Annotated in this window: 37 protein-coding genes and 1 tRNA gene; 16 read left to right on the top strand and 22 right to left on the bottom strand. The window is 70.9% G+C overall.

The features are described 5' to 3' along the window. Positions 1-200: 200 nt before the first annotated feature. The 4 genes from AB0A74_RS29105 to AB0A74_RS29090 form a co-directional block, all read right to left on the bottom strand. Positions 201-1,037, bottom strand: a complete 837-nt coding sequence (locus AB0A74_RS29105) for a spermidine synthase (protein WP_358254348.1) — start codon at positions 1,035-1,037, stop codon at positions 201-203. Then, a complete protein-coding gene (speD, locus tag AB0A74_RS29100) occupies positions 1,034-1,447 on the bottom strand; it encodes an adenosylmethionine decarboxylase (protein ID WP_343934375.1) in 414 nt (137 codons plus the stop codon). The genes AB0A74_RS29105 and speD overlap by 4 nt, the downstream gene beginning before the upstream one ends. A 57-nt stretch (positions 1,448-1,504) precedes the next feature. Then, positions 1,505-2,578, bottom strand: coding sequence for a type III PLP-dependent enzyme (locus AB0A74_RS29095; RefSeq protein ID WP_358254346.1), 1,074 nt, complete (start codon positions 2,576-2,578; stop codon positions 1,505-1,507). A 188-nt stretch (positions 2,579-2,766) separates the two neighbouring features. Next, positions 2,767-3,936 carry a metallophosphoesterase gene (locus AB0A74_RS29090; protein WP_358254345.1) on the bottom strand — a complete coding sequence of 390 codons (1,170 nt, stop codon included), beginning with the start codon at positions 3,934-3,936 and terminating at the stop codon, positions 2,767-2,769. A gap of 115 nt (positions 3,937-4,051) precedes the next feature. On the opposite strand from AB0A74_RS29090, the gene AB0A74_RS29085 reads away from it, so the two are divergent. From AB0A74_RS29085 to pabB, 3 genes are all read left to right on the top strand, one after another. Further along, on the top strand, positions 4,052-4,555 hold the full coding sequence (locus AB0A74_RS29085; RefSeq protein WP_358254344.1) for a SigE family RNA polymerase sigma factor: 504 nt from the start codon (positions 4,052-4,054) through the stop codon (positions 4,553-4,555). Then, entirely contained in the window at positions 4,552-5,496 is a 945-nt protein-coding gene (locus AB0A74_RS29080; protein ID WP_358254342.1) for a hypothetical protein, read from the top strand. The genes AB0A74_RS29085 and AB0A74_RS29080 overlap by 4 nt, the downstream gene beginning before the upstream one ends. A gap of 90 nt (positions 5,497-5,586) precedes the next feature. Then, a complete protein-coding gene (gene pabB / locus AB0A74_RS29075; RefSeq protein WP_358254341.1) occupies positions 5,587-7,608 on the top strand; it encodes an aminodeoxychorismate synthase component I in 2,022 nt (673 codons plus the stop codon). Positions 7,609-7,667: 59 nt separating this feature from the next. Here the strand turns inward: pabB and AB0A74_RS29070 are convergent, their stop codons facing one another. Beyond that, the gene (locus AB0A74_RS29070) at positions 7,668-8,009 is read right to left on the bottom strand and encodes an Lsr2 family protein (RefSeq protein WP_358254339.1); all 342 of its coding nucleotides are present in this window, start codon (positions 8,007-8,009) and stop codon (positions 7,668-7,670) included. 276 nt (positions 8,010-8,285) lie between these two features. Here AB0A74_RS29070 and AB0A74_RS29065 point away from each other — a divergent pair, with 276 nt between their 5' ends. Both AB0A74_RS29065 and AB0A74_RS29060 read left to right on the top strand, forming a co-directional pair. Beyond that, a complete protein-coding gene (locus AB0A74_RS29065; protein ID WP_309114550.1) occupies positions 8,286-8,567 on the top strand; it encodes a metal-sensitive transcriptional regulator in 282 nt (93 codons plus the stop codon). 50 nt (positions 8,568-8,617) lie between these two features. Continuing rightward, positions 8,618-8,691: transfer RNA gene (locus AB0A74_RS29060), tRNA-Leu, on the top strand. Positions 8,692-9,147: 456 nt separating this feature from the next. Here the strand turns inward: AB0A74_RS29060 and AB0A74_RS29055 are convergent. Both AB0A74_RS29055 and AB0A74_RS29050 read right to left on the bottom strand, forming a co-directional pair. Next, positions 9,148-9,906 carry an ABC transporter permease gene (locus AB0A74_RS29055; RefSeq protein ID WP_358254337.1) on the bottom strand — a complete coding sequence of 253 codons (759 nt, stop codon included), beginning with the start codon at positions 9,904-9,906 and terminating at the stop codon, positions 9,148-9,150. Continuing rightward, the gene (locus AB0A74_RS29050; protein ID WP_358254335.1) at positions 9,903-10,826 is read right to left on the bottom strand and encodes an ATP-binding cassette domain-containing protein; all 924 of its coding nucleotides are present in this window, start codon (positions 10,824-10,826) and stop codon (positions 9,903-9,905) included. The genes AB0A74_RS29055 and AB0A74_RS29050 overlap by 4 nt, the downstream gene beginning before the upstream one ends. A gap of 83 nt (positions 10,827-10,909) precedes the next feature. Here AB0A74_RS29050 and AB0A74_RS29045 point away from each other — a divergent pair, with 83 nt between their 5' ends. Beyond that, positions 10,910-11,671, top strand: a complete 762-nt coding sequence (locus AB0A74_RS29045; RefSeq protein WP_358254333.1) for a TetR/AcrR family transcriptional regulator — start codon at positions 10,910-10,912, stop codon at positions 11,669-11,671. Here the strand turns inward: AB0A74_RS29045 and AB0A74_RS29040 are convergent. Beyond that, positions 11,644-12,060, bottom strand: a complete 417-nt coding sequence (locus AB0A74_RS29040; RefSeq protein ID WP_358254331.1) for a PRC-barrel domain containing protein — start codon at positions 12,058-12,060, stop codon at positions 11,644-11,646. The genes AB0A74_RS29045 and AB0A74_RS29040 overlap by 28 nt on opposite strands. 201 nt (positions 12,061-12,261) lie before the next feature. Between AB0A74_RS29040 and AB0A74_RS29035 the strand changes: the two genes are divergently transcribed. Genes AB0A74_RS29035 through AB0A74_RS29025 form a run of 3 tightly spaced genes read left to right on the top strand, consistent with a single transcriptional unit; the run spans position 12,262 to position 22,990 of the window. Beyond that, complete coding sequence (locus tag AB0A74_RS29035; protein WP_358254329.1) at positions 12,262-15,699, top strand: LamG domain-containing protein; 3,438 nt, start codon at positions 12,262-12,264, stop codon at positions 15,697-15,699. A 32-nt stretch (positions 15,700-15,731) separates the two neighbouring features. Continuing rightward, complete coding sequence (locus AB0A74_RS29030; RefSeq protein ID WP_358254327.1) at positions 15,732-22,514, top strand: RHS repeat-associated core domain-containing protein; 6,783 nt, start codon at positions 15,732-15,734, stop codon at positions 22,512-22,514. A 20-nt stretch (positions 22,515-22,534) separates the two neighbouring features. Next, positions 22,535-22,990: a hypothetical protein gene (locus AB0A74_RS29025; RefSeq protein WP_358254325.1), complete on the top strand. Its 456-nt coding sequence runs from the start codon at positions 22,535-22,537 to the stop codon at positions 22,988-22,990. On the opposite strand, the gene AB0A74_RS29020 is transcribed toward AB0A74_RS29025, so the two are convergent. Together AB0A74_RS29020 and AB0A74_RS29015 are read right to left on the bottom strand one after the other, a co-directional pair. Next, entirely contained in the window at positions 22,987-25,578 is a 2,592-nt protein-coding gene (locus AB0A74_RS29020; RefSeq protein WP_358254324.1) for a hypothetical protein, read from the bottom strand. The genes AB0A74_RS29025 and AB0A74_RS29020 overlap by 4 nt on opposite strands. A gap of 174 nt (positions 25,579-25,752) precedes the next feature. Then, the gene (locus AB0A74_RS29015) at positions 25,753-27,891 is read right to left on the bottom strand and encodes a tetratricopeptide repeat protein (RefSeq protein WP_358254322.1); all 2,139 of its coding nucleotides are present in this window, start codon (positions 27,889-27,891) and stop codon (positions 25,753-25,755) included. A 188-nt stretch (positions 27,892-28,079) separates the two neighbouring features. On the opposite strand from AB0A74_RS29015, the gene AB0A74_RS29010 reads away from it, so the two are divergent. After that, positions 28,080-29,108: a hypothetical protein gene (locus AB0A74_RS29010; protein ID WP_358254320.1), complete on the top strand. Its 1,029-nt coding sequence runs from the start codon at positions 28,080-28,082 to the stop codon at positions 29,106-29,108. Between the two features lie 3 nt (positions 29,109-29,111). Here the strand turns inward: AB0A74_RS29010 and AB0A74_RS29005 are convergent, their stop codons facing one another. Further along, complete coding sequence (locus tag AB0A74_RS29005; protein ID WP_358254318.1) at positions 29,112-30,176, bottom strand: DNA/RNA helicase domain-containing protein; 1,065 nt, start codon at positions 30,174-30,176, stop codon at positions 29,112-29,114. A gap of 57 nt (positions 30,177-30,233) precedes the next feature. Here AB0A74_RS29005 and AB0A74_RS29000 point away from each other — a divergent pair, with 57 nt between their 5' ends. The 3 genes from AB0A74_RS29000 to AB0A74_RS28990 all read left to right on the top strand — a co-directional run bounded on the left by AB0A74_RS29000 (position 30,234) and on the right by AB0A74_RS28990 (position 33,303). After that, positions 30,234-30,632: an HNH endonuclease gene (locus AB0A74_RS29000; RefSeq protein WP_358254316.1), complete on the top strand. Its 399-nt coding sequence runs from the start codon at positions 30,234-30,236 to the stop codon at positions 30,630-30,632. 74 nt (positions 30,633-30,706) lie between these two features. After that, complete coding sequence (gene recQ, locus AB0A74_RS28995; protein WP_358254314.1) at positions 30,707-32,512, top strand: DNA helicase RecQ; 1,806 nt, start codon at positions 30,707-30,709, stop codon at positions 32,510-32,512. After that, complete coding sequence (locus AB0A74_RS28990) at positions 32,509-33,303, top strand: pentapeptide repeat-containing protein (protein WP_358254312.1); 795 nt, start codon at positions 32,509-32,511, stop codon at positions 33,301-33,303. The genes recQ and AB0A74_RS28990 overlap by 4 nt, the downstream gene beginning before the upstream one ends. Here the strand turns inward: AB0A74_RS28990 and AB0A74_RS28985 are convergent. Then, positions 33,298-33,876: a TetR/AcrR family transcriptional regulator gene (locus AB0A74_RS28985; protein WP_358254310.1), complete on the bottom strand. Its 579-nt coding sequence runs from the start codon at positions 33,874-33,876 to the stop codon at positions 33,298-33,300. The genes AB0A74_RS28990 and AB0A74_RS28985 overlap by 6 nt on opposite strands. A 247-nt stretch (positions 33,877-34,123) precedes the next feature. Between AB0A74_RS28985 and AB0A74_RS28980 the strand changes: the two genes are divergently transcribed. After that, on the top strand, positions 34,124-34,555 hold the full coding sequence (locus tag AB0A74_RS28980; protein WP_358254309.1) for a hypothetical protein: 432 nt from the start codon (positions 34,124-34,126) through the stop codon (positions 34,553-34,555). Here AB0A74_RS28980 and AB0A74_RS28975 read toward each other — a convergent pair. From AB0A74_RS28975 to AB0A74_RS28965, 3 genes are all read right to left on the bottom strand, one after another. Further along, positions 34,524-36,518 (bottom strand): NACHT domain-containing protein, encoded by a 1,995-nt coding sequence (locus AB0A74_RS28975; protein ID WP_358254307.1) that lies wholly within the window; start codon positions 36,516-36,518, stop codon positions 34,524-34,526. The two genes, AB0A74_RS28980 and AB0A74_RS28975, sit on opposite strands and share 32 nt — an antisense overlap. 140 nt (positions 36,519-36,658) lie before the next feature. Continuing rightward, on the bottom strand, positions 36,659-37,459 hold the full coding sequence (locus tag AB0A74_RS28970; protein ID WP_358254305.1) for an alpha/beta fold hydrolase: 801 nt from the start codon (positions 37,457-37,459) through the stop codon (positions 36,659-36,661). A gap of 50 nt (positions 37,460-37,509) precedes the next feature. Beyond that, positions 37,510-37,929, bottom strand: coding sequence for a CoA-binding protein (locus tag AB0A74_RS28965; RefSeq protein ID WP_358254303.1), 420 nt, complete (start codon positions 37,927-37,929; stop codon positions 37,510-37,512). Between the two features lie 109 nt (positions 37,930-38,038). On the opposite strand from AB0A74_RS28965, the gene AB0A74_RS28960 reads away from it, so the two are divergent. After that, complete coding sequence (locus AB0A74_RS28960) at positions 38,039-39,376, top strand: PI-PLC domain-containing protein (RefSeq protein WP_358254301.1); 1,338 nt, start codon at positions 38,039-38,041, stop codon at positions 39,374-39,376. On the opposite strand, the gene AB0A74_RS28955 is transcribed toward AB0A74_RS28960, so the two are convergent. The 5 genes from AB0A74_RS28955 to AB0A74_RS28935 all read right to left on the bottom strand — a co-directional run bounded on the left by AB0A74_RS28955 (position 39,373) and on the right by AB0A74_RS28935 (position 45,097). After that, on the bottom strand, positions 39,373-40,167 hold the full coding sequence (locus AB0A74_RS28955) for a serine protease (RefSeq protein ID WP_358254300.1): 795 nt from the start codon (positions 40,165-40,167) through the stop codon (positions 39,373-39,375). The genes AB0A74_RS28960 and AB0A74_RS28955 overlap by 4 nt on opposite strands. An 86-nt stretch (positions 40,168-40,253) precedes the next feature. Continuing rightward, a complete protein-coding gene (locus tag AB0A74_RS28950; RefSeq protein ID WP_358254298.1) occupies positions 40,254-41,411 on the bottom strand; it encodes an acyl-CoA dehydrogenase family protein in 1,158 nt (385 codons plus the stop codon). Between the two features lies 1 nt (position 41,412). Beyond that, positions 41,413-42,483 (bottom strand): CoA transferase, encoded by a 1,071-nt coding sequence (locus AB0A74_RS28945; RefSeq protein ID WP_358254296.1) that lies wholly within the window; start codon positions 42,481-42,483, stop codon positions 41,413-41,415. Then, entirely contained in the window at positions 42,480-43,598 is a 1,119-nt protein-coding gene (locus tag AB0A74_RS28940) for a Glu/Leu/Phe/Val dehydrogenase dimerization domain-containing protein (protein WP_358254294.1), read from the bottom strand. Before AB0A74_RS28940 ends, AB0A74_RS28945 begins: the two co-directional genes overlap by 4 nt. Then, the gene (locus AB0A74_RS28935) at positions 43,598-45,097 is read right to left on the bottom strand and encodes an aldehyde dehydrogenase family protein (RefSeq protein WP_358254292.1); all 1,500 of its coding nucleotides are present in this window, start codon (positions 45,095-45,097) and stop codon (positions 43,598-43,600) included. Before AB0A74_RS28935 ends, AB0A74_RS28940 begins: the two co-directional genes overlap by 1 nt. An 83-nt stretch (positions 45,098-45,180) precedes the next feature. Here AB0A74_RS28935 and AB0A74_RS28930 point away from each other — a divergent pair, with 83 nt between their 5' ends. Beyond that, the gene (locus AB0A74_RS28930; RefSeq protein WP_343934343.1) at positions 45,181-46,098 is read left to right on the top strand and encodes a LysR family transcriptional regulator; all 918 of its coding nucleotides are present in this window, start codon (positions 45,181-45,183) and stop codon (positions 46,096-46,098) included. 3 nt (positions 46,099-46,101) lie between these two features. On the opposite strand, the gene AB0A74_RS28925 is transcribed toward AB0A74_RS28930, so the two are convergent. Both AB0A74_RS28925 and AB0A74_RS28920 read right to left on the bottom strand, forming a co-directional pair. Beyond that, on the bottom strand, positions 46,102-46,608 hold the full coding sequence (locus tag AB0A74_RS28925; protein WP_358254290.1) for a DUF664 domain-containing protein: 507 nt from the start codon (positions 46,606-46,608) through the stop codon (positions 46,102-46,104). Then, positions 46,605-48,191 (bottom strand): thiamine pyrophosphate-binding protein, encoded by a 1,587-nt coding sequence (locus AB0A74_RS28920; protein ID WP_358254288.1) that lies wholly within the window; start codon positions 48,189-48,191, stop codon positions 46,605-46,607. Before AB0A74_RS28920 ends, AB0A74_RS28925 begins: the two co-directional genes overlap by 4 nt. Between the last annotated feature and the right edge of the window lie 207 nt (positions 48,192-48,398).

Raw genomic sequence — 48,398 nt, 5'->3', positions numbered from 1 at the left:
CCCTTCGCTCCTCTTTGCAACCGGTAAAGCGTGGTTGCAAAGAGGAGCGAAGCGCGGTTGGGCTGCGCCCAGGCCGTACGGGGAACGAACCGAGGCCCTTCCTGTGGCTGATAGCCCTTCGAAGAGCGCGCGCCTGCGGCGCTTGTGGCGGAGGGCCGCTTCTCGTTGCAGTGCAACGGGAAGCGGCCCTCTGGTTGGTGTCAGGCGTTGCGGACCTGGTACGGGGGGATCGAGTTGCCCAGCAGGGCCAGGTCGTCGATCGTCTCCGGCTGGTAGCCGCATTCCTTCAGGCGCTCGGTCATCAGCGCGGTCGGGTCGGTGACCTCGTCCGCGCGGCCGAACAGGTAGGCCCACTCGTGCTCGTCGGAGCCGTAGTACGCCACCGTCGCGAACACCTCGTTGAAGCGCTGCCACATGCGCTTCAGGGTCGTGTTGCGCCACATGGTCTGGCAGCCGGCCTGGGAGACCACCACGCCGCCCGGGGTGAGGAGGGCCTTGCACATGGCCAGGAACTCCTCGCCGTACAGGCGGTTGTGCTGGGCCTCCTCCTCGCGCTCGTCCGGCAGGTCCACCAGGACGATGTCGTAGCGCTCCGACGTCGTCCGGATGTACTCGTAGCCGTCGATGTACTGCACGCGGACCGGGCCGTCACCCTGCTCGGCCGCCGCCAGCTCCTCCAGCGTGTAGCCGTAGGGCAGGTGCTCGGCGCACAGCTTCACGGCCTCTTCGTCGATGTCGATGTGGTCGACCACCGACGCGCCCGCGGCCACCGCCATCTGGCACACCACGCCCTCGCTGGACCCGATCACCAGCACGCGGTCCACGCGGTCCGCGAGCAGGAGCGCCGGGACCATCAGCGCCTCGTGGTAGGTCAGCTGGCTGAACTCGGTGCTCTGCCGGTCGTCGTCGCAGAACAGCGACAGCCCCTGGGCGGTGCGGGCGATGACCAGGTGCTGGAACTTCGTCTGGGTGTCGACGACGACCTCGTCGACGTCCCAGATCCTGGTCAGACCGGTCGCGAGCGGTTCGCGGATCAAGACGCCTTCTCCTCACCGACCAGCGCGGGGACCTGGGTGCCCCGGCTGATCATGTCCGTGCGTGCGGAGCGGGCACCCAGCGCCTCGGCCAGGAGCTGCACCGCGAGCGCGGGCTTGGCCCGTGTGCCGCAGGTGAACACGTCCACGAACACCGCTCCGACTTCCGGATAGGTGTGGATGGACGCGTGCGACTCCGACAGCAGGGCCAGCACGGTGACCCCCTGCGGCTCGAACTGCTTGGAGACCACCTCCAACACCGTGGCATCAGCCTGGGTGAGCGCCTCGCCGAGGGCGTGTCGCAGGAACTGCTCGTCGTCGAGCAGCTCCGGGCTCACACCGTCCAACTCGGCCAGCACGTGCTGTCCTGCGAACAAGCCAACCGGCTCGGATTCGCACGGGAGTCCGGACATCAATCACTCCAAACATCTTCAGGAGGGGGTAAAGCTTCGAACAAACCGTGAGCGCGCTCACCGCACGCAGTACGTGGCCAACGGCTCGAAGCCGTTGAACGCCACCGAGGAGTAGCTCGCCGTGTAGGCGCCGGCGCACAGCAGGTCGACGTGGTCGCCCGCCCGCAGTTCCAGGGGTAGCTCGTAGCAGGTGTTCTGGTACAGCACGTCGTCCGCGTCACACGTCGGACCGGCGATCACCACGGGGCCGCGGGGGCCCTCGTCCAGGGAAACACCCTCGCGGCTGGTTCGCAACGGGTAGGCGATCGCTTCGCCCTCCGTCTCGGCCAGACCGCCGTAGCGCCCGATGTCCAGGAACACCCAACGCCGTTCGTCCGAATAGGACTTGTGCGCCACCAGCACCACTTCGGAGCGCAGCACACCGGACTCGGCGACCACCGCGCGACCGGGCTCGACCATCACCTTCGGCGCGAACTCCCCGAAGTGCCGGGCGATCGAGGCCTTGATGCCGGCGGCGTAGTCGGCCAGCGGCGGCAACGGGTCCAGGTAGCCCGCGGGCAGGCCGCCGCCCAGGTTCACCGTGCTCAGCTCGACGCCCTCGGCCCGCAGCTTCGCGGTGATCTCGGCGGCGTCGGCGATCGCGCCGTCCCAGCCGTCGGTGGCCAGCTGCTGCGACCCCGCGTGGAACGCCACGCCCAGCGGCACCAGGCCCAGTTCCCCGGCCAGGCGCAGGAGATCCGTCGCCATCTCGGGCGAACAGCCGAACTTCTTCCCGAACGGGTACGTCGAGCCCCGGCTGTCCACCTGGATGCGCAGCATCACCTGCGAGCCGGGGGCGTGCTCGGCCAGGGCCCGCACGTCCTGCTCGCTGTCGGAGACGAAGATCCGCACGCCGCGCGAGTACGCGTAGGCGATGTCCCGGGCCTTCTTGATGGGGTTGCTGTAGGAGATCGTCCCCGGCGCGGCCCCGCGGGCCAGGCACAGGTCGATCTCGTTGGGGCTGGCGACGTCGAAGCTGCACCCCTCCGCCGCGAGCAGCTCGACCACCTCGGGCGTCGGGTTCGCCTTGACGGCGTAGAAGACGCCCACCCCGGGCAGGGCGTCGCGGATCGCGGTGAAGCGGTCGCGCACCGTGGGGAGGTCGATGACCAGGCAGGGCGTGCCGGGTTGCTCATGGTCCAGGAAACGACGAATACGAGCTGTTGCCTCGTGATCAAGCCGTTGGCCGGCAAAGCTCGTCTTCATCTCGCTAGGGGTCCCCCTCCGCAACCGCATGTTGGCACGGCCGTCCACTCTAAGCGGTTTCGGTGAAGATCGCCCTATCGGGACGCGAAGTTGTGATGCAGCTCCACCAACGAGATGTCCGGCGGAGCGCCCACGCGGACCGGCGGACCCCAGAAACCGGCGCCGTTGGTGGTGTAGACCTGCACCCCGTCCACGACCTCCAGACCACTGCGGACGGGCTGCTGGAGGCCCACGGCGAGGTGGAACGGGAACATCTGGCCGCCGTGCGTGTGACCGGACAGTTGGAGGTCCACGCCGTGCTTGGCGGCCTCGCGCGCCTGCACCGGCTGGTGCGCCAGGAGGACCACCGGGTTGGCCGGGTCGCGCCCGTCCAGCGCCCGCGCGAAGTCCGGGCCGTCCTGGAAGCTCGCGCCGGTCACGTCGTTCACCCCGGCCAGCTCGAACGACGCGCCCGCCCGCTCGACGTGCACCCGCTCGTTGCGCAGCGGGTGCACGCCCAACCGGTCCAGCTCGGCCAGCCACGGTTCGAAGCCGGAGTAGTACTCGTGGTTGCCGGTGACGAAGTAAGCGCCGTGCGTGCTCACGAGGTCACGCAGCGGCGCCGCCGCCTCGCCGAGCTGCTCGACGGTGCCGTCCACGAGGTCGCCGACGATGGCCACCAGGTCGGGCTGCTGCTCGTTGATCATGCGCACGATCCGCTCGGTGTGGGCGCGGCCGAGCAGCGGGCCGAGGTGGATGTCGCTGACGACGGCGATGCGGTAACCCGAAAGCCGCCGGTCCAACTTCGTCAGGTGCACCGGGATCGTCTTGACGCGCGGGTCGCCGAGGGCCTGGGTCGCGCCGTAGCCGACGATGCCGGCGGTCGCGACTCCGCCGACAACGGCCAGTGACCGGGCGATGAACAGGCGGCGATCGGGGTCGGCGGGTTCGGGCGGGTCCGAGGGGCCCGCGCCGACCGCGGCCGGTACCTCGCGGCGGGTGCGGTTGAGGAGCAGGCGAGGGATTTCCAGGACACCGAACACCACGGACAGGTAGAACACGCACGCCAGCCAGATGTACCCCGGCCACGACAGGACCGGCGTCTCGGCCACCAGCCCGGCGACCATCAGGGCGAACAGGCCCACGATCGCGGCGGTCCCGATCCGCCGGGCGCGACCGGGCCGGGTCGTGACCCGAACGGCCCGCCGCCACACGTAGTAGTGGGCGGCCCCCATCACGACCGTGAACAGCAACAAGAACAACAACGCCCGGCCTCCCGAAGTCTCTGCCGACCAGTCTCCACGAATCTCGGGAACGGCATGCAACCCACCGGAGGCCCGGGAGCGTGACTAACCCGGTACCGGGGGACGGGGAGGACAGATGGGTGATCGGGACACCGCGTTCGCGGAGTACTTCGCGGCGCGGTCCGAGGCCATGCGCGGCACGGCGTACCTGCTGTGCGGCGACTGGCATCGCGCCGAGGACCTGGTTCAAGCCACTTTCACGAAGCTCTACGTCGCGTGGAAGCGGATCAACCGGCACGAAGCACTCGACGCCTACACCAGGCAGACGCTGGTCCGGACGTTCGTGTCCGACCTGCGCCGCGGCTGGTTCCGCAAGGAGCGCGTGAGCGAGACGACGCCGGAGACCGCGAGCGTCGGTCGCGGGTCCGCGGAGGACCGGTTGGTGCTGCTCGCGGCACTGGCGAAGGTCCCGCCGCGGCAGCGCGCCGTCCTCGTCCTCAGGTACTGGGAGGACCTGTCGGTCGAGGAGACCGCCAGGGCACTGAGCTGTTCCGAGGGAACGGTGAAAAGCCAGGCCGCGCGGGGGCTGCAGACGCTGCGCGGCCTGATCACCCCGCAGCAGGGAGAAAAGGTGCGATGAACGAGCACGAGCTGAAGAGCGCGTTGCAGGACGCGATGGTGGCGAGCAGCCCGCCGCCTCCGATGAGCGCCGAGGGCGCGGTGGCGGCCGGTCGGGCGGCCCAGCGCCGGCGCAAGACCGCGTGGGCGGGCGGTGTGGCCGGGCTGGCCGTGGTGGCGATCGCCGTGGGCGCGGTGCTGGTGCCGCAGCTCACCGGCGGCGGCACGACCGAGGTCGGCGGCACGCCGCTGACCACCGGGGCGCCCCCGCCGTCGGTGACGCCGGTGTCGCCGACCGGACCCCCGCCCACCAGCGGCTCGATCGACCCCTCGTCGACCAAGACGTCGTGGCCCGACGGACAGACCGACCGCACGGCCCACTCCGGTCCGCGCGCCGACAAGTCCGTCCAGGCGCTCAACGACCTGGGCGCGTCCCTGCCGCCGACCTACGAGGCGGTGGACAAGCAGCCGTTGACGCCGGGCGACACGCCGGAGACCTGGTACGGCCCGATGCGCTACACCCAGTCGCAGTTCGACGACTACTACGACGGCGACAGGCAGGTCTGGGAATACATGGGCACCAGCCCGGTCACCCAGAAGGGGAGCTCCGGCGTCGGCAAGGTGTGGATCATGGTCCTCACCAAGGGCAACCGGTTCGCGAACGTCTCGTCGCCGTGCGAGGCGAAGCGGGCGGTGTGGCCGATCAGCCGCGGCGACTGCCGGGTGGTCGACGTCGACGGCAAGCAGGTCGGCCACCTGAGCGCCGGACCCTCCGGCGACGACCCGTCCAACATCAACGGCATGGACGAGGCCGCCATCTACCAGCACGACGACAGCACCCTGGTCGTGATCGCGCAGGCCAGGGAGTTCCGCCGGTCGGGGCACCCGGCGCTGGCCGAACTGCCGTTCACCGGCGACCAGCTCGCGAAGCTGGTGACCGACGAGAAGTTCCACCTGGACTGAGTCGGGGAAGGACCCGGGGGGCCGGTGTCGTGACCGGCCCCTCAGGGGTACTCCATCCGGGTGTTCGGGCAGGTACCGTTCCGGTCTGTCATGCGGACGCTGCTCATCGACAACTACGACTCGTTCACCTTCAACCTGTTCCAGTACCTGGCTCGGGTGAACGGGCGGGAGCCGGTCGTCATCACCAACGACGACCCGGGCTTCCGGCTGTCCGACCTGCGCCGGTTCGACAACGTGGTGATCTCACCCGGGCCCGGGCGTCCGCAGAACCGGGCCGACTTCGGCCTGTGCCGCTCGGTGATCGAGCACGGCGACCTGCCGCTGCTGGGCGTGTGCCTGGGCCACCAGGGGCTGTGCCTGGCCGAGGGCGCCTCGGTGGGGCTGGTGACGCCCCGGCACGGGGTCGTGGACCAGGTCCGCCACACCGGGGTGGACGTCTTCGCCGGGCTGCCGTCGCCGTTGGACGTGGTCCGCTACCACTCGCTGGCCGTCACCGACCTGCCGCCGGCGCTGGAGCCGATCGCCTGGTCGGCCACCGAGGACGTGCTGATGGGCGTGCGGCACCGGTCCCGGCCGATGTGGGGCGTGCAGTTCCACCCCGAGTCCATCTGCACCGAGCACGGCCACGACCTGTTGGCCAACTTCCGCGACCTGACCGGCGGCTTCTCCGCGGCCACGCCCGAGCCGCCGCCCGTGGCGGGTCCCGCGCCCGTGACGCACGAGGTGCTGGTGCGGCGGTTGGACGTCCACCCCGACCCCGAAGCGGTCTTCCAGGCCCTGCACGGCGCCGCCCAGGACGCGTTCTGGCTGGACAGCAGCCTGCCGGGGGAGCGGGGCCGGTTCTCGGTCATGGGGGACGCGAGCGGGCCGCTGGCGCGCGTGGCGACCTACGACGTGTGGACCGGCCGGGTGCGGGTGGGCGAGGAGGAGTTCGCCGGGCCGTTCCTGTCGTGGCTGGAGGCCGACCTGGCCGCGTGGCGGGTGGCACCGCCCGAAGTGCCGTTCGACTTCGCCCTGGGCTGGGTCGGGTACCTCGGCTACGAGTTGAAGGCCGAGTGCGGTGGTGAAGCGGCCCACCGTTCGGAGCAGCCGGATGCGGCGTTCGTGTTCGCCGACCGGGCCGTCGTGTTCGACCACGTCGAGCGCCACGTGTACCTGCTGACGCTGTCCGACGACGGGTGGCTGGAACGCACGGCGGAGTCGCTGACCGACTTCACCGCGCCCGCCGCGCCCCCGCCGGCGCCGGCCCGCGCGGAATCCGTCCAGCTCAGGCACAACCGGGCGCACTACCTGAAGCTGGTCGACGCCTGCCAGGAGGCCATCACGGCGGGCGAGACCTACGAGGTGTGCCTGACGAACATGGTGACCTGGCGGGGCGCGGTGGACCCGTGGGACGCCTACCGGTTCCTGCGCGCGGAAAGCCCCGCGCCGTTCGGGGCGTTGCTCCGTTTCGGTGCGCTCTCCGTGCTCAGCACTTCACCCGAGCGGTTCATCCGGGTGGACCGTCGGGGTGTCGTGGAATCCGAACCAATCAAGGGCACCCGGCCGCGCGGCGCGACGCCCGAGCAGGACGAAGCTTTGCGCACAGCCTTGGCGACCAGCCCGAAGGACCGCGCCGAGAACCTGATGATCGTGGACTTGGTGCGCAATGATCTGGGCCATTGCGCGGAAGTCGGCAGCGTCGAGGTGCCCCGGATCTTCGCGGTGGAGACCTACGCGACGGTGCACCAGCTCGTCAGCACCGTTCGGGCGACACTTCGGCCGGGCAGTTCGGCGGTCGCGGCGGTTAGGGCGGCGTTCCCCGGCGGGTCCATGACGGGTGCGCCCAAGATCCGGACAATGCAGATCATCGACGGGCTGGAAGCCGGCCCGAGGGGTGTCTACTCGGGTGCGCTGGGTTACTTCTCACTGACCGGAACGGCCGACTTCAGCATCGTCATCAGGACGCTGGTGGTGGACCGGGACAAGGTGAGTTTCGGGGTGGGCGGGGCGGTCATCGCCCTGTCCGACCCGGCGGAGGAATTCGAGGAGACGGCGGTGAAGGCGACCGCGCTCCTGCGCCTGCTGGGCACGGCCTTTCCCGGCCGCGCGAATCGTTCAGAGGTACCCTGACCTGGGTCTTCCCCCGCGGCCGGGCATGGCCGCGACCGCGGGGGAAACGACACCCGGGTTCAGGACGCGTGCGCTTCCTGGAACTGCACGACCAGGCCCTGGGGAATCCGGCCGCGGTCCGAGATCTGGTGGCCCTGCGCCCGCGCCCAGTCCCGAATGGCCTGGGCCTGGGCCTTGTCACCAGCCTTTACCGTGCTCTTGCCGCTGCCCTTGCGCTGCTTGCGGCCACCCGCGCGGCGCGCCTTGGCGACGAAGTCGGCCAGGGACTCGCGGAGCTTGTCCGCATTCTCCTTGGACAGGTCGATGGAGTACTCCACACCGTCCAGCGCGAAGGTCACGGTCTCGGCGGCTTCGCTGCCGTCGAGGTCGTCGATGAGTTGGACGACGGTCTGCTGTGCCACTGTTCCTCCGTGTGTGCTCGCATAGCGCGTGATGCCGTCGACTCCTATCTGCGCCACACGCTCCGATCGACACCATAGTGCACGGAAGGAATATCGCCTAACCTTTCGTCCCGAAAATGTGACTGATGCCCCCGGACGGGTCATTTCGGGCCGTTAACCGCCACCCCCGAAATGTGAGGCCACCCTTCGGAGCCCCGCGTGGTGCCCGTCACACCCGGTCGAGTGGCCTATCCTGGAGCGCAGGGGTACCCGCCCAGGGTAGGGAGGCCGGGAGCGATGCACGGTTACACAGCGGACAAGGACGCCTTCCTCAAGCGCCTGCGCCGCATCGAGGGCCAGGTCCGCGGTCTCCAGCGGATGGTCGAGAACGACGAGTACTGCATCGACGTGCTCACCCAGATCTCGGCGGCGACCAAGGCCCTCCAGGCGGTCTCCCTGGGCCTGCTGGACGAGCACTTGAAGCACTGCGTGGCCCAGGCGGTGGCCGAGGGCGGCGACGTGGCCGACGAGAAGCTGGCCGAGGCGACGGCGGCCATCACCCGCCTGGTCCGTTCGTGAACCCTGCGGGCAGCCCGTCGGACCTGATCCAGTAGAGTGCACAGGCGTCAGCCCCCGTAGCCCAATCGGCAGAGGCAGCGGACTCAAAATCCGTCCAGTGTGCGTTCGAGTCGCACCGGGGGCACACTCCAAGACCAGCACGGATCAGCCCCTGACCAACGTTTGTGTGGTCAGGGGCTGATCTTGTCCTGTCCGGCCGTCACCCGGCGTCTACGGCTGTTCGTGCCGAATGCGTGCCGAACCTCTTGGGCCTCGGTCGTCGTCGCCGTGGCCGGCCATTCGGCGACCCGCCGTGGTGGAAGCCCGGTGTCGAGCCATGTGCTCACAGCCGCTTCGTCCCGGGTCGCGTTTGGAATGAGCGCGTCCTGCTTGCGGCGGTTCACGGTCTCGCCGCGACGTTGTCGTGAACCGGATGCGGCCGTTCGTCGCGAAGTCCGGCAGTGGACGAACTCGACGGCGGCCTGGGGGTGGTTCCCTTTCGCCCGCTTGTCCGGAAGCGCGAGTTTCTCCCTCGCGCAGCAACGTCGCGGGCATCAAGCCCTACCGCGGCAACGCTCAACTCCACGAACGTCCACATCGCTCAGTCCGCGGTCCGCCGGCGGTAGAGCAGCGTCGCCAGGAGGAACGAGCCGACGAGGAGCCCGCACGACCACGCCAGCGCGAGCGTCGCGTTCGGCCCGATCGGCGTCCCGGTCAGCAACCCGCGCACGGTCTCGGTGAGCGGCGTGATCGGCTGGTGCTCGCTGATCACCCGCAGGACCCCCGGCATCGTCCCCGGCGGCACGAAGGCGCTGCTCAGGTAGGGCAGGAACAGCATGAAGAAACTCAACGCGCTCGCCGACTCGACCGACTTCGCGACCACCCCCAGCGCCGCCGCCAGCCACGACAGCGCCAGCACGTAGAGCAGCACCAAGCCGGCGGCGGCCAACCACTCCACGACGCCCGCGGACGGGCGGAAGCCGAACAGGACGGCCGCCACCACGACGATGGTGGTGGACAAGGCGTTGCGGGTGGCGCTGGCGACCACGTGCCCGGTCAGCAACGCGAAGCTGTTGACCGGCATGGACCGCAGCCGGTCGACCACGCCGTTGGACATGTCGTCGGCGACGGACATCGCGGTGGACGCCGCGCCGTACCCCGTGCAGAGCAGGATGATCCCGGGCACGACGTAGTTCACGTAGGCGGTGCCGGTGTTGATCGCGCCGCCGAAGACGAAGACGAACAGCGTCATCATCAACAGCGGCAACAGGATCGACATGATCAGCGTCTCGACGTTGCGGCGGCTCAGGCGGATGCTGCGGCCGATCAACGTCATCGAGTCGGCGAGGGCGTGGCTCATGCCGGGACTCCCTGCGGTGCCGTGAGGGCGAGGAACACGTCGTCGAGGGTCGGGCGGTGCGACGACACGCGGGTCACGGGGACGCCGGCCGCGCGCAGGTCGTCCAGCAGGCGGTGGAGGTGGGCGGCGGAGCCGTCGGACGGGACGCTGAGCACCAGCCGGTCCGGGTCCGGGAAGCCGTCGACCCGGGCGGTCGCGGCGCCCAGGTCGGCCGCGGTGGCGAAGGAGAGGTCCACGCGGTCGCCGCCGACCTGGGCCTTGAGCGCGTCGGCCGTGCCCTCGGCGGCGACCTTCCCCTTGTGCAGCACGACGATCCGGTCCGCGAGCCGGTCCGCCTCCTCCAGGTACTGGGTGGTGAGGAAGATCGTCGTGCCGGTGTGGACGAGGTCGCGGATGGCGTCCCACATCGTCGCTCGGCTGGCCGGGTCGAGGCCGGTCGTCGGCTCGTCCAGGAAGATCACCTCGGGGCGGGCGACGAGGCTCATCGCGAGGTCCAGGCGGCGGCGCATGCCGCCCGAATACGTCCGCACCCGCCGGTCCGCGGCCCCGACGAGGTCGAACCGCTCCAGCAGTTCGCCGGCCCGGCGACGCGCGCCGGCCCGGCCCAGGTGTCGCAGCCGGCCGATCATGGCGAGGTTCTCCCGGCCGGTCTGCTCGGCGTCCACCGCCGCGGACTGGCCGGTCAGGCTGATCGCGGCGCGCACCCGCGCCGGGTCGCGCACGACGTCGTGCCCGGCGACGCGGGCCCGGCCGCCGTCGGGGCGGGACAGCGTGGTGAGGACGCGGATGGTCGTCGTCTTGCCCGCGCCGTTGGGCCCGAGCAGGGCGAAGACCGTCCCCGCCGCCACGCGCAGGTCCAATCCGTCCAGGACGACGGTCGGCCCGTACCTCTTCCGCAGGTCAACGACTTCCACGATCATGGGGACCTCCTTATTGCGTACGTCATACGCGAATTAGCGTAACTCATACGCAATTGCGGGCGGAAGCCTTAGACTCGACGCCGATGACCGAGATGCCCGCCGACATCGCGCTGCTGTGGGGCCTTCGCGAGGCGCCCCGCCGAGGACGTCGGCCGACCCTGACCGCGGCGGACGTCACCCGGGCCGCCATCGCCGTGGCCGACGCCGAAGGGCTCGCCGCGGTGTCGATGGCGCGCGTGGCGGCGGAACTCGGCAACTCCACGATGGCGCTCTACCGGTACGTCAAGAGCAAGGACGAGCTGCTCACGCTGATGTCCGACGCGGCGTTGGACGACCCGCCCGAGCTGCCCGCCGACGGCGACTGGCGCTCCGGCATCACGTTGCTGGCCCTGGGCATGCTGGACGTCCTGCGCCGCCACCCGTGGTACGTGCAACTGCCGGTCAGCGGCCCACCCGCGGGCCCGCGCAACCTCCAGTGGTTCGACCGCCTCCTGACCGCCCTGGCCGACACCCCGCTGGACGAGGGCGAGCAGGTCGGCGTGGTGATGGGCCTGCTCACCTTCGTCCACGGCGAGATGCGGCTGCGCACCGAACTGGCGGCGGGCTACCGCGACAACCCGGAGTCCTTCGGCCGCGCCTACGCGGCGGCCCTGCGGCGGGTGGTGGACCCGCGCTCGATGCCGGCGCTGCGGAGGATCGTCGACGCCGGCGTGTTCGACCTGGACACCCTGTACGACGAACCCGACCTGGACGCCGAGTTCAAGGCCACCCTCGACCGCTACCTGGACGGCGTGGCCGCGCACATGGAGCGGCGTGGTCAGAGCATGGGCGGCAACAGCCGGTAGGACTCGGTGTAGTAGTCGCCGGTGCGCCGGCGGTGGTCGTCGGGGTCGGCGTCCGGGTCGTACTCGGGCGCGTTCTTGATCTGCTCCTTGGTGCGATCGACGTAGACCTTGCGCTCCTCGTGGTCCACGCGATGCACCGTCCCGACCGGCAGCACCACCTTGCGCCCGAAGATCCACGGCCCGGTGTCCACCATCAGGCAGTCGGCGGGAACGAGGGCGTTGTCCTCGTCCACCTTGCCGATACCGCCGTCGGTGGCCTCGACCTCGTACCCGATCAACCCGGTGTCCGGCCGCGGCTCACCACTGCCCTCCCCGGTGTCCCGGTCCTCACGCTCGGCCAACCAGGTCGGATCACGCCACACGAACGGGACGAACGGAAACGGTTGCATGTCAACCTCCCAGATCGCTACCACCTCCGGATTACCCGCGATCAAGGGCCGGAACACCCGCCCGCGCCCCGCGGCAGTGACTCACGGTGATTGCCCCGTTCGGTCGCTGTGAGATCAAGCAGATGCCAGTCATAGTCCTCTTCGGGGTCGGGAACCTCGTATCGATCGGGCCGCGTTCGGTCGGCCTTGGGGGGCTAGTACATGAGATCGCGCGTTGTCGCGCGGGGCTTTGCCCTGCGCGCGTTCGTTGCTGCGCTTTTCGTCGGCGGAGCCGTCGTCGCGCCCGGTGTGGCGCCGGACGTGGCGCGGGCCGCGCCCGTGGTTCCGGACTCGGCGCCCGACGAGGCGTCCGCCGCCGGGCTCGCCAGGCAGGCCGGCAAGCCGGTCCGGGTGGATTCCGCCACCACGGAGACCGAGGAGCTCACGGCCAACCCCGACGGGACGATGACCCACACCCAGCACGCCCAGCCGGTGCGGGTGAAGCGGAACGGTGGCTGGGTCGCCGTCGACCTCACGGTGGAACGGCGGCCGGACGGCTCCTACGCGCCGAAGGCCGCCCCGGTGGAGACCGTGTTCTCCGCCGGCGGAACGGGGTCGAGCGGCACGCCGCTGGCCAAGATCGTGCGCGGAGAGCAAGAGGTCGGGCTGGGGTGGCACCGCGACCTGCCCACGCCCACGGCGGACGGCTCCACGCTGACCTACCCGAACGTGTTGCCCGACGTGGACCTCAAGGTGGAGGCCGGTCTGCGGGGCTTCACCCAGGTCCTGGTGGTGAAGACGCGGGAAGCGGCGCGGAACCCGGAGTTGGCCGACATCGCGTTCCGGCCCCACGCGAAGAACGTCACGGTGTCGAGCCCGGAGTCGGAGCCCGGCCGGCTCGTCGGGGCGAGTGCCGAGGGCTCGCCGGTGTTCAGGGGCGACGCCTCGCGGATGTGGGACTCGTCGGGCGAGACGGACGCCAACCACACCAGCGGTCCGGCGCCGGGTGACCGGCAGGCGGAGATGGCCGTCGACATCCGGCCGGACGCGATCTCGATCAAGCCCGACCAGCGGTTCCTGCACGACCCGGCCACCACCTACCCGGTCGTCATCGATCCCTCGTACGACTGCGACACGTGCTGGAAGGCGCACCACGTGGTGGTGATGGACCAATGGCCGGAGGCGCGGAACTACGACCAGACCGCCGGCAAACTGGGCGACCTCAAGGCGGGGTTCATCAACGCCGCCGAACTCGAATCGCAGAACAACGGCGTCGTCCGGTCGTACGTGCAGATGAACACCGCGCAGATGATCGGCAAGCAGATCCACGAAGCGACGCTGGGCGTGAACGTCATCCACACCTACTCGTGCGCGCCCACGGCGACGGAGGTCGGACTCACCGAGTGGTTCGGCCCGGAGGCCAGGTGGAACTACCAGCCGGGCTGGGTCTACACGTTGGGCGAGATCGACCGGCGCAACAACGTCAGGTTCTGCCCGGAAGCGAGCGGCGCGGAGGTGGTGGTCACCCGGGCGGTGAGCGACGCCTCGTACTACGGGTGGGCGCTCACCACGTTCGGGTTCCGGGCGAAGGACGAGTCCGACCTCAACGACTCGTGGCGGAAGTTCGACCTCAACCCCTACCTCCAGGTCAGGTACAACAGCTACCCGAACGTGCCCACCGACCTCGGCATGGAGGCGTGGGGGCCGGGCCCGACCGACCACCTGCCGTGCGGCACCGGGGAGAACCGCGCGTACGTCGCCACCACCACCCCCAGGTTGCGGGCGAAGGTGTCCGACCCGGACAAGGGGAACCTGACCGACACGGGCTTCCAGCTGGAGCGCGGGCCGGCGTCCGGTCAACAAGACGACTTGGTCGAGCTGATCGAGAACGACGTGCCGTCCGGGTCCTTCGCCGAGGTCGAGGTGCCCCCGAACACGTTGGCCGAGAACGCGGTCTACCACTGGTCGGTCTACACCGGGGACGGCAGCGTCAGATCGGGCCGATCGGGTGACTGCGAGTTCGCGGTGGACACGATCCCGCCGGCCACCCCCGTCGTGTCCTCAGTGGACTACCCGACGACCGGGTTCAACGGATCGGTCGGCAAGACGGGCATGTTCACCTTCAGGATCCCACTCGGGCACGACTTCAGCCCGGACGTGGCGCGCTACGGCTGGTCGCTCAACGACGACACCGCCGCCGCCAACTTCGTGGCCGCGACCAGCCCGAACGGCACGGTCACGGTGCCGGTCACCCCGGACCGCGAAGGCGTCAACGTCCTCCATGTGGCGGCGTACGACAGGGCGAGGAACCGCTCCGCCACGATCGCGTCGTACACGTTCAAGGTCTCCCCGCCGACCGGTCCCGTGGGCGAGTGGAAGCTCAACCAGCTCACCGGCACCGTCGCACCCGACACCAGCGGGCGGAACAACCCGTTGACGCTGAGTGGTGGTGCGGTGTTCAGCGCCGGGTACGCCGACTTCGGGTTCAAGGGCAACGGCACGACCGCCGTCGCCGCGACCTCCACCGCGGTGGTGGACACGGCGAAGTCCTTCTCGGTCGGCGCGTGGGTCAAGCTGGACAACACCACCGGCGCCTACACCGTGGCGGGCCAGGACAACGCTTCGCTCAGCCCGTTCTACCTCCAGCACGCCGAGGGGCGCTGGACGATGACCGTGGCCAGGTCCGACGGGCAGGGGTACGTCCGAGCGGTCTCGACGTCGCCCTCGCAAGCCGGCGTGTGGACCCACGTCCTGGGTGTCTACAAACCGGACCGGGCGACCGCGATCCTCTACGTGGACGGCAGGTACCAGGGGGAGACCACACAACCGCTGTGGACCGTCACCGGCAGCTTCGTGATCGGCGCGGCGCGGTGGGCGGGAGCGCGCACCAACCACCTGCCCGGTGTGATCGACCACGTCCGGGTGTGGGACCGGGCGCTGGGTGACCGGGAAGCGGCGACCGAGGCGAACCTCGTGGTGCCGCGCGCCCGCTACCAGCTCGACGAGCGGACCGGCACGACCGCCCGGGACGAGGTGGCCGGCGCGACGGCGACGCGCTCCGGGGGCACGGCGTGGGGCGGTTCGCCGGACACGACCTCGCCCGGCGAGGAGAAGTGGCTCACCTACGACACATCGGGTACGGGCAACGTGGCTGTGCCCCGTCCGGCGATCCTGCGCACCGACCGGTCGTTCTCGGTGACCGCTTGGGTGCACAACACCGGATCCGCCACGGACCGGCGGACCGCGGTGAGCGTGGACCAGACCACGTTCACACCGTTCAGCCTGGGTGCCTCCAATGGCCGCTGGAAGTTCAGCATGTACCGGCCGGGGCTCGGCACCACGTCGCTCTGGGAAGCCATGTCCGACCACCCGGCCGTCACCGGGGAATGGGTGCACCTGGCCGCGACGTATGACGCCGCCGAGCGGCGGATGTCGCTGTACGTCAACGGTGTTCGGCAGTCGACGTTCGCCTTCACCGGACCGGACGGCACCAACGTCTCCGGGACCGACTCGACCGCTCCGCTGTCGATCGGCCGCGAGACCTCCGGGACCACCGGGTCGGCGGTCTGGCGCGGTGACATCGACGACGTCCGGATCTTCTCCGGTGTCCTCGACGCGACTGCGGTCCGCGACATCGCTCTCACCACGCAGCACTTCTGACCCGTTCCGACTTTGCCACGAGAGGGCTTGTGATGAGTGCTGTCGCGCGTAAGGCGGGCAGGAGAGCCGTCGCGCTCGCGGTCGTGTCGATCCTGGCGATGTCCACGGCCCAGGCCGTCGCGGCGCCGGGCAACCAGTACTCCTGGGAGCTACCCGCGCTCCAGAAGGAGAACCCGGTCGCCGCCCAGGCGGTGGACGTGGCCGCGGTGCCGCCGGACCCGGCGGCGAGCGCCGTGGTGACGAAGCCGGTCGAACCGGCCACCTTCTGGCCGGCCGCCGCGTCGGGCCAGGTGGACCTGGGAGCCGCGGGGACGACGCCGGCGCAGGTCGCCGCGCAGGCCGCCGGCACCCCGCTGCGGATCCCGAACACCCCGATCGCGGTGGGACTGGCCGCGGCGGCGCCTTCGGGCAGCAAGGTCGTCAAGGGGCAGGTGCACGACCGGCTCGGCTCCGCGTTGGTGTTCAGCCTCGCGGACGCCGGCGGCGCCGCCGGCCTGCCGCTGGTCTTCACGGTCGACTACAAGTCGTTCGCCAGGACGTTCGGCGGTGACTACGGTTCGCGCCTGCGCCTGGTGCGGCTGCCGGCGTGTGCGGCGACGACACCCGCCCTGGCGGCGTGCCAGGTGCAGACCCCGGTCGAGGGCGAGGAGAACAACCTCACGGCGGCCGTGCTGTCCGGCCGCACCACCCTGGGGGCGACGCCGACGGTGTTCGCGGCCGTGGCGTCCACTTCGGGCCAGGCGGGCAACTTCTCGGCGACCTCCCTGGCCCCGGCGGGTTCCTGGACCGCGGGTGGCGCCTCCGGTGACTTCACCTACAGCTACCCGTTGCGCGTCCCGCCCGCGATCGGCGGCGCGGCGCCGTCGGTGGCGCTCGGGTACTCCGCGCAGAGCCTGGACGGTCGGACCTCGTCGACCAACAACCAGGCGTCCTGGGTCGGCGACGGCTGGGACATGTCGCCCGGCGGGTACATCGAGCGGCAGTACAAGCCCTGCAGCCTGGACCTGGGCGGCAACAACGGCCAGACCAAGACCGGTGACCAGTGCTGGGTCACCGACAACGCCACGATCAGCCTCGCCGGCGTGTCCGGCAAGCTGGTCAACATCCCGGGCACCCAGGAGTGGCGGGCGCAGAACGACGACGGCGCACGCGTCGAGCGGCTGTTCGGCGCGGCCAACGGCGACGACAACGGCGAGCACTGGAAGGTCACCACGACCGACGGCACCCAGTACGTCCTGGGCGCCAACCGGCTCCCGGGCTGGACGGACGGCAAGCCGGAGACGCGGTCCACCTGGACGACGCCGGTGTTCGGCAACCACGAGACCGAACCGTGCCACCAGCCGGGGAACTTCGACGGGTCGTGGTGCCACCAGGCCTACCGCTGGAGCCTGGACTACTCCGTGGACCGGCACGGCAACGTCACCACGTACTACTACAACCAGGAGACCAACAACTACGGGCGCAACGCCGACCCCGCCAAGGGCACCCGGTACGTGCGGGGCGGCTCCCTGGACCGGGTCGAGTACGGCCTGCGCGGCGACGGCTTCTACGCCACCCCCGCAGCGAAGGTGAACTTCGAGACGGCGGAGCGGTGCCTGCCGACCTCCACGGTGACGTGCGACCCGGCGCAGTTGGCCGACGGCACGAAGTCGTCCTGGCCCGACGTCCCGTTCGACCAGATCTGCAAGGACGGCGAGTCGTGCACCCACCGGCTGACGCCGTCGTTCTTCTCCACCAAGCGCCTGACGAAGGTCGTCACGCGGGTCGCCAAGGCCGACGGCACCTTCCAGGACGTCGACTCCTGGGCGCTGGAGCACCAGTTCCTGGCCACCGGTGACGGCCTGGCGCCGGCGCTGAACCTGCGCTCGATCGTCCACACCGGGCTGGTCGGCGGCAGCGTCGCCCTCCCGCCCACGGTCTTCTCCCACCGGTCCATGGCCAACCGCGTCGACATCGGGGGCGACCACCGGCCGCCGATCACCCGGTACCGGATCGAGGCCATCACCGGCGAGGCGGGCAGCCACACGCAGATCACCTACGCCGGCGCGGACTGCGTGATCGGCTCGCGGATGCCCGCGTCGCCGGAGTCGAACAACCTGCGGTGCTACCCGAGCTGGTGGACACCGGACGGCGCGCGGGAACCGGAGCTGCACTGGTTCCACAAGTACGTCGTCGCCTCCGTTGTCGAGGACGACCGGACCGGCGCCTCCAGCCTGGTCAAGACCCGCTACGCCTACGTGGGCGACCCGGCCTGGCACTTCGACGACAACGAGTTCGCCGACCCGGAGCGGCGCACGTGGTCGCAGTGGCGGGGCTACGAGACGGTCCGCACCACCAAGGGCGAGACACCCGGCCCGCAGACCGTCACGGAGGTCCAGTACCAGCGCGGCATGGACGGCGACCGGTTGCCCGGTGGCGGCGTCCGCGACGTGTGGACGGAGAACAGCGAGCGTGAGCGGGTCGAGGACGTCGAGCGGCTGCGCGGGTTCGTCCGCGAGACGCGCCAGTACAACGCCGGTGAGCTGGTGTCCGCGTCGGTCAACGACCCGTACCTGCCCGACACCCCCACGGCCACCGACGCCGCGGGCAACAAGGCGTTCGTGACCGGCAACGCCTCGGTCCGCGGCCGCACGAAGCTGTCCGACGGGACGTGGCGGCGCACGCGGGTGGACAAGGCGTTCACCGCCGAAGGGATCGCCGAGCGGGTCGAAGACCACGGCGACACCGCCGTGGCGGGTGACGAGTCGTGCACGAGGACCACGTTCGCGCGCAACGACGAGTTGCGGCTGTTGACGTTGGCCCAGCAGGTGGAGACGGTCAAGGGCGACTGCTCGGTCACCGCCTCGCCGACCACGATCCTGTCGCTGGCCCGTTCGTACTACGACGGTCAGGCGCTCGGTGCGACCCCGACCCGCGGGCTGATCACCAAGGCCGAGGTGCTGGACAAGTGGGACGGCTCCGGGCAGTCCTGGGTGGTGGCCTCGCGTGCCTCGTACGACAAGTACGGGCGTCCGCTCGACGTCTACAACTCCAACGACGACAAGACGACCACGACCTACACGCCGGCCGACGGTCCGCTGACGGAGTTGTCGAGCACGAACGCGTTGGGGCACGTGTCGAAGGAGTTCCTCAACCCGGCGTGGGGCACGTCGATCGCGTCGGTGGACGCGAACAACCGCCGCGCCACGCTGAAGCACGACCCGCTGGGCAGGCTGATCGCCGCGTGGACACCGGGCCGCGACCCCGCGACCACCAAGGCCGACGCCGAGTTCGAGTACCACTACCACAACGACAAAGCCAGCGTCGTCGTCAGCAAGCGGTTGCAGGACAACAACCAGTACCTCTCGGTGTTCACGCTCTACGACGGTTTGCTGCGTGAGCGGCAGACGCAGTCTCCCGCGCCGAACGGCGGCCGGCAGGTGTCGGACACCTACTACGACTCGCGCGGTCTCCCGTACAAGGTCAACGGCGTCTACTGGAACAGCAGCGCTCCGAGCGGCGCTCTGACCGGCGCGTTCGACAACGAGGTGCCCGGCCAGACCATCACCGAGTACGACGGGATGGGCCGCCCGGCGAAGGCGACCTTCCGCAAGCTCGGCGTCGAGCAGTGGTCGACCGTCACGTCCTACGGCGGCGACCGCGTGCACACCACCCCACCGCGTGGCGGCACGGCCACCACGGTGATCAACGACGCGCAAGGCCGGACGCTGGAGAAGCGCCAGTACACGAACGGCCTCGGCAGCCCGTACGACGCGACGAAGTACACCTACACCGCCGCCGGCCAGTTGGAGACGGTGACCGACCCCGACGGCAACGTCTGGCGCTACACCTACGACCTGCGCGGTCGGGTGATCGCCACCGACGACCCGGACACCGGTCGCAGCACCATGTCCTACACCGTGCTCGGACAGGTCGCGTCGAGCACCGACAGCCAGAACCGGACGATCGCCAACACCTACGACGACCTCGGCCGTCAGACCGGTCGCTACGAAGGCACGACCGCGGGCAGGAAGTTGGCGGAATGGGAGTACGACTCGCTCCCCGGCGGTGTCGGCCTGCCGACGCTGTCCCGTCGCTTCGTCGACGGCCACGCTTACGAGCGCAAGGTGTACGGCTACGACGCCGCGGGGCGTCCGACCGGTGAGACCGTCACCATCCCGGCGGTGGAAGGTGTGCTCGGCACGAGCTACACCCTGCGCCAGTCGTACACGCCGACCGGGAAGCCCTTCATCACGCAGTACAACGCGGTGGTGTCCGGCGGCAAGACGATCGTCCCGCGCGAGGCCGTCGGCACCTACTACAACGACCTCGGCCTGCCGTACACGACGCAGGGCAGCGAGTTGTACGTCGCCCACACCGGGTACTCCAGCTTCGGCGAGGTGCTGCAGGAGGTCTACGGCGGCGAGGACGCCGCGGCGAAGAACGTCTGGGTCACCAACACCTACGAGACCGGCTCCCGCCGGCTGACCCGCACCCAGGTCGACCGGGAGACCCAGACCGACAGCCGCATCGCCGACCGCAACTACGCCTACGACCAGGCGGGGAACATCACCCGCGTCGCGGACACGCCCCAGGGCCGTCCGTCGGACATCCAGTGCTTCGCCTACGACTACCTGCGCCGGATGAACGAGGCGTGGACCCCGTCGTCGGGCGACTGCGCCCAGCCGCGCTCCGCCGAGGCCCTGGGTGGGGCGTCCCCGTACTGGCACTCGTGGACGTTCGACAAGACCGGCAACCGCCGGACCGAGACCCAGCACAAGGCCACGGGCGACACGGTCCGCACCACCACCTACCCGGCCGCCGGCGCACCGCAGCCGCACACGGCCCTGTCGGTCACCACGACCGGACCCAACGGCACGTCGCTGGACACCTTCGGCTACGACAACACGGGTCGCACCACGTCGCGGAAGATCGGTGGCAACGAGCAGAAGCTGGAGTACGACGCGGAGGGCAACGTCTCCCGCATCGTCAACCCCGACGGCAAGGAGTCGCGCTACCTCTACGACGCCAACGGCGGCCGGCTGATCTCCCGCGAACCGTCGGCGACGACGCTGCACGTGTTCGGCCAGGAGATCCGCCTGGACACCGGCACCACGACCCCGTCGTGGACGCGCCAGTACAGCCACAACGGCGGCGTCGTCGCGGTCCGCAACAGCGTCACCGGCCTGAAGTACATGGTCGGCGACCACCAGGGCACGAACCAGCTGGCCGTCACGGCGGGATCGATGGAGGTCGCGCAACGCCGCCAGACGCCCTACGGCGCTCTACGCGGCGACGCGCCCCCGTGGCCGGACAAGCTGGGCTTCGTCGGCGGTCGCAACGACGAGTCCGGCCTGACCAGCGTCGGCGCCCGCCTGTACGACTCGTCCTCGGGCCGCTTCCTGTCCGTCGACCCGGTGCTGGACAACAACGACCCGCAACAGCTCAACGGGTACGCGTACGCCAACAACAGCCCGGTGACGTTCAGCGACCCGACGGGCATGATCCGCGACTGCGGCCCGGACGGCGTCCTGTGCGGCCGCAACCCGGCCCTGTTCGACGACAAGAACGACACGTACCAACAGGAACGGGACTACTACCGGTGGCGTGAACGGGCGTGGCAGCAGGCGACGAACGACGTCAACGCCGAGGTCGAGGCGGGTCTCGCTTCGGCGGGCATCAGCTGGGAGGACTACCAGCGCGCCCTCGCCGACGCCCACAAGACCAAGTGGGACGTCATCAAGGAGGTCGCCTGGGAGGTCTTGAAGGAGATCTCCGGCTGGAACGACATCGTCGACTGCTTCACCAAGGGCGACATCTGGGGCTGCGCCGGCGTCATCACCGGCCTGGTGCCGTGGGGCAAGGTCGGCAAGATCCTGGAAGCCGGCTACAACGCCATCAAGGCCGTCAACCGCCTGGCGTCGATCATCGACAAGGCGAAGGGCGTCCTGCGCCGAGTGCAGGCCATCACCGAAAAGGCGATGTCGGCGGCGACGGACAAGTTCAACAAACTGACCGCCGACGGGCCGCCCACGAGTTGTGCCCTGCACAGCTTCGTCGGTGGAACCCTCGTCCTGATGGCCGACGGGTCGACCAAGCCGATCGAGGACGTCGACATCGGCGACAAGGTGAAGGCCACCGACCCGGCGACCGGGGAGACGACGGACCGCGCGGTCGTCGGCACCATCGTCCACGACGACGAAGGCGACATGACCCGCCTGACCATCACGGCGGACGACGGCACCACCGGCACGGTGGACGCCACTTCCTGGCACCCGGTGTGGGTCCAGTCCGAAGGCCGCTTCGTCGAGATCGGCGACCTGAAGCCCGGTCAACTGCTCACATCCCCGAACAACACGTCACCCGTTGTCTCGTCGGTCACCCGCCACAGTGGCGTCGAACCGGTCTACGACCTGACCGTCGATGATGTCCACACGTACCACGTGGTCGTGAACAGCATTGCATTCCTTGTTCACAACTGTGGTTCCGCGAGTCTGGAGGAGCTCTACGAACTTGCCACCGAGCCGCAGAAGAGAGGGCTGTCCCCGGCCGGTCGCGCGCAACAGAAACACAGCGACCGCAGTGAGGCGAACATCGTGAAACGCGGCAAGGCGCACGTTGAAATGTACGATTTCGGGAAATTGACGAACAGTGAACGCTCCGAAGTCGGCGCAGAGATGATCATGGAGATCTTGACGAACCCGAACGCCACGGACACCGTCAGGCCTGCGATCGCCCACTTCGGCGGCACGGTTCGGGACATTCGAATTCCCGGTGGCTGGGGAGCGCGTTGGAGCATGAGAGGTGGGCAGGTAACCTTTGAGGGTTTCCTCTGATGCGCGGTACGGGGGGTCGTGTGCAGTATCGGACAAGTGACTTCGTCGTAGACGGAGCATTGCGCGACATCTGTGTCCTCGACACCGATGTCGAGGACTGGCGGAACGTTGTTTCGGCGCTTCCGTTCGACGCGTGGGAGGTTTCGTTCGAGTCGACGATCGAGGCGGCCGGGCTGGGGAGTGCCGATGGCGTGACTCGCCTGCTGGAGACGATCTTCTTCGACGACGACGCCTCGGCGAGGATGGCGATCGGTGTCGGCGGGGTGTGGTTCTTCTGTTATTTCTTCGAGTTGGAAGAGATGGAGTTCACGTTCGACCCGGAGGACATCGTGGATGAAGCTGCGTTCGGCTCGTTGACCGCGTTCATGGAATGGCTTGGGGAGGCGTGCGGGAAGCGGGTCGTCATGACGATGGAGAGCACGGATCATCGCTCGATCCCCGCGCTCTTGGAGTACCTGCCTGCGCGTCAGGGTTAACACCGCTTGTCGTCGGCTGGAAGCATGAGGACGCACGTTGGTGGTTCGGCGGTGTTCTTCACGTCCGGTACGCGCAGGATGGTGATGGGGCGGTGGTCGCCGGTGCGGCCCGCGCGGAAGTCTATTGCCCCGGACGCGCCGTCGTAGCAGTTGCCGCGGGGTGCGTCCGGGGTGGTGGGGCAGGTGAGTTCCAGGAGTTCGTGGGAGATCGCCGCCCGGTTCGGGGTGTGGGGAGTGGGGTGGGTCCGGGCTGACTGGTTCCAGCGGATCGCGTGCAGGAACAGGCCGGCGCTGTCGTAGGCGATGGCCACCCGCTCCCCGATCCACGGCACCTTCTCCTTGTCCAGCAACGAACCCAGCGCTCGCCACGCCGGCGGGTCCTCATCGGTGGACTGGCGCAAGTCGCGCAAGGCGGAGCACAGGGCGGTCGGAGGCGTGGGCGGTTCGGACGCGAGGCAGGTCCGGTTGTCCAGGACCGCCACGCCGCCCAGCGACACGTACAGGATCTCCTTGCCCGCATAACTCGCCTTGTCGCGCTTGTCCGGCTGCGCCACGAAACGAGCCACGGTGTCGCCACCCAGGATGATCGGCAGGTTGCCGGCGCACTCGGTCAGCACCCGGTCCAGAAACCCGTCGAAATCGGACTGCCGCCCGGCGTAGACCGCGACCCTGGCCCCGCACAACGGCTTCGCGCTGCTCACCGCACCATCCCAATACCGGAACGACGCCTCACCCACCTGCGCCGTCAGTTCGGCGCGCAACGAAGCCAAGTAGCCGTCACCCGGGATGTCCCGCTGCTGGTACACGTCCACCGGCCGCTGCGACCGGTCCGCGAAAGCCTTCACGACCGCCGCCTGGGCCCGGTTGCCCGGAACGAACTGGAAGTACATCGGCGAACGGCCGGCGACGGTGTCACCGGTCAAAGTGGTGCCGATGACCGGAATCCCGTTGTCGCCCAGGGCGGCTATCGCGGTCTCCACGGGGTCCACGGTGCGGCCCATCCCGACCACGCCCATCAGGGATGGGTCGGACCTGAACAGCGGGATCAGGAAGTCGTCGGTCACCTCCCGCGCGCGGTTCATCTCGTAGCCGCCGTTGGCGATCAGCACCCGCAACAACGGACCGTTGTGGTCGCTGGGGACGTTGTCCTGCGACTGGCGCAGCAACAAGCCCGTGAGCTGCTCGGTGGCCGAGTCGGCGGATCCCAGCTCACCCTCCGGGATGGTCAGCTCCGAGAAGTAGACGATGCTGACCAGCGGCCGGTCCGGGTCCACCGCGTGCAGCTCGTCCGCTCGACCGTTCAGCTCGAAGATCGCCCGCTGCGCGGCCCGCAGCCGCTCGTTGTCGCCGAAGACCTGGGCCGCGCTGTCGCTGTAACCCACGCACTCGCCACCCCGCGCGTCCTCGACCCACCGCACGCCGACACCGGCGCGTGGCGACGGCAGGCAGTCACCCGAGACGCGCGGCCACAGCCACGACCCGCCGGTGGTGACGGCGACGGCCAGAGCGATCACCGTGGCCAGCACCAGGAACGAACGCCGGGCGGGCACGGGGACCGGACGTGGGCGGATCGGTTCCACCGCGGTGTCGTCGTCCGGCGACAGGTCCACCGTGATCACCCGCATGCCGTCCCCGAGGAGGCGCTTGCGGCTCGGCCGATCGACCCACGCGTCCAAGTCGTCACCGATCCGGTGAACCGGTTGCGCCATACCGGTTTTCGTCAGCCACTGCGGGTGATCGCGCATGGTGGCGACGACGAGCAGCGGCGCGTGCGCGGGGGACTCCTTGCGGACGTCGTTGATCAGGTGCAGCAGCTCACCACCGGCGTTGTCCTCGGTGACGTTGTTCAGCAGCACCAACGGGTACGTCGTGCGACGGAACCGGCGCAGGCGGGGAGTTCCGGTGCCGTAGGCGGTTCTGAGGTCGTTCAGGAACGCGTGCACGAGGAGTTTCTTGAGTTCCCACAGGCCTTGCTCGTCCTCTTCGTGGTCCCGCTGCGCGGCGAGGCGTTCGGCGAAACCGACGAACCCGGTGGAGTGGCCGGGCAGCGCGAACCGTTGCCGCATCAGCCACCGCGGTTCCGCGCCGAACGGCCACACCCCGCGCGACCAGAGCCAGTAGCGCAACGGCCGGTGCCACGCGACGAAGAGCGCGACGAAGAACTGCGCCCACGGCGGAAGCGCCGCCCGTGCCGCCGCACTGGCCTCGGCCCGCTCGGGGTCCGGCTCCGCCCGCCGCCTGCGCCACGCCCCGGCGAGCCCACCGTCCCGGGTCTGCCGCGTGATGTCGTCCACCAGCCGGAAGTGCGGGAAAGAACGTACCCGCTGATCCCCGAACCGGTCCTCCGCCAACCGGTCACGCACCTCCACCAGCAGCGGGAGCAGCGGTGGCCGCTGTTTCGCGGAAACCTCGGCAACCGGCGGGTTCTCCGCGTCCACCCTGGCGAACAACACCTTCGGCGGCTCAGCGTCCGCGAGCCTGCGGGCCAACGCGCCGGAGAAGCGTTCGGCCGCCGGCTGCCCGATCAGACAGACCAACGGCAACGCCCGTTCGCCGCGCTCGGGCCGGTCCAGCAAGGCTCTCAGCACGCGCGAGACGCTGTGCAGGCCGCGTAAGGCAGGGGTGGACAAGGTTCTCCCCATTCGCTTGAGACATCACCGCGAGTATCGCTCCACACCCGGAAGTCGTTGCGCAACAGGAACTTTCCATCCGCACCCGATCGAACCGAACTCGCCGTTGGTCACGACGTCGTGATGCCGCCATCAAGGCGCTGGGGGAAGCCCGTCGAGCAGCAGGCGAACCGCCTCCGCCTCCGCGAGGCGGCTCTGGGCGCGGTAAAGGCTGTGCGCCTGGTGCAACACCTCGCTCGCCTCCGCGTGATCCCCGACCGCGGCCAGGCAACGGCCGAGACCGGCGGTGCTGTCCGCCGCGCCATAGGCGTTTCCCAGCTGCCGGCGCAGCCGGAGAGCCTCCCGGAACAGCGTGACGGCCGTGCGGTGGTCGCCGGAACGGACGTGCGCGTCGGCCAGGCAGTCCAACGACGCCGCTTCGCCGTCCAGGTCCTCCAACTCCCTCGACAGCTCGAGCGACCGGGCACAAAGCTCACGCGCCTGTCCGTGCTCACCGAGCCGGGCCTGGTAGCTGCCGGCGAGGTTGAGCGCCCTGGCCTCCCACACCGGCGTGCCCGCGTCGCGGAACAGCGGCCACGCCAGCATCGCGTGTTCCAGCGCCTTCGCGTAGTCCCCGCGGACCTCCCACGCGTGGGCGAAGTTCTGGTGCGCCCGGCCTTCTTCGCGCAGGTCACCCGTGCGCACCGCCAGTTCCAGCGCCCTGGACAGGTGCTGTGCCGCCTCGTCGTGCGAACCCCGCCGGGACGCGGCGAAACCGAGGTACCGGTGGGCCTTGCCCCGCAGGGCGTCGTCGCCCAGCCCCTCGGCCGCCTCAAGTGCGTCCTGCCACAACGTGAAGTGGTCGTGGACGTGACCGCGCCGCCAGTGGAACGTGTCGAGCGCGTACGCGAGCTGCCAGACCTTGGCGTGCCAGCGGTGGGCGACGGCCACCTTCCCCGCGCTCAGCAGACAGGCGTGCTCGGCGTCGAGCCATTCGAGGGCGGCGGTGCGGTCCGGGAAGTCCAGGGGCAGGCAGCCGGTGCTCGGCTCGGTCGTCGGCACCCTGGTCCGCTGGCCGTCGACCCGGACGGACGCGGCGAGCGCGGTGTGCAGGTGGAAGTCCACGAACCGCTCCTGCGCGGCGGTCCGCTCGGCCGCGCCGTCGACCCGCTCGGCCTCCTCCCACGCCCACAGGCGGACCAGGTCGTGCATCCGGTAGCGGCGGGGCGCGTGGTTCTCCACCAGGTGCGCCTCGACGAGGTGCCGCAGGAGCCGTCGACCCTCGGCCTCGGGCACCGCCGCCAGGCTCGCCACGGCGGCGGTCGTCGTGTCCGGCGCCGTCACCTGGCCGAGCAGCCGGAACAACCGCGCCTCCGCGGCGGGCAGCGCGCGGTAGGACCAGTCGAACACCGCGCGGAGGTCGTGCTGCGGCACGCGGCCGTGGAACGCGTCCAGCCGTCGCCCGGCGTCGCGCAGCTCGGCCACGAACTCGTCCAGCGGGAAGTGCGGGTACATGCTCGCCCGCGCGGCGACGATGCTCAACGCCAGCGGCAGCCGGCCGCTCAGCTCGACCAGGGCGCGCACCGCGTCCCGCTCGGCCGCGACCCGGTCCGCGCCGAGGTAGCCCTCGAGCATCTCGACCGCGGCTCGCGCCGTCAGCACGTCCAGCGACAGCAGCCGCGCGCCGTGCGCACCGGCGAGACCCCTCAAGGTGTTGCGGCTGGTCACCAGAACGGTCGACGTGCCGCTGCCGGGCAGCAGCGGCAGCACCTGCTCCTCGTCCACGGCGTTGTCGAGCACGACCAGCACCCGGCGGCCGGCCAACAGCGTCCGGTACAGCGCTGCCTGCGCGTCGAGGTCCGCGGGGATGGAGGCGGCGGCGACGCCGAGCGCGTCCAGGAAGCCCCGCACGGCGACCGCGGGGTCCAGCGGCTTGCCGCCCGGGTCGAACCCGCGCAGGTTGACGTAGAGCTGCCCGTCGGGGAAGCGCGACTGGTTGAGGTGGGCCCAATGCAGCGCGAGCGACGTCTTCCCGACGCCGCCCATGCCGCCGATCGCCGAGATCGCGACGGTCGTGCCCGGCCGGGCGTCGTCCACGGCCTCCGCGAGCGCGGCGAGTTCCGGCTCGCGACCGGCGAACGAGCGCGGCGCGGCGGGCAGTTGGCGGGGCACGATCGCGTCCGCGGTGGCGGGCACGTGGATGTGGACCCCGCCGGAGATCGTGCCCGCCTGCACCGCGGTGTGCGGGTTGCCCTTGATGTCGTTGCTTGTCGTGGCGGTGTCGTCCGCCATCCGGTGCTCCAGGGGCGTGTGGGACGAATGAGCGGGAGACTAGTGCTTGCGCTGTCGCGTACCGGCGGGTTCGCGTGAACTCGGCTTCCGGCCGCACAATTGCGGAATTCATGGGGATCTACGCGGAGCGGCGGCGGTTGTGCGACGATCCGTCCGTTGCGCGCCCGTCGACCGAAAGCCCCATCGCGATGACCCGATTGCTGATCCAGCCCGTGGCGAACACCGAGGCCGAGCGCAACAGGCACAAGACGCTGCACAAGGACGTGCCGTTCAGCGAATCCCGGTTCCGGTCGAAGTTGGCGGACGGCGAACTGGCCGTCTTGGAGCGGCTGCACCCCGACGGCCGGGCCCGGTTCTGGGGCACCCGCCCCTTCCTCGACAAGGCCATGCGGCAGGTGGAACTGGGTGACGTCGCCCTTTTCGCCTGGGACAAGCACATCCGGGCGATCGGCGAGGTCGGCGCGAGCTTCCGCAACCAGGCGTTCGCGGACGAGCTGTGGAGGGAGCCGGGCGACGCGGACAGCTTCGTCAACGTGTACAGCCTGATCACGCTGGACGAAGAGGTCGAGATCCCCTACCAGGACCTCGCGGACGTCTCCGACGGGCGGCTTTCGGGCCCGTTCCAGTCCGGTCGGGTGGTCCGGGACGAGGTTCTCGTGCGCCAGGTCCTGGAAGGCCTCGGCCGGCGCGCGGCGGAGGTGGCCGAGGCCGGCGACAAGTACGTGGAGTCGCGGTTGGAACAAGGCCTGGTCGTGGAACTCGAGAACTTCCTCACCTCGGAAGTCACCTACGGCCGCACCGCTCGCGACGTCACCGTCCACCGTACGGAGTCGCTGTTGATGACCGAGTACGTGCAGGCGCACCCCGACCTCGAGTTCCGGCGACTCAGGTCGGCGGCCGGCATCTCGGACATGTACGTGCTCCGGCCCGAGGGCGCGGAGATCATCGAGGCCAAGGGCGGGTTCACGCGGGAACGCGTGCGCCAGGCGGTGGCCCAACTCCTGCACTACGCACCCCACTGCCCGAAAGACGTCGAGGTGGTGCGCCTGACGGCGCTGTTCCCCGCCCGTCCCGACAACGACGGCGTCAAGTTCCTGCACGACCTGGGCATCGACTGCGTGTACCGGAGCGCGCCGGGGCGGTTCGAGCGTCTGGAAGCCCCGGCGGCGCGCCGGATGCACATGAAGCCGGTGTGGAACGACAACGTGCCGGAGTAGCGGCTACCCGCGCAGCCGCAGGAGGAAGTCCTGGGTCTCGGCGTCGGTCGAGTACAGCCGGCAGCCCAGCATCGCGCGGCTGGCCAGCACCCAGTAGATGTTCAGCGCCAGCGGCAGGTACTCCTCGGGGGACAGCCCGTTGACCCGGTCGTCCTCACTCTCCTTCGGCTGCGCCACCCACCGGTCCGCACGCCACACCAGGTCCGGCCCCATGATCACGCCGCCGTAGTCGTACTCGAGGCCCTGGCAGGTGTACACGCACCCCACCTGGTCTTGGCCGCCCGGGTCCGTCGCCCAGAACTTGCGTCCCGGGGCGGTCACGTCGCCGTTGGGGTCCCGGTGCTCCACGTGCGCGTTCCACGGGCGGCGCCAGGTCCGGTCCACGCCGTTCCGGTCGGTCCAGCGGAGCACCACGTCGTTCACAAGTGGTTGCTTGGCGCTGACTTCGGTCCAGGGCCAGCAGAAGCCCGCCGCGATGCGCGCCGTGACGCCCTCGCCACTGTGGTGTCGGATCCACGTGTCCAGGTCGTCCGGGTCGCGGGCGATGTCGAAGTCGAAGGTGCGGTCCGCCCACGCCTCGGGGGACGCGTCCCGGGACAGCAGGCGACCGAGCCAGTTGAGGTAGGACTGGGACCCGCCGCACCGGAACTGGCTCTGCAGCTCCACGTGGCGGAAGTCGGCCCCCAGCCGCAGCGCCTCCTGCCGCAACTCCTCGACGCGGTAGCCCTCGTTCGGCAGGATCACCTGCCGCTCGTCCAACAGGAACACGCTGACCGGCGCGCACGTCATGAGCCGTTGCAGCTGCCAACCGTTGCGCTCGAGCCGTTGCGCCTCGTCCACCACGGGCACGATCGGGGTCGACGGCGGGTGCGAACTCGGGTGGCCGAACATGCCCCGGGCGCCGGCCACGCCCTCGACGTCGCGTCTGAGCTGCGCGACAAGAGTGCCGGACGGGGTGAGGTACCGGGCCTCCGTCTTGACCCGCGACCGCCGGCGGGTGAGGTCCACGACCAGCCGGAGCGCGATCACGGACTTGCCGGTGCCGGGACCGCCGGACACGACGATCACCCGTTTACGCTCCGCGGTCAGGTCGGTCGCGGCGTTCCACACCAGGGCTTGTTCGCCGTGCTCGATCGGACGGCGTTGGCGAAGTACCGCGTCGAGCAAGGGGCGTTGCGGCACGTGCTGATCGGGGACGCCGCGGTGGGGACGTGTGCGCTGTGCGGGCGGGAGTTGCCGGTGAACCTGCTGGTCGCCGCGCACATCAAGCAGCGGGCCGAGTGTTCGGACGACGAGCGCAACGACCTGCGGAACGTGGCGATGCTGGCGTGCTCCCTGGGCTGCGACCGGCTGTTCGAGCTGGGGTACGTGACCGTCGGGCCGGACGGGACGGTGCTGGCCACGCCCGCCGAAGGGGCGCTGGCCGAACAGCTCGCGATCCTGGCCGGCCGGGTGTCGCACGCGCACCACGCCGCGTCGGCCGGTTACTTCGCCTGGCACCGGGAGCGGGTGTTCAAGGGCTAGGCGGGCCGGCTGGTGCAACCGGTGATGCAGTGGGGTGGCGGGGGAGTGTCGGTGGGGGTCGTTAGGATCGGTTCGTGGCTTCGCACGAGGTCTTGCGGAGGGTCTTCGGGTACGACTCCTTCCGCGGGGACCAGCAGGAGATTGTCGAGCACGTCATCGCCGGTGGTGACGCGCTGGTCCTCATGCCCACGGGTGGTGGCAAATCGTTGTGCTACCAGATCCCCTCGCTCGTGCGGGACGGGGTCGGGGTGGTCGTCTCGCCGCTCATCGCGTTGATGCAGGACCAGGTGGACGCCCTGCGCGACCTCGGCGTGAAAGCCGGTTTCCTCAATTCCACGCAGTACCCCGACGAGCGGGCGATGGTGGAGGCCGAATTCCTCGCCGGGGAACTCGACCTGCTCTACCTCGCCCCCGAACGGCTGCGGGTGGAGCAGACCGTCCGGTTGCTGGAACGGGGCCGGATCGCCCTGTTCGCGATCGACGAGGCGCACTGCGTGTCGCAGTGGGGCCACGACTTCCGGCCCGACTACCTCGCCCTCTCCCACCTGCACGAACGGTGGCCGGACGTGCCGCGCGTCGCCCTCACGGCGACCGCCACCAAGGCCACCCACGCGGAGATCGCCGAACGGCTCAAGCTCGGCGACGCCAAGCACTTCGTGGCCAGTTTCGACCGGCCCAACATCCAGTACCGGATCGTCCCCAAGAACGAGCCCAAGAAGCAATTGCTCGAACTGATCACCACCGAGCACCGGGGCGACGCGGGAATCGTCTACTGCCTCTCCCGCAATTCCACCGAGAAGATCGCCGAATTCCTCAACGCCAACGGTATCAAGGCGCTCCCGTACCACGCCGGCCTCGACTCGAACAAGCGCGCCGAGCACCAGTCGCGATTCCTGCGCGAGGACGGCCTGGTGATGGTCGCCACCATCGCGTTCGGCATGGGCATCGACAAGCCGGACGTCCGCTTCGTCGCCCACCTCGACCTGCCGAAGTCCGTCGAGGGCTACTACCAGGAGACCGGCCGCGCCGGCCGCGACGGGCTGCCGTCCACCGCCTGGCTCGCCTACGGCCTCCAGGACGTCGTCCAGCAGCGCAAGATGATCGAGGACTCCGACGGCGACCAGGCCCACCGCCGCAAGCTCAACCAGCACCTCGACGCCATGCTCGCGCTGTGCGAGACGGTCGAGTGCCGCCGCGTCCAACTGCTCGACTACTTCGGCCAGAGCGGCGAACCCTGCGGCAACTGCGACACCTGCATCACGCCGCCGGAGACCTGGGACGGCACGATCCCCGCCCAGAAGGTCCTCTCCACCGTCTACCGCCTGCGCAGCGAACGCCGCCAGAAGTTCGGCGCCGGCCAGACGATCGACATCCTGCTCGGCCGCAAGACCGCCAAGGTGATCCAGTTCGACCACGACACGCTGTCGGTCTTCGGCATCGGCACCGAGCTCAACGAGAGCGGCTGGCGCGGCGTGGTCCGGCAGCTCCTCGCGCAGGGGTTCCTGTCCGTCGAAGGCGAGTACTCCACGCTCGTCCTCACGCCCGCCAGCGAAGAGGTCCTCTACAAGGGCCGCAAGGTGCTCATGCGGCGCGAACCGGAGCGCAAGGCCAAGGCGGAGAAGGCCGCCAAAGCCGCCAAGGCCCCCGCGGTGGAGATGCCGGCCGAGGCCGCGCCGGTGTTCGAGAAGCTGCGGTCGTGGCGCGCGGCCACCGCGAAGGAGCAGGGCGTCCCCGCCTACGTGATCTTCCACGACGCCACGCTGCGCCAGATCGCCACGCTCGCGCCCACCACCCTCGAAGAACTGGGCACGGTCAACGGCGTCGGCGAGAACAAGCTGGCCAAGTACGGGCAGCAGATCCTGGACGAACTGGCCACATGACGGAACTGCGCGCCGACTGCGAGCGGTGCTTCGGGTTGTGCTGCGTGGTCCCGGCGTTCGCCAAGTCCGCGGACTTCGCCATCGACAAGCCCGCCCGCACCCCGTGCCGCAACCTCGGCACCGACTTCCGCTGCGGCATCCACGACAGCCTGCGGCAGCGTGGTTTCCCCGGCTGCACGGTCTACGACTGCTTCGGCGCGGGCCAGCAGGTCGCCCAGGTGACCTTCCAGGGCCGCAGCTGGCGCGACGCCCCCGAGTCCGCCGAGCTGATGTTCGACGTCTTCCCGGTCATGCGGGAGCTGCACGAACTGCTCTGGTACCTCACCCAGGCCATCGCGCTCGATCAGAAGGATCTCCGGCCGCGGCTGGAAGAGGCCCTCCGGGACGTTGAGGCGCTCACCGCCGAACAGCCGGAAGTGTTGGCACGACTGGACGTCGGCCCCCGCTGGCGCGCCGTCGCCGCACTCCTGGAGCAGGCCAGCGACCAGGCCCGCCGGCACGTCAAGGGCCGCAAGGCCAAGCGCGGCGCGGACCTCATCGGCAAGAAGCTCGCCGGCGCGCACCTGCGGGGCGCGGACCTGCGCGGGGCCTACCTGATCGGCGCGGACCTGCGGGGAGCCGACCTGCGCGAAGCGGACCTCATCGGCGCGGACCTGCGGGGCGCGAACCTCGCCGGCGCGGACCTGACCGGGGCGCTGTTCGTCACCCAGGTGCAGCTCGACGCCGCGAAGGGCGACGCCGGCACCAAGCTGCCGCCCGACGTGACCCGCCCGACGCGCTGGACGTCATAGCCGCGCCAGCGTCCCCTCGACCACGTCCTCCAGCACCCGCCGGTCCCGCACGACCTTCCCCAGCACGCGCAGCCCGTAGTACGCGCTGACGAACACCCTGGCCGCCACCGACGGGTCCACGTCCGCCGCCACCTCGCCGTCCCGCTGCCCGCACGCGATCGCCTCCCGCACCGCCGCCTCGAACCGCGAGAACTGCCGCAGCACCTGGTCCGCGACCACGTCGTCGGTGCCGCCCGCGTCCACGGCCGCGTTCACCGCGAGGCACCCGCGCTTGACCGGGTCGCCCAGGTCGGCGTCGATCACCGCGACCATCAGGGCGCGCAACCGCCCCTTCACCGGGCCCGGCCGCCCCAGGATCTCCGCCTGCGCGCCGAACCCCACCTCGGCGTAGCGCCGCAGCACCCGCTCGTACAGGCCGTGCTTGCTGCCGAAGGCGTTGTAGAGGCTGCCGCGGCCCAGGCCCGTGCGCACGCACAGGTCCTCCGTCGAAGTGGACTCGTACCCCTTCGACCAGAACACGTCCATCGCGGCGTCCACGACCGCCGCGTCGTCGAACTCCCGTGGCCTGCCCACGTCACCGGAGCGTAGCCGTTCGTGCACCCTGCGATAACCTGTCGGGCCCCCGGATGTCGCACGGATTCGCTGGTGTGGCAGGGTCTTTTCGGCCAACCGGGTGGACGTGCGTGCGTCGGAACGGGTGCACCCGGCCGCCTGGCGCGACCACGTGCCCAGCCCGCATGACTACGTCGACGGGCGTAGTCCGGGATGCCGCTGTGGGGCGGACGTGGTGACGGGCCCGCAGCGGGCAGATTCCGGTGGCATGAAGCCTGTCGCACGCAAGTCGTGGGTGCTGCTGCACGTCGTCACGTCCGTCGGGTGGTTGGGGGTGACGCTGGGGAACCTGGCGCTCGCCTCGGTCGGCGAGCGGGAGTTCTACCGGGCGATGGTGCTGCTGGCCGACTTCGTGGTGCTGCCGCTGGGGTTGGGCGCGCTGGTGACCGGGGTGGTGCTGTCGCTGGGCACGAAGTGGGGGTTGGTGAAGCACCGGTGGGTGCTGGTGAAGTTCGTGCTGACCGTCATCGCCGTGGTGGCGACGACGTTCTCGCTGCGGTCGGGGGTGCGGGACGCGGCGGACGGCGTGGCCGGCGCGGGGGCGGACGTGCTGGTCGCGTGTTGCGTGTCGTTGACGTTGTACCTGGTCAACACGGCGTTGTCGGTGTTCAAGCCGGGGGGGCGGACCCGGTGGGGCTGAGCGCCCGGCGGCGGCGTTCGACGGTGCCGGCGAGGTCGACCGGGTCGCACTCGGCGAGGTGGTCGCGGACCGCGGCGTGCGGGAAGCGGTTGCCGTCGACGAGCAGGACCCGGTCCCGCGCCGATTGGATGAACGCCTTGCGGCGCAACGGGAACTCGTCCAGCGCGAGCGGCTTGGCCAGCAGTTCCACCACCGGTTCGGGCGAGCGCGCGACGGGGGCGACGGCGAGGCCGATCAGGAGGCCGGTGATCGGGGCGACGTGCGGGGCGGGCGGCGCGCCGAGGGCGATGGCGAGGGCGATGCCGGGGAGGCCCGCCAGCGGGAGCCAGTGCAGGGCGCGGGGCGGGGGTCGGTCGAGGGTCCGCCAGATCGCGGCGAGGCCGGTGGCGAGGACCCCGGCGGCCGTGCCGGCGAGCAGGCCCGCGCCGAGGCCGGTCAGGAGGGCGGCGGAGGGGCCGGTCCAGATCATCACGGCCGTGGGGGCGAGGGCGGCGGCGACGGCCCAGTAGCGGTCGCGGGTGATGCCCAGCGTGATCAGGAAGGTCGTGACCAGGACCAGGCCGAACGTGACGAACGCCGGCCACCGGGCCGCCTGTGCGCCGAGCCAACCGCCCATTGTGGACAGTGCCGCGCCGGTGGCCGCTCCCGCCGCGAAACCCGTCGCGGCCCAGCGGAGTCCTCGTCTTCGGTCTTCGGTCGTGACGGCGAACCGGCCCTGTCCGAGCCCGCCCGCCGCCACGGCCGCCACGACGGCCGCCGCCGAGCCGAGGTCGAGGGCGAGCGCGAAGCACGTGCCGGCCACGAGCCCGGCCAGCGCGCCCGGTCCGGCGCGGCGGAACAGCCGCCACACCGCGGGTTCGCCGACGAAGTCCAGCCAGACGCGGCGGTGGGGGAGGCGGTGGCGGGCGGCGAGGTCGTCGCGGCGGCGGGCGATGCGGGCCAGGAACCGCAGCGCGCGGATGGTGCGCTCGGCCCGGCCGGGGCCGCGGGCGGCCGACTCGACCAGGTAGGTGTCCAGGACGCCCCGGTACTCGGCGCGGCCCGCCCGGTAGGCCAGGGCGAGGAGGTCGAAGGCGAGCGGGGTGCGGACCTCGTCCCACAGGTCGGGGTGCTTGGTGAGGGCTTCGTGGAGGCCGTCGAGGCGGGGTTCGCAGCCGGCGATCAGGTCGAGGACGTCGGTGCGGCGCAGGGGTTCGACGTGGACGACGTCGTAGCGGGGGAGGCGTTCGTAGTCGTCGGTCGAGCAGCAGAGGACGACCTGGGGGAGCTTGAGCGCGGTGATCCAGCGCAGGCAGTCGGCGCGGTGGGCGGCGGGCAGGTCGTCCAGGCCGTCGAACAGGACGGTGAGGCGGCGTTCGCGCAGCCACGTGCGGCCGAGCCGCACCCCGATCCGGTACCGCTGGTGGAGGGTGTGCAGCAGCCACTCGCCGAAGTCGCGCTCGGGCCGCCAGGTGCCGAGTTCGACCACGACCGGCACCGGCGTGCTCGGGTCGGCGCGGGCGCGTTCCAGCAGCCGGTCCGCGAGTTCGAGCATCAGGGTGGTCTTGCCGCACCCGGTCTCGCCGACCACCACCAACGGTGCCCGGATCCGCGCGGACAGCCTGGGCCCGACGCGCGGCACGACGCCGAGCTTGATCCGGACCTGCGCCCCCAACGACCCGTCGATGCCGCGCCGCACGAACCGCTCGACGCGGTCCAGCGCGGCGACGCGGTTGGCCGGGTGCGCGGGCCGGCGCTGGACGAGCCGGGCGCTCAACGGCTCCCACGCGGCGAGGGCGGCGGTGAGCGCGCCGAGGAGGACCAGCGAGGGCCACAGCCAGGTGGCGTACGGCCCGAGGACGCGCGGTGCGGACCCGCCGGTCGCGGCGTTGAAGGCGACGGGCACGAGCACGAGGCACGTCACACCGCCCACGCCGATCAACGCGATCGTGCGCGAGGTACGGGCGATCCGCCGGTGGTCCATATACCCCTTCCGCAGGTCGCAACGACGGTAACGGCGTTTGCGGTCCGGTGGTAGGCCGGTTCCGGACGTGTGGGGTGCGGGTGGGGCGGTTGTTGCGGGTGTGACAGGGGTGGGTGTCCGGCCGGCCCGTGTTCTCGGGGTCAGCCGGTCAGGAAGGTGGTCAGGAGGTGGTTGACCTTCGCCGGTTGTTCCAGGAAGCCGAAGTGGCCGGCGTCCTCCACCTCGGCGTACCGCGCGTCCGGGATGGCCTCGGCCACCTCCCTCGCCAGGTGCGGCGGCAGGACGCGGTCGTCCGCGAAGCCGACCACCAGGCACGGCACCCGCACGTCGCGCAGCGCGTCCAGGCGGCTGTCGAACTCGTCCAGCTCCATCTGCGCCCGCACGCCCGCGCCGACCGTCGAGCCGGTGAACTCGAAGACGTCCAGCCAGTCCCGGATCGCCACCGGGTCGCGCAGGGTCGCCGGGGACAGGTTCAGGATCGCCGTCATCGCCGCGTGGTAGCGGCCCGGCAGGACCACGCGTTCGTCGTGCAGCGCTCGTTCGCCCTGGGACAGGGCCAGTTGCAGCGGGTCGTTGCGGGCGGCGGTGGCCAGGAGGACCGCCTTGGTGACCAGGTCCGGGCGGGCGAGGGCCAGTTCCTGGGCGACTCGTGCGCCCATCGACGTCCCCACCACGTGCGCCGGGCCGCCCAGGTGTTCGATCAGGGCCGCGGTGTCGTTGACCAGGTCCTCGATCTTCATGCCGGACGCGCACTCGTCCGTCGGCGGGATGCCCCGGTTGTCGAACGTCGCCACCCGGAAGCCCGCCGCGACCAGGGCGGGCACCTGGTGCGGCTGCCACACGCGGCCCGGGCTGCCGGTGCCCATGATCAGGACCACCAGGTGCCCCGCGCCCTGGACGTCGTAGTTGAGGGTGATCCCGTTCAGCTCGGCTACCGGCATGACGCGAGGTTAGCGGCTGGCCGGGAGCCCGCGAGCGCCGCGGGTGCGGGTCAGCGCGGGCCGTTGGCCGCCCATTCGATCGCCGGGCAGCGGTCCATCACCATGTCGAGGCCGGCGGTGGTGGTGCGGTCGTACGCCTCCTCGTCGATCACGCCGAGTTGGAACCACACCGCCTTCGCGCCGATCGCCACCGCGGAGTCCGCGAACTCGCCCGCCGCCTCCGAGCGCCGGAACACGTCCACGCAGTCGACCGGGAACGGGATGTCCGCCAGCTTCGCGTAACCCGGCTCGCCCAGCACGGTCTCGGCGTCCGGGTGCACCGGCACGATGCGCTTGCCGTGCTGCTGCAGGAACCGGGCCACGCCGAACGCCGCGCGCTGCGGGTGGTTGGCCAGTCCCACGATCGCCCACGTCTCGCACCCGGCCAGGACGCGTCGGATCTTGTCGGTGTCGCCCCACGGTTCGGTCATGTGCCCAGGGTAGGACGAGATCACGTGAAACTCTTTCGCGTTGGTGTGGGGATGGGTGATCCTGTCGGGTGACCGCCGCATCCCTCGCCCGACCCCGGGAGGACGCTCGATGCGAGCCACCCCTGCACTCCTCGCCACCGCCCTGCTGATCACCCCCACCACTCCGGCCGCCACCGCCTCGGCCGCCGCCGCCACCGCCTCCGCCGCCACCGCTTCGGCCGCCACCGCTTCGGCCGCCGCCGCTCCGGCCGCCGCCGACACGCTGATCTACCTGCAAAGCGCCACGACCGGGCTCAACGCCGCCGTCTCCGGGACCTCGGTCGTCCAGCACCGGCCCAAAGGCGACGAAGACCACCAGCAGTGGACGCTGAGTGGTCGAACACTCAAGGAAGGCGCGCTCTGCCTCGGCCGCAGCGGTGACCAAGCGGTCATGCTCGCCTGTGACAGCCCCGACGCCCAGTGGGACGTCCTGCCCGACGCCGATCGCCACCGCCTCCGCGTCCCCGGCGCCGACCGCTACCTCGTGTCCGCCGGCGACCAGGTCAAGGTCGGCACCGGTGACACGCTCTGGTACCTCACCCCGGTCCACCCCACCCGCACCCCCGTCCCCCAGGACGGCACCCGCCGGCTCGACCAGGTCACCTTCCTCACCGCCCACAACGCCTACGCCAACGGCGTCGACGGCGGCTTCGCGCCACCCTTCGTCAACCTCGCCCCGAACCAGCAACGCGGCATCGCCCAGCAACTCGCCGACGGCGTGCGCGGCTTCCAGCTCGACATCCACCAGACCCCGGACGGCGCGATCCTGTGCCACAACAGCTGCACGTGGGTCAGCCGCCCGGTCGCGCTCTGGGTGGACGTGCAGAAGGTCGTGGACTTCCTGCGCGCCAACCCCGGCGAGTTCGTCACGATCTTCCTGGAGGACTACGTCTCCGCGCAGGTCCTCAAGAACGAGCTGGCCCGCGTCACCGGCCTCGCCGACGTCCTGTTCCGCCCCGACCAGGCCGGCGTCCGCACGAACGGCTGGCCCACCTTGAACACCCTGCGCGCCACCGGGAAGCGCCTGCTGATCTTCACCGACCACACCCGCGCCAACGACACCCCGCAACGCGACAGCTTCGGCGTGATGTACCAGTCCGAGTGGACCGTGGAGAACCACTGGTCCATGGGCTCGGGCCTGGGCACCTCCGACTGGTCCTGCTACAGCCGCTGGAGCACGCCGCTCACCCGCACCGAACCGGGCTTCACCCCGCTGTTCGTCATGAACCACTTCCGCGACGTGCCGTTCACCGGCACCGCGAGCACCGACAACGGCAAGCTCGCCGACCGCGCCCGCCGCTTCTGCGAACCCGCCGCCCGCAAGACCCCGAACTACCTGGCCGTTGACCACTACCACCTCGGCAACCCGATGACGGCCGTGCAAGCGCTGTCCGGGGAAAGGTTCTAGGGCCGCGGCAGCGAGCAGTCCGGCGCGTTGAGGTCCAGCACGCTGCCGGGCTTGAGGCACGCCACCAACAGGTGGGTCTGCTGCGCGTACCCGGTGCGGTGGCGAACCGTCACCGCACCGGACGCGTCCACCTCGCAAGGGTTGTTGAACGTGCAGCGCTCGCCGCTCTCGTTCATCGTGTTGTTCACCGCGACCACCCGGCCGGCCTGATCGAGGACCGGCGAGCCCGAGCTGCCCGCGGCCGTCTCGCACTCACGCGTGTACCGGACGCTGTCGTGCCAGGTCCACTTGTCCTCGCGCAACTGGTGCACGAACCCGTCCAACCGGCACGAGTAGACCTTCTTCCAGTACCCCGAGACCACGTCGATCGCGATCCCGGCGGCGGGCCGCTCCGCGGCCAGTTCCAGCGCGCGCGACCCCGCGGCTTCGACGTCCGAGTACGTCAGGGACAGCCGGTACAGGGCCGCGTCGGTGCGGGTCATCGTCGCGTACAGCAGGCGGTTGGCGCGCACCGTGCGCAGCGATCCGGTGCCCTCCCGGTCGATCAGCGAGAACGAGCGCGACGACGGCCGGTCCACCAGGACGTCCCCGTCCGGCATCATCTGCACGCAGTGCCCGTTGGTCAGCACCAGCGCAGGGTCGGACGGTTGCGCGGTCGGCGTCCGCACCACCGCGCCCGAGCACGTGCTCGACGCGACCGTGCCGGTGAAGTCCGCCGTGACCGCGTGCGCGGGTGCGACGGTCACGAGCAGGGTGAGCACGGCGACCGCCACCGACACACGCTTGGCCACGGATCCTCCTGGAGTGGGGTTCCGGGGCATGAAACCACCGACCCGGCGGCGGTGTCCGGTCGAGCACCACCGCCGGGCGACGAAGTTCACCGGTACGCGGGAATCCCGGTCAGGGCGTGACCGAGCGCGAGCGCGTGGATCTCGGACGTGCCCTCGTAGGTCAGCACCGACTCCAGGTTGTTCGCGTGCCGCAGCGGCGAGTACTCCAGCGAGATGCCGTTCGCCCCGAGGATCGTGCGCGCCTCGCGGGCCACGGCGATCGCCGACTCGACGTTGTTCAGCTTGCCCGCGCTGATCTGCTCGGGCCGCAGCACGCCCCGCTCCTTCAACCCCGCCAGGTGCAGGGCGAGCAGCATGCCGTTGCCCACGGCGAGCGACATCGACGCCAGTTTCCGCTGCGTGAGCTGGAAAGCGGCGATCGGCTTGTCGAACTGCACCCGCGTCCCGGCGTAGTCGCGCGCCACGCGGAAGCTGTCCAGCGCCGCCCCGACCGCGCCGAACACGATCCCGAACCGCGCTTCGTTCAGGCACGACAGGGGGGCGCCGAGGCTCGTGGCGAGCGGCAGGCGAGCGCTTTCCGGCAGCCGCACGTCCTCCAGCACCAGTTCCGACGTCACCGACGCGCGCATGGACAGCTTGCCCTTGATGTCCCGCGTGCTGAACCCGGGCGTGCCGCGCGGCACCAGGAACCCCCGCACGCCGTCGTCCGTGTTCGCCCACACCGTCGCGACATCGGCCCAACCGCCGTTGGTGATCCACATCTTGGTGCCGTTGAGCACCCAGTCACCGCCCTGCCGCACGGCCCGCGTGCGCATGCCGGACGGGTTGCTGCCGAAATCCGGCTCGGTCAAGCCGAAGCACCCGATCGCCTCGCCGGACGCCAAGCGCGGCAACCACTCCCGCTTCTGCTCCTCCGACCCGTACTTCCAGATCGAGAACATCGACAGCGAGCCCTGCACCGACACGAAGCTGCGGATGCCGCTGTCCACGGCCTCCAGCTCCAGGCACGCCAGCCCGTAGGCGGTGGCCGACGCGCCCGCGCAGCCGTACCCGGTCAGGTGCATGCCGAGCACGCCGAGCCCGCCCAGCTCACCGGCGATCTCCCGGGGCAGGGCGCCGGCCTCGAACCACTCGGCGACGTGCGGCCGGACGCGGTCGGCCAGGAAGCGCTCCACAGTGGACTGGATGTCCCGGTCCTCGGCACGCAGCAGGGAGGGGATGTCCAGCAGGGTCAACGGGTCCACGTCACTCCAGGTCGGGCGGCGGCAACCGGTAGGTCGCCGGGGTCTCGGACAGGCGGATGGGGTTGGCGACCAGGTCCAGGCCGCCGACGTCCACGGTGGGGCGCAGGCCCAGCGACTCGGCCAGCTCGACCGCGCCGGCGAGGTCGTTGACCGGCCCGCACGGCACGCCCAGCGGCGTGAGCAGGGCGAACCAGTCGTCGGCCGGGCGGGTGCGCAGCCGCGCGGACAGCACGTCCGCCAGCGCGTCCACGTTCGCGACGCGGTCGGAGTTGGTGGCGAACCGCGGGTCGGGAGCGAGGTCGAGGGCGTCCCACAGCCGCTCGAACTGCCGGTCGTTGCCCACGGCCACCACCATCGGCTTGTCGGCGGTGGGGAACACCTCGTACGGCGCGATGGACGGGTGCCGGTTGCCCATCAACCCCGGCACGACCCCGGCCAGCGTGTACGCGGCCGACTGGTTCACCATGCTGGACAGCAACACCGACAACAGGTCCACCTCGACCAGTTGCCCTTCGCCGGTGCGGTCGCGGTGGCGCAGCGCGGCCAGGATGCCCACGGCGGCGTGCATGCCGGTCAGCACGTCCACCAGCGCCACCCCGACCTTGGTCGGTTCGGTCGTGCCGGTGACGCTCATCAACCCGCCGACCGCCTGCACCAGCAGGTCGTACCCCGGCAGCGCCGCGCCCTTGCCCGCGCCGAACCCGGTCACCGAGCAGTAGACAAGGCGTTGGTTCTCCGCCCGCAACGACGGGTAGTCGAGCCCGAAGCGCCGCATGGTGCCCGGCCGGAAGTTCTCCACGACCACGTCCGCGCCCAGCGCCAGCTCGCGGGCTTCGGCCAGGCCTTCGGGCGTGGCCAGGTCGAGCGTGCGCGAGACCTTGTTCCGGTTCACCGACAGGAAGTACGTGGCCTGGCCGTGCGCGTGCGGCGGGCCCCACGCCCGCGTCTCGTCGCCGCGCGGGTGCTCGACCTTGATCACCTCGGCGCCCAGGTCGGCCAGCACCATCGTCGCGTAGGGCGCGGCGAGCACGCGGCCGAAGTCGGCGATGACGATCCCGTCGAGCGCGCTCACGCGACCCGGCCCTTCAGCCGCATCGCCGCCAGCACCCGTTCCTGGGCGACGGCCCGCGCGGTCTCGTGCGGGGTGACGCCCCGAGAAGCGCTCTCCGCCACCACGAACGCCGCGTTGGCCCGCAACTTCCGCGACACCGCGTCCATCACCACGGCCGGGTCCACGGGGAACGGCGAGTACCGCGCGTCCATTCCGTAAGCCGCCGCCACCACACCGCCCGCGTTGGCGATGAAGTCCGGCACGACGGTGATCCCGCGCGCCGCCAGCACCTCTTGCGCCTGCGCGGACGTGGGCAGGTTCGCGCCCTCCACGACCAGGGACGCGGTCACCCGGCCCGCCAGCGAGGCGTCCAGGACGTCCTGGGTGGCCGCCGGCACCAGAACGTCGCACGGCGCGACGAGTTCCGACCCCAGCGGCTGCACCGGCCCGTACTCGGCGACGGCGTCGTCACCCAGTTCGTCGCGCAGCGCCAACAGCTTCGGCACGTCCACCCCGTCCGGGTCGAGCACCGCCCCGCGCACCGACGACACCGCCACCACGACGGCGCCGAGTTCCGCGAACCGCCGCACGGCCGCCGCGCCGACCGCGCCGAACCCCTGCACCGCGACCCGCCTGCCCCGCAACGGGACCAGCTCGTCCGCGACCTCCGCGACGCCGAACCCGGTGACCCCCAGCTCGTCGTAGGGCAGCCCGCCCAACGCGGCCGGCGCGCCCATCATCGCGCCCCGGTCGCCCAGCTCGTCCTGCACGACCGCCGCGTCCCGCTCGGTGAGCCCCATGTCCAGGCCCAGCACGTACTCGCGCGGCACCTCGTTGCTCAACGCCCGGGCGAACGCCCGCAACGCCCGCTCCTTGCCCGGCGACGCGGGGTCGAACGCGATGCCGGCCTTGGCCCCGCCGAAGAACAGGTCGACCCCGGCCCACTTCCACGTCATGACCCGTGCCAGCCGCGCGACCTCCGCCGCGGTCACGGTCGGCGACATGCGCGTGCCGCCCTTGCCCATGCCGCGCGCGGTGTTGTCGATGACGAGCACGCCCTTCATGCCGGTGCGCCGGTCGGACACGGCGACGACCTTCTCCGGCCCCCACTCGTCCACCAGGTCCAGGACGTCCATCAGCCGTCCAGCCGGAAGCCCGGGTCGGCCTCGACCGACAGCGTGTCCATCTGCGCCTTTTGCAGCGCGCCGGAGTAGTCCCAGTTCATCGACTGCCAGCGGGTGAACTGGTCGAGCACCCACACCCCGGACTGGCGCGACCCGTTGCCGGACTTGCCGTTCCCGCCGAACGGCAGGTGCGCCTCCGCGCCCGAGGTGGAGTTGTTGACGCTCACCATGCCCGCGCCGATCCCGCCGCGGAACGCGAACACCTTGTTCGGGTCGGTGGTGTAGATGGCGCTGGACAGGCCGTAACCGGGCAGGTTGGCCAGTTCGACGGCCTCGTCCAGCGTCCGGTACGACGTCACGCCGACGATCGGGCCGAACGTCTCGTTGAGGAACAGCTCGTCGTCCGGGCGCACGCCGGACACGATCACCGGGTGGTAGAACAGGCCCGCGTCCGGGTCGCCGAGGAACCCTTCGCGGGGGTTGTCGGCGGTGATCCGGCCGACGCCGGTGGAGCCGTGCGTGGTGTGGTGGTCGCGGACCCACCCCAGGTACTTCTCGTAGTTCACGGCGAACTTGCGGTCCAGCATCGGCCCGTACAGCACGTCGCCGAACGGGTCGCCCACCACGGCCGCCTCGGTCGCCGCCGCGAACCGGCGCAGGAACTCGTCGTGCACCGACTCGTGCACGATGGCCGTGCCCAGCGACGTGCAGCGCTGCCCGCCGGTGCCGAAACCGGAGAACAGCGCGCCCTGCACCGCGAGGTCGAGGTCGGCGTCCTCGGTGACCACCATCGGGTTCTTGCCGCCCAGCTCCAGGCACGGCGACTGGAGGTGCCGCCCGCACAGCTCGCCGATCAGCGCGCCCACCTCGGACGACCCGGTGAAGCCGACCTTGTCCACCAACCGCTCCCGCAGGGCGCTTTCCAAGCCGCGGAAGGTCTCCGAGCCCTCGGCGAACACGATGTTCAGGACGCCCTCGGGCAGGCCGGACGCGGCGAAGATGTCGTAGAACGCCCGCGCGGACGCGGCGGAGTACTCGGCGGGCTTCCACACCACGGTGTTGCCGCACAGCAGCGCGGGCACGATGTACCAGGACGGCACGGCCACGGGGAAGTTGCCCGCGGTGATGAACGCCGTCACGCCGACCGGGTTGCGGAAGGTGAACAGCTGCTTGTCGGGCATCTCCGACGGCACGGTCTGCCCGTAGAGCCGGCGGCCCTCGCCGACGAAGAACGCGCACGTGTCGGCGATCTCCCGCACCTCGCCGCGCGCCTCGGCCAGCGGCTTGCCGATCTCGCGGGTGACCAGGCGGGCCAGCGCCTCGGCGTTGGCCTCGACGAGCTTGCCGATGTTCGCGACCACCTGCCCGCGCACCGGGGCGGGCACCCGGGCCCAGTCGCGCTGGGCCCGCTTCGCGCGGCGCGCGGCGGCGGTGAACTCGTGCGCGCCGACCAGCTCGACGGTGGTGACGACGTCGCGGAGGTCGGCGGGGTTGGTGGACGCGTAGGTCATGGTGCCCAAGCCTGGTCCGCGGCGCGGCCCGCTGCCAACTCCTCCAGCGTGAAACCTCGCGGCCGCGAGCATAAGCTGGGCTGGTGCTGAACCCGGTCCACCTGCGCACGCTGGTCGAGGTCGTGCGGACCGGCTCGTTCGCCGAGGCCGCGCGGGCGCTGGGGTACACGGCGTCGGCGGTGTCGCAGCAGGTGTCGGCGTTCGAGCGGGCGGTCGGGGTGACCCTGTTCGAGCGGGCGGCGCACAGCATCCGGCCCGCGTCGGCGGCGCTGTTCATCGCCGAGCGCGGCGCGGAGCTGCTCGCGGCGCTGGACGGGTTCGAGCGGGAGATCGCGGGCATGGTGAAGGGCCTGCGGGGCCGGCTGCGGCTGGGCACGTTCCCGACGGCGTCGGCCCGGGTCGTGCCGCACGCGGTGGCGCGGCTGACCGCCGAGCGCCCGGACGCGGAGATCCTCCTGGACGAGGCCGAGCCCGACGACGTGCTGCCGCTGGTGCTGGCCGGGTCGCTGGACCTGGCCCTGGTCTACGCCTACGACCTGGTGCCCCGGACCTGGCCGGACGAGCTGACCGTGTTGCCGCTGTTGACCGAGTCGCTGCTCGTGGTGCTGCCCGACGGGCACCCGGCGGCGCGCGCGTCCGTGCGGATCGAGGAGCTGCGCGACGAGCGGTGGGTGTCCAGCCGGGACGGGACGGCGGGCTCGACGTGCGCCGTTCGGCTGTGCGCGGCGCACGGGTTCACGCCCCGGATCACCTTCCGCAGCAACGACTACGGCGTGGTGCAGGGGCTGGTGCGGGCCGGGGTGGGCGTGGCCCTGGTGCCCGCCCTGGGGTACGAGGCGCTGCCGGGGACGGTCGGGCGGCTCGTGCGCGGGAAACCGTTGCGGCGGCACGTGTTCGCCGTCCACCGCACGGCCAACGCGAACCCGTTGCTGCGGGACGCGCTGACCGCGTTGGAGGCGGCGTGCGACCTGGTGGCGGACGAGCACCTGGCGCGGGCGTAGGGACTACTCGCCTTTCTCGCCGTCGGCCAGCTCGCGCAGGAAGTCCAGGTGGCCGACGTGCCGGCCGGTCTCCTGGACGAGGTGGGCGAGCACCCAGCGCAGCGTCCGGCCGTTGCCGTCGCGGTCGGCGCGGGTGCGGTCGCCGGGCGCGAGGCCCCTGATGGCCCGCGCGGACCGCTCCCACTCGGCGCGGTAGTCGGCCAGCACGGACTCGACGGTCTCGTGGTCCTCGATGAGCCAGGACGCGTCGGCGTCCGCGCCCCACAGCGCCGGGACGTCCTGCCCGCCGGCCTCGATGGACAGCCAGTACCGCTCGACGGCGATCAGGTGCTTGATCACGCCCAGCGCGGTGACGACCGGGGAGGTGGGGATGGGCGCGGCCGTGGCCAGGTCGCGGCTCAGGCCCTCGACCTTGCCGACCGCGGTCAGGCGCAGGAACGTGAGGAAGTCGGTGAGCAGGCGCAACTCGTCGTCGGCGGCGGCGCGCGGCCACACACGGTTCGAACTCATGTTCGAACTTTACGGTACCAGCGGGGCGAGGTGTTCACCGGAGGCTTCAGGGCCGCTTTGACGACCAGCACGTTGGGGCCGTCGGCGGTCGTGTACTCGTGCAGGCGTTCCCGGAAGGCTTGGCCGAAGCCGTCCACTGTGGATGACGGGATGCCGAAGCTCCTTGTGAGCGCCTCGAAGTCCGGGTTGTGCAGGTCGACGCCGTGGGTGGGGTGGCCGGCTTGGACCTGGTCGTAGCGCAGCATCCCGTAGCCGCCGTCGTCGACCAGGACGACCGTGACCGGCAGGTTCTCCTGGGCGGCCGTGGCGAGGTCGCCGCACGCGAACAGGAACCCGCCGTCCCCGCACACGGCCACCGTGCGCCCGGTGACGGCCGCGCCCAGGGCGGCGGGGAAGCCGAAGCCGAGCGTGCCCCAGCCGACCGGGTAGGCCAGGGAGCGAGGTTGGGTGACCCGGTGGAAGCCGCCGATCCAGTAGCCGGCGACGCACATGTCCGCGACGACCCGGTGGCCTTCCAGGGCGTCGAGGAGGCCGGTGACCTGCGGTTCGTCCTGGGCGACGGCTTCCCGGGCGATCTCGTTGAGGGTCGCCACGCGTGCGGCCGCGGTGGCCGGCCGGTGGCCGTCGAGGGCTTTGACCAGGGCTTCGGTGACGGTCCGGGCGTCGCCGCGCAGGGTGACGTCCGGTGGGTAGTTGCGGATGGTGTCGACGTTGACGGAGAGCAGCTTGGGCGGGGCGGGCTGGAGCCAGTTCTGGGTCATCATGCCGTCGAAGTCGGTGCCGATGCCGATGACCAGGTCGGCCTCGTCCCAGAGCGCGCCGATCTCGGGGAGGTGGACGGGCCCGTGGACGACGTGTGAGTGGTCGACCAGTCCCTTGGCGGCGTAGGTGGTGACGATCGGGGCGTCGAGGCGTTCGGCCAGGTCGCCGATCGCGGGCCCGGCCTGGGCGCGGTGCGCGCCGCCGCCGGCCCAGATGAGCGGCCGGCGCGCTTGGGCGATGAGGTCGAGGGCGGCGTCGAGGGGCGGGGTGACCGGCGCCTTCTCGGGGATCTTGTGCCACGGGCCGGTGGGGGCGGTCAGGTGGTCGGTGGGGATGCCGAGGTAGACCGGTCCGTGCGGGGCGGTGGTGGCGAGGAAGGCGGCGTTGTCGGCGTAGGTGCCGAGGTCGAGGGGGTTGCGCAGGGTCCAGCCGCCCTTGACCACGGGCAGGAACATGGCGCGCTGGTCGCGGGTCTCGTGCAGGACGCCCCGGTACTCGCCGGGTCGGCGCAGGTGGGAGGGGATGTCGGTGGCGACGACGAGGACGGGCGACCCGGACGCCATCGCCTCGCCGGTGGCCCCGAGGCAGTTGGCCGCGCCCGGACCGGTGGTGACGACGGCGACGCCGAGCCGGCCGGTGGCGCGGGCGTACCCGTCGGCGGCGTAGACGGCGGTCTGCTCGTGCCGGACGCCGACGAGCCGCACGGGGGAGTCGCGCAGGGCCTCCCAGACGGGGAGGTTGTGGACGCCGGGCAACCCGAAGACCACCTCGACCCCATGCGCCACCAACACCTCGACCAACCGCGCCGCCCCGGTCACCATGCGCCGAAGCTAGGGACTGCGCCCGGCCGGGGCAATGAACCAGGGCGAACACTGTCGCTCAGCACCAGCACCGCTGTGAGCGGCCGGGCAGCCGGGTGGTCGGCGGCGGGTCGGCCGGGCGGCGGGTCGGATCACCTACACCGGTTACGACAGCCAGCGCGAAGCGCCGATCACCCACTTCCAGGTGGCCGAGGCGGCCCTGAAGAT

Source organism: Saccharothrix sp. NPDC042600, assembly GCF_040647305.1.
Lineage (GTDB): Bacteria > Actinomycetota > Actinomycetes > Mycobacteriales > Pseudonocardiaceae > Actinosynnema > Actinosynnema mutabilis.
This window is presented reverse-complemented; position numbering and strand designations above follow the sequence as displayed.

Excerpts from the sequence above, each read along its gene's own strand:
- speD (WP_343934375.1), bottom strand. The coding sequence starts at position 1,447 with ATGTCCGGACTCCCGTGCGAATCCGAGCCGGTTGGCTTGTTCGCAGGA.
- AB0A74_RS29085 (WP_358254344.1), top strand. The coding sequence starts at position 4,052 with ATGGGTGATCGGGACACCGCGTTCGCGGAGTACTTCGCGGCGCGGTCC.
- AB0A74_RS29080 (WP_358254342.1), top strand. The coding sequence starts at position 4,552 with ATGAACGAGCACGAGCTGAAGAGCGCGTTGCAGGACGCGATGGTGGCG.
- pabB (WP_358254341.1), top strand. The coding sequence starts at position 5,587 with ATGCGGACGCTGCTCATCGACAACTACGACTCGTTCACCTTCAACCTG.
- AB0A74_RS29065 (WP_309114550.1), top strand. The coding sequence starts at position 8,286 with ATGCACGGTTACACAGCGGACAAGGACGCCTTCCTCAAGCGCCTGCGC.
- AB0A74_RS29055 (WP_358254337.1), bottom strand. The coding sequence starts at position 9,906 with ATGAGCCACGCCCTCGCCGACTCGATGACGTTGATCGGCCGCAGCATC.
- AB0A74_RS29050 (WP_358254335.1), bottom strand. The coding sequence starts at position 10,826 with ATGATCGTGGAAGTCGTTGACCTGCGGAAGAGGTACGGGCCGACCGTC.
- AB0A74_RS29045 (WP_358254333.1), top strand. The coding sequence starts at position 10,910 with ATGACCGAGATGCCCGCCGACATCGCGCTGCTGTGGGGCCTTCGCGAG.
- AB0A74_RS29040 (WP_358254331.1), bottom strand. The coding sequence starts at position 12,060 with ATGCAACCGTTTCCGTTCGTCCCGTTCGTGTGGCGTGATCCGACCTGG.
- AB0A74_RS29035 (WP_358254329.1), top strand. The coding sequence starts at position 12,262 with ATGAGATCGCGCGTTGTCGCGCGGGGCTTTGCCCTGCGCGCGTTCGTT.
- AB0A74_RS29030 (WP_358254327.1), top strand. The coding sequence starts at position 15,732 with ATGAGTGCTGTCGCGCGTAAGGCGGGCAGGAGAGCCGTCGCGCTCGCG.
- AB0A74_RS29015 (WP_358254322.1), bottom strand. The coding sequence starts at position 27,891 with ATGGCGGACGACACCGCCACGACAAGCAACGACATCAAGGGCAACCCG.
- AB0A74_RS29010 (WP_358254320.1), top strand. The coding sequence starts at position 28,080 with ATGACCCGATTGCTGATCCAGCCCGTGGCGAACACCGAGGCCGAGCGC.
- AB0A74_RS28990 (WP_358254312.1), top strand. The coding sequence starts at position 32,509 with ATGACGGAACTGCGCGCCGACTGCGAGCGGTGCTTCGGGTTGTGCTGC.
- AB0A74_RS28980 (WP_358254309.1), top strand. The coding sequence starts at position 34,124 with ATGAAGCCTGTCGCACGCAAGTCGTGGGTGCTGCTGCACGTCGTCACG.
- AB0A74_RS28975 (WP_358254307.1), bottom strand. The coding sequence starts at position 36,518 with ATGGACCACCGGCGGATCGCCCGTACCTCGCGCACGATCGCGTTGATC.
- AB0A74_RS28970 (WP_358254305.1), bottom strand. The coding sequence starts at position 37,459 with ATGCCGGTAGCCGAGCTGAACGGGATCACCCTCAACTACGACGTCCAG.
- AB0A74_RS28965 (WP_358254303.1), bottom strand. The coding sequence starts at position 37,929 with ATGACCGAACCGTGGGGCGACACCGACAAGATCCGACGCGTCCTGGCC.
- AB0A74_RS28960 (WP_358254301.1), top strand. The coding sequence starts at position 38,039 with ATGCGAGCCACCCCTGCACTCCTCGCCACCGCCCTGCTGATCACCCCC.
- AB0A74_RS28940 (WP_358254294.1), bottom strand. The coding sequence starts at position 43,598 with ATGGACGTCCTGGACCTGGTGGACGAGTGGGGGCCGGAGAAGGTCGTC.
- AB0A74_RS28935 (WP_358254292.1), bottom strand. The coding sequence starts at position 45,097 with ATGACCTACGCGTCCACCAACCCCGCCGACCTCCGCGACGTCGTCACC.
- AB0A74_RS28925 (WP_358254290.1), bottom strand. The coding sequence starts at position 46,608 with ATGAGTTCGAACCGTGTGTGGCCGCGCGCCGCCGCCGACGACGAGTTG.
- AB0A74_RS28920 (WP_358254288.1), bottom strand. The coding sequence starts at position 48,191 with ATGGTGACCGGGGCGGCGCGGTTGGTCGAGGTGTTGGTGGCGCATGGG.